At 56.6% G+C, this 57671-nt stretch carries 50 protein-coding genes and 1 pseudogene (1 of these 51 running past the window's edge); 24 read left to right on the top strand and 27 right to left on the bottom strand.

What is annotated here, in order from left to right:
• Positions 1-192 precede the first annotated feature (192 nt).
• A pseudogene (locus DXX3274_RS23185) lies at positions 193-576 on the bottom strand (type VI secretion system PAAR protein); the annotation flags it as partial.
• Between the two features lie 167 nt (positions 577-743).
• Complete coding sequence (locus tag DXX3274_RS21380; protein ID WP_152495289.1) at positions 744-1427, bottom strand: hypothetical protein; 684 nt, start codon at positions 1425-1427, stop codon at positions 744-746.
• A gap of 83 nt (positions 1428-1510) precedes the next feature.
• On the opposite strand from DXX3274_RS21380, the gene DXX3274_RS21385 reads away from it, so the two are divergent.
• Complete coding sequence (locus DXX3274_RS21385; RefSeq protein ID WP_042861575.1) at positions 1511-1729, top strand: hypothetical protein; 219 nt, start codon at positions 1511-1513, stop codon at positions 1727-1729.
• 140 nt (positions 1730-1869) lie between these two features.
• Here the strand turns inward: DXX3274_RS21385 and DXX3274_RS21390 are convergent, their stop codons facing one another.
• Positions 1870-2115: a YdgH/BhsA/McbA-like domain containing protein gene (locus DXX3274_RS21390; RefSeq protein WP_049842698.1), complete on the bottom strand. Its 246-nt coding sequence runs from the start codon at positions 2113-2115 to the stop codon at positions 1870-1872.
• 420 nt (positions 2116-2535) lie between these two features.
• A complete protein-coding gene (locus DXX3274_RS21395; RefSeq protein ID WP_238556068.1) occupies positions 2536-5226 on the bottom strand; it encodes a fibronectin type III domain-containing protein in 2691 nt (896 codons plus the stop codon).
• Between the two features lie 590 nt (positions 5227-5816).
• Here DXX3274_RS21395 and DXX3274_RS21400 point away from each other — a divergent pair.
• A complete protein-coding gene (locus DXX3274_RS21400; RefSeq protein ID WP_042861576.1) occupies positions 5817-6455 on the top strand; it encodes an acyl-homoserine-lactone synthase in 639 nt (212 codons plus the stop codon).
• Here DXX3274_RS21400 and DXX3274_RS21405 read toward each other — a convergent pair.
• Positions 6421-7173: a LuxR family transcriptional regulator gene (locus DXX3274_RS21405; RefSeq protein WP_042862270.1), complete on the bottom strand. Its 753-nt coding sequence runs from the start codon at positions 7171-7173 to the stop codon at positions 6421-6423. The two genes, DXX3274_RS21400 and DXX3274_RS21405, sit on opposite strands and share 35 nt — an antisense overlap.
• A 919-nt stretch (positions 7174-8092) precedes the next feature.
• On the opposite strand from DXX3274_RS21405, the gene DXX3274_RS21410 reads away from it, so the two are divergent.
• From DXX3274_RS21410 to DXX3274_RS21480, 15 genes are all read left to right on the top strand, one after another.
• Positions 8093-8404: a hypothetical protein gene (locus DXX3274_RS21410; RefSeq protein WP_038663603.1), complete on the top strand. Its 312-nt coding sequence runs from the start codon at positions 8093-8095 to the stop codon at positions 8402-8404.
• The gene (gene lysA, locus DXX3274_RS21415) at positions 8397-9725 is read left to right on the top strand and encodes a diaminopimelate decarboxylase (protein WP_042861577.1); all 1329 of its coding nucleotides are present in this window, start codon (positions 8397-8399) and stop codon (positions 9723-9725) included. The genes DXX3274_RS21410 and lysA overlap by 8 nt, the downstream gene beginning before the upstream one ends.
• Complete coding sequence (locus DXX3274_RS21420; protein ID WP_042861578.1) at positions 9722-10630, top strand: hypothetical protein; 909 nt, start codon at positions 9722-9724, stop codon at positions 10628-10630. Before lysA ends, DXX3274_RS21420 begins: the two co-directional genes overlap by 4 nt.
• Positions 10631-10642: 12 nt before the next feature.
• The gene (locus DXX3274_RS21425) at positions 10643-12226 is read left to right on the top strand and encodes a class I adenylate-forming enzyme family protein (RefSeq protein ID WP_042861579.1); all 1584 of its coding nucleotides are present in this window, start codon (positions 10643-10645) and stop codon (positions 12224-12226) included.
• Positions 12227-12231: 5 nt separating this feature from the next.
• Positions 12232-12540 carry an acyl carrier protein gene (locus DXX3274_RS21430; protein ID WP_042861580.1) on the top strand — a complete coding sequence of 103 codons (309 nt, stop codon included), beginning with the start codon at positions 12232-12234 and terminating at the stop codon, positions 12538-12540.
• Positions 12537-14081 carry an AMP-binding protein gene (locus DXX3274_RS21435; protein WP_042861581.1) on the top strand — a complete coding sequence of 515 codons (1545 nt, stop codon included), beginning with the start codon at positions 12537-12539 and terminating at the stop codon, positions 14079-14081. Before DXX3274_RS21430 ends, DXX3274_RS21435 begins: the two co-directional genes overlap by 4 nt.
• Positions 14062-15585, top strand: a complete 1524-nt coding sequence (locus tag DXX3274_RS21440) for an AMP-binding protein (RefSeq protein WP_042861582.1) — start codon at positions 14062-14064, stop codon at positions 15583-15585. The genes DXX3274_RS21435 and DXX3274_RS21440 overlap by 20 nt, the downstream gene beginning before the upstream one ends.
• Positions 15586-15682: 97 nt before the next feature.
• Positions 15683-16114 carry a VOC family protein gene (locus DXX3274_RS21445; RefSeq protein WP_042861583.1) on the top strand — a complete coding sequence of 144 codons (432 nt, stop codon included), beginning with the start codon at positions 15683-15685 and terminating at the stop codon, positions 16112-16114.
• Positions 16111-17244 carry an acyl-CoA dehydrogenase family protein gene (locus DXX3274_RS21450; RefSeq protein ID WP_042861585.1) on the top strand — a complete coding sequence of 378 codons (1134 nt, stop codon included), beginning with the start codon at positions 16111-16113 and terminating at the stop codon, positions 17242-17244. The genes DXX3274_RS21445 and DXX3274_RS21450 overlap by 4 nt, the downstream gene beginning before the upstream one ends.
• A 1-nt stretch (position 17245) precedes the next feature.
• Positions 17246-17758: a hypothetical protein gene (locus DXX3274_RS21455; RefSeq protein WP_042861586.1), complete on the top strand. Its 513-nt coding sequence runs from the start codon at positions 17246-17248 to the stop codon at positions 17756-17758.
• 93 nt (positions 17759-17851) lie between these two features.
• On the top strand, positions 17852-18775 hold the full coding sequence (locus DXX3274_RS21460; protein WP_042861587.1) for a 3-oxoacyl-[acyl-carrier-protein] synthase III C-terminal domain-containing protein: 924 nt from the start codon (positions 17852-17854) through the stop codon (positions 18773-18775).
• Between the two features lie 100 nt (positions 18776-18875).
• Positions 18876-20012 carry an acyl-CoA dehydrogenase family protein gene (locus DXX3274_RS21465; protein ID WP_042861588.1) on the top strand — a complete coding sequence of 379 codons (1137 nt, stop codon included), beginning with the start codon at positions 18876-18878 and terminating at the stop codon, positions 20010-20012.
• Positions 19996-20853 carry a hypothetical protein gene (locus DXX3274_RS21470; protein ID WP_042861589.1) on the top strand — a complete coding sequence of 286 codons (858 nt, stop codon included), beginning with the start codon at positions 19996-19998 and terminating at the stop codon, positions 20851-20853. Before DXX3274_RS21465 ends, DXX3274_RS21470 begins: the two co-directional genes overlap by 17 nt.
• Before the next feature lie 38 nt (positions 20854-20891).
• Entirely contained in the window at positions 20892-21830 is a 939-nt protein-coding gene (locus tag DXX3274_RS21475; RefSeq protein ID WP_042861590.1) for a 3-oxoacyl-ACP synthase, read from the top strand.
• 279 nt (positions 21831-22109) lie between these two features.
• Positions 22110-22757, top strand: coding sequence for a GIN domain-containing protein (locus tag DXX3274_RS21480; RefSeq protein ID WP_042861591.1), 648 nt, complete (start codon positions 22110-22112; stop codon positions 22755-22757).
• Here DXX3274_RS21480 and DXX3274_RS21485 read toward each other — a convergent pair.
• From DXX3274_RS21485 to DXX3274_RS21505, 5 genes are all read right to left on the bottom strand, one after another.
• Positions 22745-23503 carry a 4'-phosphopantetheinyl transferase superfamily protein gene (locus DXX3274_RS21485; RefSeq protein ID WP_238556069.1) on the bottom strand — a complete coding sequence of 253 codons (759 nt, stop codon included), beginning with the start codon at positions 23501-23503 and terminating at the stop codon, positions 22745-22747. The genes DXX3274_RS21480 and DXX3274_RS21485 overlap by 13 nt on opposite strands.
• Positions 23472-24791: a two-component system sensor histidine kinase VfmI gene (gene vfmI, locus DXX3274_RS21490; RefSeq protein WP_042861593.1), complete on the bottom strand. Its 1320-nt coding sequence runs from the start codon at positions 24789-24791 to the stop codon at positions 23472-23474. Before vfmI ends, DXX3274_RS21485 begins: the two co-directional genes overlap by 32 nt.
• Positions 24784-26187, bottom strand: a complete 1404-nt coding sequence (gene vfmH, locus DXX3274_RS21495; protein WP_042861594.1) for a two-component system response regulator VfmH — start codon at positions 26185-26187, stop codon at positions 24784-24786. Before vfmH ends, vfmI begins: the two co-directional genes overlap by 8 nt.
• A 204-nt stretch (positions 26188-26391) precedes the next feature.
• Positions 26392-28827 carry an ADOP family duplicated permease gene (locus DXX3274_RS21500; RefSeq protein WP_042861595.1) on the bottom strand — a complete coding sequence of 812 codons (2436 nt, stop codon included), beginning with the start codon at positions 28825-28827 and terminating at the stop codon, positions 26392-26394.
• 4 nt (positions 28828-28831) lie between these two features.
• Entirely contained in the window at positions 28832-29539 is a 708-nt protein-coding gene (locus DXX3274_RS21505) for an ABC transporter ATP-binding protein (protein WP_042861597.1), read from the bottom strand.
• Between the two features lie 626 nt (positions 29540-30165).
• On the opposite strand from DXX3274_RS21505, the gene vfmE reads away from it, so the two are divergent.
• Complete coding sequence (vfmE, locus tag DXX3274_RS21510; protein ID WP_038663664.1) at positions 30166-30729, top strand: AraC family transcriptional regulator VfmE; 564 nt, start codon at positions 30166-30168, stop codon at positions 30727-30729.
• 58 nt (positions 30730-30787) lie between these two features.
• Here the strand turns inward: vfmE and DXX3274_RS21515 are convergent, their stop codons facing one another.
• The 10 genes from DXX3274_RS21515 to DXX3274_RS21555 form a co-directional block, all read right to left on the bottom strand.
• Entirely contained in the window at positions 30788-31876 is a 1089-nt protein-coding gene (locus tag DXX3274_RS21515; RefSeq protein ID WP_042861598.1) for an alpha/beta fold hydrolase, read from the bottom strand.
• A complete protein-coding gene (locus DXX3274_RS21520; protein WP_042861600.1) occupies positions 31863-33218 on the bottom strand; it encodes an MATE family efflux transporter in 1356 nt (451 codons plus the stop codon). Before DXX3274_RS21520 ends, DXX3274_RS21515 begins: the two co-directional genes overlap by 14 nt.
• Positions 33219-33239: 21 nt before the next feature.
• Positions 33240-33851 (bottom strand): VfmB protein, encoded by a 612-nt coding sequence (locus DXX3274_RS21525; protein ID WP_038663674.1) that lies wholly within the window; start codon positions 33849-33851, stop codon positions 33240-33242.
• The gene (locus DXX3274_RS21530; RefSeq protein ID WP_193747049.1) at positions 33841-34107 is read right to left on the bottom strand and encodes an acyl carrier protein; all 267 of its coding nucleotides are present in this window, start codon (positions 34105-34107) and stop codon (positions 33841-33843) included. Before DXX3274_RS21530 ends, DXX3274_RS21525 begins: the two co-directional genes overlap by 11 nt.
• 13 nt (positions 34108-34120) lie before the next feature.
• A complete protein-coding gene (locus tag DXX3274_RS21535) occupies positions 34121-35077 on the bottom strand; it encodes a 3-oxoacyl-[acyl-carrier-protein] synthase III C-terminal domain-containing protein (protein ID WP_238556070.1) in 957 nt (318 codons plus the stop codon).
• A 314-nt stretch (positions 35078-35391) separates the two neighbouring features.
• A complete protein-coding gene (locus tag DXX3274_RS24440) occupies positions 35392-38691 on the bottom strand; it encodes an AMP-binding protein (protein ID WP_256379566.1) in 3300 nt (1099 codons plus the stop codon).
• Positions 38684-39859 carry an AMP-binding protein gene (locus tag DXX3274_RS24445; protein ID WP_256379567.1) on the bottom strand — a complete coding sequence of 392 codons (1176 nt, stop codon included), beginning with the start codon at positions 39857-39859 and terminating at the stop codon, positions 38684-38686. The genes DXX3274_RS24440 and DXX3274_RS24445 overlap by 8 nt, the downstream gene beginning before the upstream one ends.
• A gap of 273 nt (positions 39860-40132) precedes the next feature.
• Positions 40133-40825 carry an HAD family hydrolase gene (locus DXX3274_RS21545; protein WP_042861601.1) on the bottom strand — a complete coding sequence of 231 codons (693 nt, stop codon included), beginning with the start codon at positions 40823-40825 and terminating at the stop codon, positions 40133-40135.
• Between the two features lie 11 nt (positions 40826-40836).
• Positions 40837-41787: a pseudouridine-5'-phosphate glycosidase gene (locus tag DXX3274_RS21550; RefSeq protein WP_042861602.1), complete on the bottom strand. Its 951-nt coding sequence runs from the start codon at positions 41785-41787 to the stop codon at positions 40837-40839.
• Positions 41788-42189: 402 nt separating this feature from the next.
• Positions 42190-43083, bottom strand: coding sequence for a carboxylate/amino acid/amine transporter (locus DXX3274_RS21555; RefSeq protein ID WP_042861603.1), 894 nt, complete (start codon positions 43081-43083; stop codon positions 42190-42192).
• A 358-nt stretch (positions 43084-43441) separates the two neighbouring features.
• On the opposite strand from DXX3274_RS21555, the gene DXX3274_RS21560 reads away from it, so the two are divergent.
• Entirely contained in the window at positions 43442-43942 is a 501-nt protein-coding gene (locus DXX3274_RS21560; RefSeq protein WP_038663695.1) for a MarR family winged helix-turn-helix transcriptional regulator, read from the top strand.
• A 103-nt stretch (positions 43943-44045) separates the two neighbouring features.
• Here DXX3274_RS21560 and argG read toward each other — a convergent pair whose 3' ends face one another.
• Positions 44046-45395, bottom strand: coding sequence for an argininosuccinate synthase (gene argG / locus DXX3274_RS21565; RefSeq protein WP_042861604.1), 1350 nt, complete (start codon positions 45393-45395; stop codon positions 44046-44048).
• A 119-nt stretch (positions 45396-45514) separates the two neighbouring features.
• Between argG and DXX3274_RS23855 the strand changes: the two genes are divergently transcribed.
• Positions 45515-45739: a hypothetical protein gene (locus tag DXX3274_RS23855; protein ID WP_152495291.1), complete on the top strand. Its 225-nt coding sequence runs from the start codon at positions 45515-45517 to the stop codon at positions 45737-45739.
• Here the strand turns inward: DXX3274_RS23855 and DXX3274_RS21570 are convergent.
• Positions 45712-46632 (bottom strand): nickel/cobalt efflux protein RcnA, encoded by a 921-nt coding sequence (locus tag DXX3274_RS21570; protein WP_042861605.1) that lies wholly within the window; start codon positions 46630-46632, stop codon positions 45712-45714. The two genes, DXX3274_RS23855 and DXX3274_RS21570, sit on opposite strands and share 28 nt — an antisense overlap.
• Positions 46633-46731: 99 nt before the next feature.
• Here DXX3274_RS21570 and DXX3274_RS21575 point away from each other — a divergent pair, with 99 nt between their 5' ends.
• Positions 46732-47010 carry a metal/formaldehyde-sensitive transcriptional repressor gene (locus DXX3274_RS21575; protein ID WP_033568100.1) on the top strand — a complete coding sequence of 93 codons (279 nt, stop codon included), beginning with the start codon at positions 46732-46734 and terminating at the stop codon, positions 47008-47010.
• Between the two features lie 256 nt (positions 47011-47266).
• Positions 47267-47842 carry a DJ-1/PfpI family protein gene (locus tag DXX3274_RS21580; protein WP_042861606.1) on the top strand — a complete coding sequence of 192 codons (576 nt, stop codon included), beginning with the start codon at positions 47267-47269 and terminating at the stop codon, positions 47840-47842.
• A gap of 71 nt (positions 47843-47913) precedes the next feature.
• Here the strand turns inward: DXX3274_RS21580 and xylR are convergent, their stop codons facing one another.
• The 4 genes from xylR to xylF form a co-directional block, all read right to left on the bottom strand.
• Entirely contained in the window at positions 47914-49119 is a 1206-nt protein-coding gene (gene xylR / locus DXX3274_RS21585; protein ID WP_042861607.1) for a D-xylose utilization transcriptional activator XylR, read from the bottom strand.
• 188 nt (positions 49120-49307) lie between these two features.
• The gene (xylH, locus tag DXX3274_RS21590; RefSeq protein ID WP_042861608.1) at positions 49308-50492 is read right to left on the bottom strand and encodes a xylose ABC transporter permease XylH; all 1185 of its coding nucleotides are present in this window, start codon (positions 50490-50492) and stop codon (positions 49308-49310) included.
• Complete coding sequence (locus tag DXX3274_RS21595; RefSeq protein ID WP_042861610.1) at positions 50470-52011, bottom strand: xylose ABC transporter ATP-binding protein; 1542 nt, start codon at positions 52009-52011, stop codon at positions 50470-50472. The genes xylH and DXX3274_RS21595 overlap by 23 nt, the downstream gene beginning before the upstream one ends.
• 74 nt (positions 52012-52085) lie before the next feature.
• A complete protein-coding gene (gene xylF / locus DXX3274_RS21600) occupies positions 52086-53081 on the bottom strand; it encodes a D-xylose ABC transporter substrate-binding protein (RefSeq protein ID WP_042861611.1) in 996 nt (331 codons plus the stop codon).
• Between the two features lie 491 nt (positions 53082-53572).
• Between xylF and xylA the strand changes: the two genes are divergently transcribed.
• Together xylA and xylB are read left to right on the top strand one after the other, a co-directional pair.
• A complete protein-coding gene (xylA, locus tag DXX3274_RS21605; protein WP_042861613.1) occupies positions 53573-54892 on the top strand; it encodes a xylose isomerase in 1320 nt (439 codons plus the stop codon).
• Positions 54893-55011: 119 nt separating this feature from the next.
• Positions 55012-56472, top strand: a complete 1461-nt coding sequence (gene xylB, locus DXX3274_RS21610; RefSeq protein WP_042861614.1) for a xylulokinase — start codon at positions 55012-55014, stop codon at positions 56470-56472.
• A 104-nt stretch (positions 56473-56576) separates the two neighbouring features.
• Here the strand turns inward: xylB and DXX3274_RS21615 are convergent, their stop codons facing one another.
• Positions 56577-57671, bottom strand: partial view of an aldehyde dehydrogenase family protein gene (locus tag DXX3274_RS21615; protein WP_038912279.1) — the 3' portion only. Its footprint extends 444 nt past the window's final position; the window shows 1095 of its 1539 coding nt (coding positions 445-1539); its start codon lies beyond the right edge, outside the window; it ends in the stop codon at positions 56577-56579.

Here is a 57671-nt window from a genome sequence, read left to right on the forward strand (position 1 = left end):
AGATGATTTCTCATTAGATGATAAGTAATCTGATATTATCCATCGACTCAAGCCTGTCTACGATTAAATGTCACTATTTTCTACATGGATGACCATCTGATAGTCCCTGATGCCACCTGTATCAGGGACTTTATTTAATCAACTATCTTTAATCAACTATCGACTCCATCGGGGTAGAGGAGTCATGTTTTTCATGATATCCGAAAAAGAGATCAACGGATCGCGTCTTTTTACCGCCGCTTCCACACAATGTTGTACCGGAGATCGATAGGGCGTATCACCAATAATCACATTGCCGCTGCCTGAAACAATCAGGCCGCCGCAGTCAATATCATCACCAATCCGCGCGGCGGACTTCCCATTAACCAATACCGTAGCGGACCCTGACGATATTTTTCTACCATGCGCGCCATGAGGCGCCTGGGGACAAGGGCATCCGTGCATCTGAACCGTGTCGCCAACCCGTGCCGCCGGCAGGCCATTAATCACTACGTCAGAACTGCCTTCTATTATCGGGGTATCTGGAAAGCACTCATGTCCGCTTCCAATATCATTTAAGCGAGCCGCTCCTGGCATACCGCTCTCCTTACTTCATTTGATTGAATAATATCCAATCTAAAATGCGTTCCAACACATCGGTTCGGCCATAATATTCCCTTTGGCAGCACGAGCAAATATTTCCTGTCGGATTAACTGACTTTGTATAGTCCAGTGACTAAAGCAATGATATATTAGCCAGCGCATTATTTTTTCAAACGATAAATACTGCTGAAACTGACATTTGCTCCACCACATTCGCCATTATCTTCAACGATCAAATTACCGTTAATTAACTGCATCACACCACTACATTCAAACTCTTCACGCGTATCACCCCATTGAAGCGTATTACCGTTCGGTGTCGCCGAGGCAGAAATACTACCGATATGAACAATCGGTTCGCCATAACCGGATGCCCCGCCATTCCAGGTGGCATTACCTTTTATATGAAGCGTGCTATTTTTCCCGCGGGTAATATTTATCTTACTGTAACCATCACTCCATGAACCGATCCAGGCGTTGACTCCAACCGTTTCGATGGCCTGTTTTTCAAGATAAGTCGATTGCAGCCAGCCGACAAATTCAGACTTCCGGCCAAAATACCACACACAAGACCAGCCGCTTTTTTCCTGCGCCACTATCACGCCGTCACCACTAATCAGATAGGCTTTCTGCTGGCAAAGCGCCTGATTCTCCGGGCATCCTTTGTCACTGTCATCATCGTAAAAATGCACTTTATCGCCATTAGGCGCGTTGATTCTGGCGACAGAATATTGGCCGGGATAACCGGGAAACGCGCCATTGCGGCACATCGTCATGTCATAATCACTTCTCGCAAAACATGAAAATGAGACACATGAAAACAAAATAATCGCCATTCCTTTCATTACCCGGTTCTCCTTGTTAAAAATATCACCAGTACAACACGAACTTATCGCTCTTTGAATCAATCCTCTCAAAGGAGAAGCTTGTGCTGATTTATAACGTATTTGGCAAGATTATCGGCGTAAAACGACACCAGCAGCAGTGGCTGGTATTCCGCATCGATCTGAATGAACGAAAGCACTCTCCGCTTCACGGCGTTGTTATACCAGACGATGCGACGGAAGAGGAAATCCCTGTCTGGCTGGACGATATATTTCACGAAGCCGCCAGCGATAAATATCCCCAGGTATTCCGGGTTGAATAGTATCCATCAGTCATTCACACGACATAAAAAAACCGGGCGCAAGCCCGGTTAAAAGAGGTATCAAGACAGACACAAAGGGAGGGTTATCAATGATGTCAGGGATGGGAGAGGGGTACGCTCCCCTGCCTCATTGATTGATTTTATTTGAACAGAACAGCGTTGCCGTGCAGCGTGTCGTCACCCTGAACGGACGTGATCTGGAACGTTTTTGCACCGGCGGCATCCGCTTTGGCGGCCAGTTTAGCCTGCAGGCTATCAAGCGTGTTGGCACTGGCGGAGATGCTGCCGATTTCCTGACCCTGCGGGTACTGGATTTCCGTTGCAGCAAAAGCGCCGACAGACAGTGTGCTCAGTGCGATGGCGGTAAAGACAGTTTTCATATTCATGATTGCTTCCTTTTTTACGTTTTCGTTGTTGATGATGTTCGTAAATGACAAGTCAATTATCACTATAGTAACTATACCCCACTTCACAAAAAGTGCGATCCATATCACACTCTTATGTCATGAATATGAAAAAACAAGGCATTCAACGGATTACCAACTTTCACTATCACGAACTTTTTTAGGTGGGTCGGCAGGCGCATTCTGCGCGGTATCACGAAGAAGTCTGCGCAGGAAAACCATCCAGCAAAATCATCCAGCTTATGAAATACGCCGGGAAGTGAAGGAAATCAGCGGGATACGCATGAGTATGCAGGATGAGCCGGCGAAAAAAGTAAAACGCCACACGCGCTGGCCGTCAGACCAGACACGTGTGGCGAGGAGGTCAAACCCCGTCAGGTAGCCGTCGCCGGCGCCGTCCTATCAGGGGTGGCTCCACATGGACGGATAACTTTCGCCATTGCCGTTCACGGCGACGACCCGGTAGTAGTAGCCGCCGGTCGGTACTTTTGAACTGTCGCTGTAGGCGTTGGCGGTAACGGTGGCGACCGTCTGGTAATCACCGTTTTCACTGGCGGCACGCAGTATTTTGTAGCGCTCGGCGCCGGATGCCGCCGTCCAGGATAGCCCGGTTACATCATTGCTGCGCTGCGCTTTCAGGTACAGCGGCGTGCCGGGTACCGGTTTGGCATCACGGGTTCCATCCAGATAGAGCACCACGCTGGCGCGTGGCCCCACGGTCACACCGCCCGATTGCGTTCGCTGTGACACCAGGTCTTCCGCCGCGTTGAAGCCAACCGGCGTTTTCAGCGCATAACTGTTGCTAATGCTGGCGTTAATCCCCATCAGATAGCGGCCGAAGCGCAAGGCGTAAAAATCGGCCTTACCCCGGAATGGATCGTCGCTGGACGCATCGGCAGGCACCGGACCCAGCGGCAGCAGCTCTCCGGCATAGGCGTTGCCCGGCGGATTAGGCGGCGTGTAAGGGGTCTTCTCCGGCATATCGATCAGGTTGGGACGCGCATACACCGTGGTGGATCGGAAGATCGGCGTGGTTTCCAGTATGCCGTATTGGTCATAGCCGGAAGTACTAAAGTGGAAACGCGCCAGACCATTGATGCCCGTTCCCGCCTTAGCCTCCCAGTAAGCGCTCAGCCACAGGCGTTCGTCCCCTTTTTTGATCGCCGCGATGGCGTTCTCTTCATCCACCCAGGCAAAGTCAGGCTGTCCGTCGGTCATCGGCAGACGGACACCGTTATCGCTCGCTGTTTTGACCGTCCGATAATCGGCGAACACGTCCAGCGCCTCAAACGCGGACTCCGCACCGGCCAGGTTGGCGAAGAATTGATTGTCTTCCAGCATTTGTCTGGCGTAACCAATAAGCGCCGCGTCCTTGCTGGCGGCGGCGACACGCAACGCCTTAGCGCGTTCGTTCGTATTCACCGCGTCGGCATAAGCGATATAGCCGGCGAAGTTACCGTCGCTTTCATGCGCGCCTCGCCAGGCCAGCAGGCCAATCGCTTCCATCGAACGGTAGTTGGCGCCATTGCTGATTTCAACCGCCGGGCGGCGGAACGGCGCACGCGCTTTGGTCATTTTCACCATCTGCTTGCGAAAATCCTCATTACCGGTAACCCGGTAGAATTCGGCAAGATACGACTGCACTTCGCCATAACCTGCGCCGACATAGCCCCACTCACGGGTCTGACCTTTATCGGTGATCTGATAATAGCTATCGCCGTAGGGAATACGGCCACCGTCGTCCGGCAAGCCGTTGCCGTTATTGTCCGCAAGGTCGTTGCCTGTCCAGGGCAACAGACCGGCAGCCTCCTTGATGTAGCGCTGCGCGATACCCTCCGGGAAGGCGCGGGCGTCTTTCAGCACCAGCATGCCTTTGTTGGCGAAATAAATACTGGTACTGGCGATCAGCGACTGATTGGTCAGGGTCCGGCGATCCTGCAGGCGACCGAATTCCCGACTGGCGAACAGCATATCAGCCCAGGCGGTACGGCGTGTTTTCGTACCTGCGGCGCCATAGCTGATTGAGGCGTCGAGGATCGCCGGCGTCAGCGCGTCACGCAGGTAATACATCGCCTGACCGAGAGTGCCGAAGTTGCCTCCCCAGTTGCTCTTCGCGAAATCAGGGCTGTCGTAGTATCTGGCGGCATAGGCATCCAGCGCCGCCACCACTCTGGCAACCACCGTCGGGTTCTGATAACTGCTCAGTTCTGCAACGGACCAGGCGCGCGCCAGATAGCGAAGATCGCCGCCAGACAGCGCATCGGTGGAAGGCGCCTTGCCAAGCAGGCTGGCGATTCGGTTATTGATGGCGACGCGGAACGAGCCATTCGCGCCCAGAATCTCATCGCCCGGAGCAGGACGGGTGGTGACCGCCGGCGCACTGCCCTGCCTTTCGCCCGAAACGTCGAGGAACGGATCGACATGGGTATAAGCCCGGTAAATCCCGCGACTCGGCACGTTCATCGCGTACTGATACGGATTACTGGCATCCGGACCGCCGCTGCCGAACGGATAGAGACGGCCGGTGGAAACGATTTTCAGGGTAACGGTACTGCTGCCTTTGGTCATCGCGTAAGGCAACAAGGTGGTCGAGTAGAAGAAACGCCCGGGCAACGGTTTATTCCAATGGGTGACGCTGAGCGGCGCATAGTCGCCTTCGTGACGGTAGCCAACCTGATATTCAACACCATCTTTGACGATGTACAGATAAAGACGGCCGGTATCATAGTTGCCGTCATCCTCTCCCCACAGCTTGACGGAAACGTAGTTACGGCGCAGCGGATCTACCCGCAGGGTCACCGTCAGGCTACCGCCATAAACGCCTGCCGGGCTGAGCGGCAGTAATCTGCGGGCAGATTCGCCCAGCCCGCCGGAGAGCGTCTGGCTGTTATTTGCTATCAGGCTATGGCTTTTCTCCGATGCGCTGTCGCCAAACGAGACCTGATCAATCGTCCCCACCGCAATGGTCGCGGCCGATGACGAAGCGGTTCCTGAACCCGAACTTTCCGCGGCAGCAGCCGTATGGCTTGCCGTTGTGGCCGTCAGAGCCAGCGCAACCAGCCACGCCAACCTGAACGTTGTGTTTTTCTGCATATGTCAGTCCCTTTTTTCAGTTTATGATCATCCGTGTAGCCATATCAGATGGCAGTGACGGACCATACATCATTACCACGCTATTATTTCCATTAATTAAGCACAGCTTCTCGTCACTATTGATACTTTTTTTGTATCGCCTTCCCGTACATCATCTAAACACCCTCAGTCGCCCTCCATCAGATGGAAACAGCAGGCCGGAAAACCGGGATTACGACACATCATTTCCCCTTGTCGGACTAGCATCTGTCGGACTAGCATCGGCATTAATGACGGACCTGCCCGCCAATTAATCTTATCGCCCTTCTATGTCCGAAAAACACCGACCAGACAGTGCATAACCGTTAACCACATCGGACCACCTGTCAGTCCAGACGAGCTTTGTCACGACAACAAGGGGGAGATTGTCCAGCTGGCAGATGCCACAATGAGGATAGAAAAGGAAATAATATGTCAACTAATGAAAATAAACTTTCCTTAAATGGATGCAAATAATCACGCTGGAAAAGCAAGCGGTAAAAACGTTAACATATATCCCCACCAGGTGAGTTTTTGCGTAAAAAGACATAAAAGTGATGACAGGGGGAAATATGTTAGAAATATTTGATGTGAGTTTTAGCTTAATGTCAAATAATAAGCTGGATGAGGTATTTACACTACGCAAAGAGACATTTAAGGACCGTCTGGACTGGACCGTCAACTGTATTAACGGGATGGAATTTGACGAGTACGATAATGAACACACGACCTACTTGCTAGGCGTCAAGGAAGGAAAAATCATTTGCAGTGTCAGATTTATAGAAATGAAATATCCCAACATGATTACTGGCACGTTCTTCTCTTATTTCGACGGTCTCAACATCCCCAAAGGAAATTACATTGAGTCCAGCCGGTTTTTCGTCGACCGTGACCGCGTAAGAAATTTGATTGGCACCCGTAACCCAGCTTGCCTGACGTTATTTCTTGCCATGATCAATTACGCCAGAAAATGCCATTATGACGGGATACTCACGATTGTCAGCCACCCTATGCTGACCTTGTTAAAACGTTCAGGCTGGCGCATTTCCATCATTCAGCAAGGGTTATCGGAAAAACAGGAGAAAATTTATCTGCTGCACCTGCCCACAGACGATGAGAGCCGATACGCGCTGATCGAACGCATTACGCAGATAACAACGGCCGAATCCGAGCAGCTTAAGACCTTGCCTTTGCTGGTCCCACTGGCTTGATCAGATTCATTTCAACGCCGAGCCTGATTGCATGCTTGGCATTCAGCACACCCAGTTTTTTTACAACGTTGCCGATATGAAATTTTACTGTACTGGTGGTGATACCAAGAATAAGCGCAATCTCCTGATAGGTTTTCCCCATGCTTGCCCAGTAGAGAATTTCGTTTTCTCTTTGTGAGAAAAGATCGGCTTCCTGCGACTTGCTGTTGTTTCTGTTTCTGCTCATCTCTCTGTAAAGAGAGGTGAGTTTTTCATGAGCCGAAATCAACAGCATTTGCAATTTATCTTTATTATTCTGAATAATTGCTTCCAGTTCTTCGCTGCGATGCTCTTCAATCATAAAAGACAAGGCGGCCAAATTGTTGCCCGGGTCGTGCAACACAAAGGTATAGCCATTAACAATGTCGTATTCTTTGGAGAGATTGAATATTCTGGAAAATTTCAACTTTGAACTGATGACCAGATCATCATCCCAGGAAAAAGGGGAAATCTTGTTGATGGCGGTCAGGATTACCGGGTCAATATGCTGATAGTTGTTATTTTTGTAAATATCAACCCATTCCGTCGGATAGTTGGAGATGATCACAACATCCGTCGGTTTCTTCTTGTTCATGATCAAATAGGCGTACTTGGGGTCGCCATAGCTTTTTAACTTTCTGTTAAGATAGGTTTGTATTGTGCTATTGATGAAGTCAACGTTAGAGAATGATATAGACATCCAACTCTCCCAAAATCGCGTGCGACAGCCCAGCCTGACCATAACGGCACGAAAGTATAGTATCAACCTATACCTAAGTCTAACTATCTTTCCCGGTACAGAATCCTTAGAATTTTCAAAAAATAACATCAAGTACAAAAATAAAAACATCTGATCCGCTTTAAAGATCGGAAAGCCAAATTGGCGCACACCAGGGAAATATCCGTTAGTTTATTAATTCTATACCCTAAATAATTCGAGTTGCAGGAAGGCGGCAACCGAGTAAATCCCCAGGAGCTTACATAAGTAAGTGACAGGGGTGAGTGACAAATTGGCGTAAGCCGATTTGAACGCTGCTGGCAGCGGCCCCGAAGGGGCGAGGCCCATGAAATGGGCCGAGTAACGCAGCCAACACACCTGCAACTTGAAGTATGACGGGTATATGCCCTAAATAATTCGGGCGACGGGAAGGCGGCAACCCAGTGAATCACCGGAAACTGACATGAGTCGGCGACGGGGATGAATGCAGGCGGTCACCTATCTGTAATCCGGAGTATGGCAGGCAATAACGCTATATTGTTAGCCCTTCTCTCTCTTGTTATCCCACAAGGCTCGCAGGAGAGAGAAAGGTCATTTTCCCCCCTCTCTTTATTTTCACTCTGTATCCCGATATTGCCCCGACTATCCCTTCTGCCTGTCGATGTCTGACGGAATGCCCGACCGCATCCCGTTATATCCCGCACGCGCTGCCCGTAAAATATCGATGATGGAAACATTCGGACAAAAAACGCAATAACGTAGCTATCAGAATAAATTATACCGATTTTACCGCCGATCTGACGACATTAATCCTTTCATATCAGCGAGCGTGCAATTTCAAACAAAACGCCTGAATAACGCTGGTTATACTCCCGTCAAAGAGACAGATAAGGGGAGTAGAATGGATTATCCGGTAATGACTCATCATGATGATGACACCTTGCATACCCTCCTGCGTGACAAACTCACCGCGATTGGCGTCGATCAAGGCCGTATCGCCGAGATCTTTCAGGGAGCCCCCCTGTTCGGCGAAGAAGGACGGCTGGATTCCATCAACATCGTTACTCTGATTGCCGTGCTCAGCGACCACTGCGAAGCAGCCTACAATCTGAGCGGCGATCTGTTCGACCTGACGAACGACCGCGTTTTTGACGCCTTCCAGAATCTGACCAGTCTGACGCGCTTCCTGCGCGAGCGGCTTCATCATGGCTGACCCCGCCCATCCCGTTACCCGTTCCGAGGCTGATGCGCTGTTCGCCGACGGCTATATAGAAGAGGTGCCGGTCGCCGATATTGCCGACCGCATCGGTACGCCTTTCTATGTTTATAGCGCCCGTCAGTTGCGCGGCCAGTTCCAGCGACTCCGCCAGCAACTGCCAACCGGAACCGCGATTTACTATTCTCTGAAAGCCAATCCCAATCTTTCGGTGGTTAGCGTGCTGGCGGAACAGGGAGCGGGGTGTGAGGTCTGCTCGCCTGCCGAGCTGAAAACCGCGCTGGCGGCGGGCGTCTCGCCGCAGCACATCCTGTATGTCGGGCCGGGCAAATCCCTGCCTGCGCTGAAACTCGCCATTGACTGCGGCATCCGGGCGATTGTGGTGGAATCGGTAGCGGAGCTGGATAACCTCAATCGGCTGGCCGCACAGGCCAATACCATGCAGACGGTGGCGCTACGCATCAATCCGGATTTCAGCAGCGAGCACGCCCGGCTGGTGATGAGCGGCAAACCCACCCAGTTCGGCATGACGCTGGATACCTTGCATACCGTGCTGACCAGCCTGCACCGTTGGCCCTCCGTTTCTCTGCGCGGTTTTCATGTTTATCTGGGCACCCGGATCCTCAACGCCCAATCTATCGCCGACAACACCCGTAACATCCTGCAACTGGCGCTAAATCTGCGCGATACGCACCAGTTAACGCTGGATTTTGTCGATGTCGGCGGCGGTTTCGGCGTCCCCTATTTTGCGAAGGAAACGCCGTTGGATCTGCCGGCGTTAGGCGAGGCCATCGCGTCAATCGTGGCTGACTTCCGCAGCCAGGCCGCCGCCACGCAGATCATCATCGAACTGGGGCGTTATCTGGTGGCGGAAGCCGGCCTGTTCGTCACCCGGGTCAACACCCTGAAAACCGCCGGCGGGAAAACGTTCGCCATCTGCGATGGCGGGGCTAATTGTCACAGTGCGGCGGCCGGCCTGAACAGCATGCTGCGCAAAAACTTTCCGTTGCTGCGGCTGGGCGACAATCTGGAGCGGCCGTTACAGCCTTATCAGGTCAGCGGGCCGCTTTGCACGCCCACCGATCTGCTGGGCGACAACGTGCTGTTGCCGACGCTGGCGGTCGACGATCTGATCGCCATCACCCACTCCGGCGCTTACGGGCTGACCGCATCGCCGGGCTCGTTCCTTAGCTTCGGTTACCCGGCGGAAGTGATGGTGGACGGTCGCCGCCTCACCCTGATTCGCCAGCCGGAAACCACCGAACAGCTGCTGGCCCGGCAACAGCCGGTCGAGATCTGGCGCGGGGATACGCCATGACGTTGTGTATCCAGCCGGATGACCTGGTATGGCGCGCTTTTGCGCCCGAGAGCGAGGCCGCGTTACTGGCCCCGCATCCCAGTCAGGCATTGATGGCGGATTACCTGCGTGCTTTTTTCCGTTCCCACGACGAAACGCAGGAGCCGGACGACGCCCTGCTGACCCGTTGGCTCAACAGCCGTCATACTTTTACCGCGATGATGCAGGCTTTGCTGCCCGAATTGCAGGCGCGTCATACGTTGCAACGGCTTGATCTGGTGATGTTCGCCCACTGGACGCCGGACAGCGACCTCGGCTGCGCGGTATCTAACGCGCTGATCCACGCCTGCGACGCCCGGCAGGCATTCGGGCTGGCGGTGTCGGATCGCGGGCTGGCGGCGCCGCTGTTCGCACTGTGCGCCATCGACGACTATCTGGCCAGTGATGAAAACCGGCGCGAGGCGTTGCTGATGATCGCCGATCAGGATGTAGCGCCTTATCCCAGCGAGCGACTGGCGCAGTTGCGTCCCCAAAAGAACTGTTGCCTGATGCGGATAGAAAAACGCCCGCCCCAGCAGGCCAACGGGCTGATATTTGAAGGGTATTATCGCCAGCCTTACGTCGAAAACGGCGACCCGATCGACACCATGCGGCAATTGCTTTCGCGCCTGCCCGCGGCAGACACGCTGACGCTGCTGGGCACCCCGTCGCTGACGGCGGCGTTGCAGAGCGCATTCCCCGAACACCAGACTGCGGCCGTGGCGGAATCGTTACTGTGCGCCGCCCCGTTCGTCTACCTGAAACACCATGCGCAGCCGGGCCGGCGTTATCTGCTGGCGGTGCCGGAACCCCGTCACCTGACCGCCGGTGTGTTGCGCTACCAACCTTGCCACGACGGGCCGTTCACCCGCCCTTCCCGTACCTGATAAGGATGCTCCATGACCAACATTACCCACCTGACCACCTGGCTTGATCGGGCAGCCAAAGAAGCCGCCAACAAAACCGCGGTCATCGACACCGACCGCGAAGTCAGCTGGTTTATGCTGCGCCTGCAGGCCCGGCAATTGGCGGACCACCTGCGTGAAAACGGGGTGGAAAAAGGCGACCGGGTGATCGTCTGCATGCCGAACTCACTGACGTTCGTGCTCTATTTCTGGGCGCTACAGTATCTGGGGGCGATCTTTATTCCGCTGAGTCCGGACACCAAAGCCAGCAAACTGAGCTGGCTGGTGGACAACGCCGGTTGCCGGTTGCTGATTGCCGATCGCACCCTGAAAGAGGAAATCGGCATCGCTCAGGCAGGCGAGCATTGGCAGCAATACAATCGCCACACCCGCGTCTGCTTCAGCAACGATATAGCGGCGGTGCTGGCGGAAGAACCGTACCGCATCTCCGTTGAACGCGATCGGCAGGTGGCGGGCATCGACCTCGATCTGGCCTGCATCATCTATACATCCGGCTCTACCGGCCAGCCCAAAGGGGTGATGCTTAGCCGACGCAATATGATTACCGCCGCCGGCTCGGTGGCCGGTTACCTGCAACTGCGCGGTGACGACCGCATCATGTCGATGATCCCGATGAGCTTCGACTACGGTCTGTATCAGGTGATCATGTCGGCGCTGGCGCAGTGTACGCTGATCGTAGAGCCGGATTTCCGGCGTCCGCTACTGTCGTTGCAGCGCATGGTCACCCTGTGCGCCACCGTATTGCCGATCGTGCCGACCATGCTGCGGCTGATCGCGCCGCTGGCGTCCCGCTATAACTTCGGCGCCATCCGCACCGTGACCAACACCGCCGCCGCGCTGCATGCCGGTGATATCGATCAGTTGCATACCATTTTTCCGCAGGCGCGCATCTACTCGATGTACGGGCTGACCGAGTGCCACCGCTGCACTTACCTGCCGCCGGAATACCTCGCCACCCACCCGCAGAGCGTCGGCATCGCCATTCCCAACACCGAACTGTGGGTGGTGGACGACAACGGCCAGCGCCATACCCGCAACGCCACCGGCGAGCTGGTGATCCGCGGCGCGACCGTCATGTGCGGCTACTGGCGCAATGAAGAGAAGAGTGCCGAAAAGCTGCGCCCCGGTCTGCTGCCGGGCGAACGGGTGCTGTACACCGGCGATATCTGTCGGCTGGATGAACAGGGGTTGCTCTATTTTGTCGGCCGCCGGGACGAAATGCTGAAAAGCTGCGGCGAAAAAGTGGCGCCGAAAGAGGTGGAAGCGGTGCTCAACCGCCATCCGCAGGTGGTACAGGCGGTGGTGCTCGGCGTACCGCACCCGATTTACGGCGACGAAATCATCGCCTGCGTGGTGACCCGCGGCGACCTCAATGAAAAGGCGCTGTTGCGCTGGAGTAAAACCCAGATGGAATCGCACATGGTGCCGCGCCGCTTCCGGCTGATGTCGCAGTTGCCCCTGAACCATAACGGCAAAATCAACCGTTCGCTGCTGCAGGAACAACTGACGGCGGGCGCAACGGCTCAGGTTTGCCCGCAACCCGGTCTGATGGAGTAACGTCGATGTCATTCAATACGGACTACGCGCCCAAAACCGGCTACAGCCCGGATTTTTACTACCAGAAGATCGTCACGGCGATCGGCATGGTGCTGGAAACCGACGACCTGTCGGAACTGCACCCGCACACCGATCTGGAACGGGATTTAGGGTTCGAAAGCGGCATCTTCATCGAACTGATGATGTATCTGGAAGAGATGATCGAAGGCTTGTCCATCGACCCGGTGACGCTGGACAGCCAGCAGATCAGCACCATCGACTCGCTCGGCCGTTTCATTCACTCGCAACTGGAGCACGGCGTCCCTTGTGCATGATCGCGTCGTGGCAGTACCTGACCACCGTGTTCGCCCGCTTTGACGGCGTACACACCCCCGCCTGTCATCACACCGAAGGCGACCTGACCTATCACCAGCTTTATCAGGGCGCACTGGCGCTGGCGGAGCGGTTGCAGGCGTTGCATGAAGCCGGCGGGCATCGCCAGCGCGCGCCGGTGCTGCTGTACGGCCACAAACACCCAACCTGCCTGATCGTCTGGTGGGCCTGTCTGCTGGCCGGTCATCCGGTCGTACCGGTGGAAACCGACAACACCGACGAGCGCCTGCGCTTTATCGCCGGCAGCATTCAGGCTGGGTTGTTGCTCAACGCCACCGGGCAGGCGGCGCCAGATATCGGCATTCCCGCGCTGGCGGTTTCAACGGCATTATGCGATATGCCCGCCGCCCGACTGGCCGAGCACTGCCGCCAGATGGGGCTGGCGTTCGGCCGGGACGCGATCGGCGGCGTTGCCTACATCATGTTTTCTTCCGGCACCACCGGCGCGCCTAAAGGCATCCGGGTGAGCTACGCCAATCTGGCGCATTTCGTTCGCTGGGCGGCGGACGCATTTCCCGCCCCCGGCCCGATCAGCGGCAACATTCGCTACTGCTTCGACGTCTCCCAGTATGAGCTGTGGCTGGCGTGGCATTATCTTCAGCCGCTTTCGGTGCTGGACTACCGCGACTTCATCAATACCCGCAAGATGATCGCCCGCCATGCCGACGCCGGGGTGCAAACCTGGGTCAGCACCCCGGCGCTGACCCGTAATTATCTGAAAGACCGGGAGTTCCGTCAGGACAACCTGCCGCGGCTGAACACCTTTATCTTTTGCGGCGAGGTGCTGACGAAAGAGACAGTCAGCGCCCTGTGGCAAGCGTTTCCCGGCTGTCGCATCGTCAATACCTACGGCCCGACGGAGTGCACGGTCGCCGTCACCGCCTGCGACATTACCCCCGGCATGCTGGATGACGACGCGCCGCTGCCGCTGGGCTATGTGCGCCCCGGCGTCGAACTGCGCATCAATGCCCCGGCGAACAGCGAACGCGGGGAAATCATCATCGCTGGCCCGGCGGTCGGCGAAGGCTACCTGAACGCGCCGCCCGTCCAGCAGGCGCGTTTCGTCATCGAGCCCGACGGTACCCGTAGTTACCGCACCGGCGACATCGGTTCGCTGCAAAATAACCTGCTCTACTTTCACGGCCGGGAAGACAGCGAACTGAAAATTCAGGGCCACCGCATCGTCCTTAGCGACATCGAAAATGCGCTGCGGGAACACCCACAGGTACAGGACGCGATCGTCACCCCCTGGCTATTGCACGACACGCCTCAGGGACTGCAGGCGTTTATCCTGTCCGGCCAGACGGATATTTTCCCGGCGCTGGCGGCTTATCTGCGCCGCTATTTCCCACTCTATATGGTGCCCAAATTCTGGTATCCGGTGGACGACGCCACGCTCAACCACAACAGCAAGCTGGATCGCCAGCGCGTCGCCCGGCAGGCGCTCGACAAAGGCAAACGCTATGTTTTCGTCAGTTCTTAATCCGATTCGGACACAGATGCGGGAACACCCGCAGCATCTCGCTCTCGTCAACGACAGCGGCAGCTATACCTTTGCGCAACTGGGACGTCGGGTGGAAGGCATTCGTCAGGCGCTGCGCCGGCACACGCCGCGCTGCGTGATGATTTACGGCCACAAGCAGCTGGACGCCGCCGCCGCCATGCTGGCCTGCGCGTTTGAAGCCATTCCCTTCACCTTTGCCGATATCGCCAACCCGGCCGCCCGTATCGAACGTATCGCTGCGATGGTTCAGGTAGATCTGGTCCTGCTGACGTGTGAACCGCGCACCTCATTTCCCTCATTGTCAGCGCCGATTATCCTCACGACCAGTCTGGCGGACGTTAGCCCTCTACTCCCGGCGGTTATACCGGCGTCAGAACAACTCTTTTATATCCTGACCACCTCTGGCAGCACCGGCGAACCGAAGGGGGTGAAAATCAGTTATGGGAATTTTGCTGCATTTTCTGACTGGTACATTCCCAGTCTTGAAGCAGAACGCTTCCCCGGCAGTCACGTTAATCATGCCTGTCTGTCTTTTGATATGGGTGTTATGGATCTTTTCCCTTCGCTGGCTGCAGGCAAGCCGGTCTTGATGCTCAATCACGCTAATAATATCCGCCCCCGTAAGAACCTGCAGTTGCTCACCGAATCCGCAGTAAAAGCCAGCAGTTGGTTTTCCACGCCCAGCTTTTTAGACATTATGTGTATGGATCGCCAATTCAACGCCAAAAGTCTGCCTGAACTACGCGTTATTTTCGTTGGTGGCGAGCCAGTTTCTCCCTCATTGGTGCAAACATTGCAAACCCGGTTTCCTCAGGCAGAGGTACGGCACGCATATGGTCCCACCGAAACTACCTGCGTCACCCACGCCTTATGTTTACCCCCCATTGTTGACGCCAAAACGATAGGTGCCTTGCCATTAGGGCGACCACAGGGCAAAAACCACATTGTGATCTGTGATGAGTGGAAAAAACCACTTCCAGCTGGTCGCCATGGCGAAATCGTCATTCTGGGCCCTCAGGTCGGGGCAGGTTATTTACCAAATGATCTACCTGCTAATCAGGCATTTGGTTATCAGGATAATGAACGATATTACCGTACCGGCGATATCGGCTATCTGGACGAGCAGGGGCAATTATTTATTCAGGGGCGCAATGACAGCCAAATCAAATGGCGCGGTAATCGAATCGATCTGGCCGAAATCGAGAAAGCCGCCAGCCAATGCGATCAGGTAAAACAATCAGCGGTGATCATCGAAAAAAACAATAACGTCGTAACTGAACTGGTGTTATGCGTCCATTTGAGCATCGACACCAACGAGCGGCGCGCCAGCCTGCGACGCGAGCTGGCGCAGCGGCTGCCCGCTTACATGGTGCCGCGCATCATCCGGTTCACCGGTCCGTTTCCACTGACGCTGCACGGCAAGACCGATCGCCAGGCGCTAATGCGGCGATTCGAAACCGACGCGGAAACCCTACCGAAGTAACACGTCGCCAAAATAGCGGTACGACCTGCAAGCAGGCATAAAAAAAAACCGCTGTCGCCGGTAGTCTGATACAAACGGTATTGACGGGGGAAAAGTCATGAAATTCAGCCATCTTGGATACATCGTCAGAAATAGTGAGACCACTATTGCGGCAATGGCGACTTTTTTCCCGCATATCACCGTGCACCGCAAGAAAGTCAGCGCGCAGCAGATTTACGTCACCTTCATGAACACAACCCGCCACGATATGCAGATTGAACTGGTGGAACCGCTGCCGGAAAACCGGCTGCTGAGCGGCATGCTGGACAAGGAAAACAAAGATTGCCTGCCCTACCACATCTGCTTTGAAGTGGATGATTTCGATAAAAAATATCAGCAGTTGCGCGACGATGGCTGGCTGGCGCTGACGCGCCCGTTTCATGCCTATCCGCAGGGACCGCTGGCCAGCCACTTGTATAAACCGGAGGCGGGCATCATGGAGATCATGTCCGGTAGCACCAGTCTGATCGCACAAGGAGAAACCGCGTGAATGATTACGCCCTTTTCCTTGAGCCTCTAAAGCGCCTGATTGAAGGCACCCTGCCCGAGGGGCGTCACCTTGGCGGGCAAATAGATATCGCCCCGGAGAAAGCGCGCCTTACCGCGCAGTATTCGCTGGCGCCGATGCTCAATACGCTGGGCGTGCCGGCCGACTACCGGCCGACCTGCTGGCTGGAGGACGATGGCGTCGCCCTGCGAACGCTGCCGTTGCCGCTACGGTGCGAAGCCTACGAATCGTTTGGCTACATTGACCCCAACCTGCTGTTCGCCGCGCCGGGGCCCGGTATGGCGGCGCTGGTGGTGGAAAACATGGGCAGCCAGGAACAGCGGGAGGCGTTCTTCTCCCAGTTTAGCCGCGAGCTGACCTGGAGCTGCTTTGCCATGACCGAGCCGGAAGTGGGCAGCGATGCGCAGCAAATCCAGACCAGCGCCATCAAGGTGGATGGCGGCTGGCTGATCAACGGCGAGAAATATCTGATCGGCAATGGCGTCATCGCCGACACCGGCGTGCTGTTTGCCCGCACCGCATCCGGCCCGCTCGGCATCAATGTTTTCACCTTTGCGCCGCGCCATCAGGATGGCGTGTTCGCCGAGCGTATCCCGATCAACGGCGTACCGGGCTGCAACGTGTCGCATCTGACGTTCCGGGATCTGTTCGTACCGGACAGCGCGCTGCTGGGGCAGCACCTGAGACCGACCGAGCGTTTTGCCCGCTCCGCGATGGTAACCTTCGACTCGCTGCGCCCTTGCGTCGGCGCGATTGCGCTCGGCGTCGCCCGCTCCACGCTCGACCTCGCCCTGCAGCAGCGCTGGGCCACGCCCCGCTCCTCCTGGTTGCTGAAAGCCCGGCGGCAGTTGCAGGCAGCCATGTCGCAGGCCCGGATGGTCTGCAAACGTTTCGAACAGGGGGAAACCTGCGGGCGCGACGCCGGGCTGGCGAAAATCACCGCCACCCGGGTGGCCGAGCAGGTGGTCATGGCGGTCATTCATCATGCGCCGCCCGCTGCGCTGGGCGAATATCCGCGTCTGGCGAAAGCCTGGCGTGACGTGAAAGCCTTTGAATACACCGAAGGCACCACCTTCATCCACCTGATTAATCACGGTTATCGGGGGGCGTAGCATGGCATACCCGGCGTTGGCCCCCGTTAGCCGTCCGATAGTGCAGGAGACCGGTAGTCTGGCGGTGGAAACCCGCGCCACCCCGTTGACGGCGGAACAGCATGCCCTGCTGTCTCCGTGGTTTGCCCTCAATCATGCCGATCCCGCTATTCCCTGGTTTCTGCATGAGCCCGTCCACAGCGACGAATTCGGCCTGCATGCCGCCAACGTCATCGCGCTCTGCCGCCATTTTTACGCCAGCCATGCCAACAGCGTCCTGCTGTACGAGTATTACGGCGCGCCGCTCCAGTTTCGCACGCCGCTGCTGCAAAGCCTGCTCTATGCCGCGCCGGGTTTTCATCACAGTCTGGGGATCAAGTCGCAAGGGCGGATACAGGCCGAGCGTGATTTGGCCGGTACGCTGCTGGACCACGACGGCGCCGTGCTTTATCTGAGCGACCCGCTGCGCCGCATCAGCCCGTGCGCCGACGCCGAGCCGGTCGTCTACCGTTACTGCCGGCTTTACCCGCGCTAGCGCCGCCGCGCCGCTACCATGACACGCTCCATATCATGACGCCGGACACGCTGTTCGCCCTTTTTCACCCCGCTAACCGCCAGGAGTGCGCTTGTGCTAGGACACCTTGAGGCGATAGAAGTCGCGTTTCCGCCCGAAATACAATCACTGGACGAGGTCGCGCAGGAAGTCGGCCTGACCCGGCTTGATGTACGCATGTTTGACCGTTTTTACGGGTTACGCCGTTTTCACGGCGGCCCCGGCACGCTGGACGAACTGCTGACGCCGGTTGTCGACCAAATGCAGCACAGCCAACCGCAGGCTTTCGCCGCCATCAGCCATGTCGTGCACTGCCATACCGTACCTTGCGTGCGGGTGTTCGAAACCGTGAGCCAGACGCCGTCCTGGCTGGATCGCTTTTCACCCCAGACCGAATTCGCCAGCCTGACCATGGGCCACTGCGCCACCCCGCTCACCGCGGCGGAATGGTTGCTGAAGCAACTTTCGCCCGACGGCTTCGGCCTGATACTGATCGGCGAGAAAGCCTTTCACCCCAGAGTAAGGCTAATCAAAGACACCACCCTGATGGGCGAAGCCGCCTGCGCGGTGCTGTTGAGCCGTCAGGGCGACGGCCCGGCGATCCTCAGCCGTTACACCGGTCAGGACGGACGCTTCAGTATTCAGAAAGGCGTCGACGAGCACGAAGCCTCCGACTTCGGGCAGCATTATATTGATTTTACCTGCCGACACCTGCAGGCAGCGCTGGACAAAGCCGGCGTAACCATTGATTGTATTGACTGGATCGCACCTCATAACGTCAATCTCTCGTCGTGGCATCGTCTGGCGCAGTTGATGAATTTTCCACGGGAGAAAATCTTTCTGGAAAACGTCCCGCGCTATGGTCATTGCTTTGGCGCCGACCCGTTTATCAACCTACGCCAGTTGCAGCAACAACAGCGGCTACGCAAAGGCGATATCGTGCTGCTGGTCAGCGTGGGGCTGGGCGCGACCTACTCATCGTTACTGATCAAGATTTAACCAAAACGCAATATCGGGCAATACACCACTGCTATTCCCGATAAGGTACATAATTATCGTGCGAATGGTATTTTTTGCGACTCGACTAACAGGACAGAACATGAAGGCTCTTACGTTCAGTAATGTATTAAAAGAATTGGATGCACTGGGCGAAAAATTACGGCAGGCGGCCAGTCAGGTAGAATCCGATCGTAGCCGGGCGTTATCCTGTCTTGAGGATGAGTTGCTTTATACCATCGCCTACATTGGCATTCCGCCCGAATTCATTCCGTTCCGGGGCTGGGACTATCAGGCCTGCCACTATAGCGATCACATCGACATGCTGGAGTACCTTAGCCGCTTTGACGCCAGCGGCCTGATGATGTTGCCCGGCGCATCGCTGTCGGCACGAGCGGTCACGGTGCTGGGCACGCCGGAACAGCAGGCGTTCTTCTTCTCCCGCTTTAACCAGCCGCCTTGCTGGGCGTTTTTTGCCGTCACCGAGCCTGAAGTCGGTTCCGATACGCAATCTATCGCCTCCTCGCTGACGCCGACCGATAACGGCTACGTGCTGAATGCCCGCAAGAAATTCATCGGCGGCGCGCAACTGGCGTCCGTCGGGCTGGTTTTCGCCCGCGAAGGCAACCTCCAGCGGCTGGTGATGGTGGAGCCGGAACAGGACAGCGCTCATATGACGATCACGCCGCTTGAGCAGTTCGGGCTGCAGGGTTCTAACCTGACGGAAATCGAGATCAACGGGCTGCCGATCACGCCGGATCGCATTCTGGGTTATGACCGTAAAGGACTGAATCAGGGGCTGACCGCGCTGGGAGAAGTGTTTGAACGCCATCGCCCGATGGTCAGCGCGATGGCGCTCGGCACCGCCTACGGGCTGCTGCGCGTGCTGGACGACACCGCACTCAACGCTGAACAGCAACGCTGGCGCGCCCAGCAGTGGCGCACTTACCATCTGTTGCGACAGCAACTGTCGGAAATCGCCGGGCGCTACCAGTCCGGTCAGCCGCAATACCACACCACCAGCCAGTTGAAACGGCGCTGTACCCTGTTTGTGGAAACAGTAGCGCACCGTATGCCGCATCTGCTGGGCGAGCAGGCGTGGCTGGAAGACGCGCCGTTACGCCGCCGCTGTCGCGACGCGCTGGCGTTCGAATACATGGAAGGCACCGCCAATATCCATCTGATGAACAGTTTCCGTTGCTACACAGCCAGGGGAGGCGTCTGTGCCCACGTATCTTGACCCACGGTCGATACTGCACCGCCGCTTTGCGTCGCCCGCCAGCATGCCGCGGCAGGCGATCAGCCCGGCGCAGGAGTATTACTGGCACAGCTACGCCACCCGGTTCTTCGACAGCAACGGTCTTGACTGGCATGAGAGGATGGCCAACCTGCAATGCGGCAGCCGGACCAGCGACCTGACATCGTTCATCAACATGATCGGTCAGTTGCTGCCCGTTTATCGGGCCAGAAACGATCTGTCGCATATCGACAGCGTGCTGATGGCGCACTGGACGCCGGACTTACATCTTGGCAGTTCGGTGATCAACTATGTGATCGAATCGCTCAGGCTGCCGGCCTGTCTGGCGCTGACCATCAGCGATCGCGGGCCGGACGCGGCGCTGTTCGCGCTCTCCAGCATCGCCAATTGCCAGCAGGAAGACGACCATGATTCGCTATTGCTGATCGCCGATCAGAGCAACCTGCCGTATCACTCTACCCTGCTTGAATCGCTCGCCCCGGAAAACAACGCCTGCCTGTTTTCCGTCAGTTGCCATGAGCAGCCGCTGCGCTATCAGGGTTTCTGTCGCCACCCTCAGCCCGCTGCCGACACCCTGGCGCAAACCGTAGCCCAGTTATGCCAACGCTTTACGCTGCGGCAAAACCGCTTATGCGTGGTGGCGGAACCGCTGCTGTTGTCGGCGCTGCCGCCGGCGCTGACCGGTATCGCCACCAATCCGCATCTGGTGTGCGCCGCGCCGTTTGTGGCGCTGGCGGAAAATTACCAGCCAGGCTGCGACTACCTGCTGCTGATTCATTATCAGGACAAGCTCAGCGCCGTCGCATTGCAGGGGATGGAGTAATTGCTGGGGGTAGAATAATTGCAGGGGGTGAAGTAACAGTGCGTCTGACCCGCTTTGTGACCTGGGTGCCGGAGCAGAGACTGAACGCCAGCGAGATTATTCGCGCCGCGGGCGCCAGCGCATCGGAAGCGCGGGTTTTCTCGCAACTGTTCGGCTTTCGACAGGTGGCGGCGCTGGATAGCGACGTGCCGCTGGCCTCGGTGTTCCACCGGCTGCTCAGTGAGCTGCAGCGCCGATCGCCACACCCCGATCGCCCGGCTGATGTGCTGATCTACGCCCACGGCATGCCGGTGCAGGCGGCGGAACGACAACCCTGGCTGGCTCAGCTTGGCCGTGAGCATCCGTTTATTCGCGATAGCGCCCCCTGCTACGAACTCGACCAGCAAAACTGCGCCACGCTCTTTTGGGCGCTGGCGCTGGCCCAACGGCTGCTGTCGCAGCAACGAGCGAAGCGGGTGGCGATCATTGCCGGCGATACTTTGTCTGCATTTGCGATGCAGGAGCGATATTTTCCCGGCTGTACTATGGTAGGTGATGCCTTCGCAGCTCTACTACTGGAAAATCAGCCATCCGGCTTCCAAATAGAACCAGTCTATACCGGACAGCGACCAGAGTTTCATGAAGGCATTCATGGTAGCGAGCACGCCAAAAAGGCATTTTATCAAGCTCATGATGAGCTGATTTTCGATGCGCTACAAAATACAAAGTCAGGCAACCAGGCACATACCCATCTCTTACCGCACAACGTCAATCGGTTAAGCTGGCTCAATTATTCCCGCCGTCATCAACATCCGCTGGAAAACATTGCGCTCGGTCTGATGCCGGATATCGGACACTGCTACACCGTCGATCCGCTGTTGTTGCTACCCGCTGCGTTGCCTGCCATTCAGTCCGGCAAGCCCCACGTCATGCTGTCCGTCGGCCTCGGCGCCTGGATCGGCAGTTGCCGAATCCGATACGCTGACGCGCCGATTTGACTCTCCGCGGCCTTGCCGCACTATTTAGCCGCATTTATCAGAACAGTTCTCAATTTCAGACAAAAATGGATAATTCCGCTATGCATAATAGCAATCAGGGAAAGCTTTCGCTGGCTCGCCGGCGATAAGAGACAAGGATGTAACTGAACCGTCCCGACTGAACGACGGATGAATGATCAGACGGGTATCGGCCAGACAAGGATGAGCTGGCCGCGGGTTCCCTCCTGATAGCGGACGTCAGGCAGGCATGGCAGGGATAGCAACGGAGAGGGGGAAGGAATGAAAGCGTTGCTTTGTTCCGCGCTGGCGCTGCTGCCATTGATGGCGGCCTGTTCCCCGGCGAATCAGCAAAACGTGGAAGTGCCCTCCTTTACGACATTGGATGTCAGCCGTGGCCTGAGCGTCACTTTGGTTTGCGGTAATGGATACCGCGTGGAGGCCAGCGCCAGACAGGATGTTCTGGAGAAGCTGGTCATCCGCCCTCAGGGACAGAGCCTGGTAATCGAAAACCATTCCAGCGATGACAGTATCCTGCGCGATCACGGCGCTGCGATCACCGTCACCATCAGTGCGCCGATTAATACGATCAAGGCACAGTCAGGCGTCACCATGACCGTTCCCGCCTGCGCGGTTTCGCCCGATACATTCAGGGTCGACGGCAGTATGGGCGCGGAGATCAATGTCGCGGGCAACACACGTCAGCTCGACCTGTCGCTGGCGATGGGCTCATCTTTCAATACCCGTGAACCGGCTTTTTCGGCGCAAGAGGCCGTTGTGAATATCGCTATGGGCGTAGACGCGCGGTTATGTCACGTGCGGCAATTGAGCGGAACCATCACCACCGGCGCCAGAGTTCGGGTAGCGCCGGATACGCTGGTTCATACCAGCAACGGCGTAGCCAGCCTGATAGACCATCACGGCTGCTGAAGCGATGCGCTGTTTCCCGGCGTCTCGTCCTGCAGTATCAGCAAGCGCCACGCATCCGGCACGACCGATTTCACGGGGAACAGGCAGTAGCTGAGCGCTACGGACGGCGCCCCCGCAATCCACGCCTCATCCAGCCAGCAATCGCTAATCCGCCCGTCATCCGCCACCTGGATAGCCCCCTGACTGTCGGCCAGGCAACTGAACGACGCCAGCGATTTGCGCAACCCTAATCCCAACGCTTTGATATAGGCTTCTTTGCGGCTCCACAAGCAGGTGAACGCCGGCAGGAATTGCGCGTCATCAAGCGAATCCAGCCAGCGGATTTCGTCAGGGTGAAAGAAACGTCTGGCTATCGACCGCTTACGGCTCGCATGACCCTGGCAGCTTTCCACATCCACGCCCACCGGGCTGTGGCGCGCAAAAGCGAAGGCAAAGGCGCTATGGGTATGAGACAGGTTGAACTGAACGGTCGGGTGCTGCGGTAAAAACGGTTTGCCATGCGGGGTGCGCTCAACGCGTAATGCGGCGGCCTCCTGCTGACACAGCGGCGCCAGCAGATGACGCAATATTCCTTCCGCCAGTTGGCGGGACGCCAACGCCGTATCCGGCGGCACGCCGCAGGCCTGACGGGCCTGGGCGACGATTACCGGACTCGCCAGTTGCGCACGCGGCACCACAACGCAGTGGGGATACGGCCATGCTCTCGCCGTCAGGTCATCCCAGCGGCAGGAAGATATTGACGACACAGCCTTCTGCATCCTTACGGTTCTCCAGCGTCAGGTGCCCGTCATGGCCTTCGACAATCTGCCGGCACAGAATCAGCCCGATGCCGCTGCCATGCGTTTTGGTGGTATAAAACGGCACGAACAGGTTTTCGATATTCGCCACCCCTTTGCCTTGATCGATAATCTCGATATGCAGTTGTCGGGCAATCACTTTCCAGCGCAGCACGATCTCACCCAGACCGGGTTCCATCGCTTCATCGGCGTTTTTCAGTAAGTTGATGAACATCTGCTGCATTTGATTGGCATCGACCATCGCCTGCTGCGGCGCGTCCCCGGAAAGGACCAGTTTGCGCTGTGGGAACAGCATCGCCATTTGCATCATCAGCCCGGCGATATCGCATGGCTGTTTGTTGGCCGGCGGCAGGCGGTTCAACTGACGATAACTGCCGACAAAGGTGATCAGTTCGCGGGCGCGATTGTTGATGATCTCCATGCCGTTGACCAAATCCGGCGCCGCCTGATGCTGATTATCCTTACGAAACACCTGCAACAGCGTCTGGCTGATGGAGGCAATCGGCGTCAGCGAGTTGTTGATCTCATGGCTGATCACCCGCAGCAAATTCTGCCAGGTTTTCTGCTCTTCGTTACGCAACAGCTTGCTCACGTCGCTGATGAATAACAGATGGTTTTGCCGGCCGTCTTCGATAAAGGAATCGTGACGAATCTGGAACATGCCCCGTGTGCCGGGGAAACGCCAGTCGATCGGTTCGGCATCGGACGGCTGCTGCAACAGCCCTTCCAGTCCGAACTCCGCCGCCGGTTGTCCCACCAGCAGCGATAACGGTTTGTTGACCAACGCCGCCGCCGCGTCGTTGCACCAGATGATGCGTCGCTCCGCATCCAGCGCGAACACGCTGATATTGATATTGGAGATCACCTTGTGCAGCACATAATAGGTTTCTTTTTGCTGCTGACGGCTGCGCGCCATCGTGCCGGAAAGCTGGTTAATCTGACGGATCAGGTTATCAAACGCGCCTTTGTCCTTGGTCACGCCGCGCAGGCTGAAGTTTTCCTGCTCCAGCGCTTCCAGCAGGTTGGACACGACGTGGATCTTGCCGTTCAGTCGCTCGGAAAAAGTAAAGCTGCTGTAGACCAGACACAGGAAAATGATGAAGACCGTCAGTATCTTCAGGTACACCGACTGGTCGGGAAACAGCCATAGCAGGAAATACCCCAGCAAGCCGGCAATCGCTGCGACATTGAATGACAACAGGTGAGGAGGCTCAAAGGAGGAGTCGAGTTTACTCATGGTTAATCTTGTATTTTTCCAGTCGTCGGTAAAACGCACTGCGGCTCAGGCCCAGCGAACGGGCAGCCTTAATGGCGTTGCCCTCAAACTTCGCCATACGCTGACACAGCAGGCGTTCTTCAATATCGGCCAGCGTCGCATCGGAAGCCACCAGTTCCGGCTCGGCTTTCGCCACTTTTTGCGGCGCGCCAGGCAGTGACGGAAAAATATCGTCACTGTTCAGCCGGGATGATCCGCACAGCAACACCGCCCGCTCCAGCAAATGACTCAGTTCGCGGATATTACCCGGCCAGTGGTAGCCCGACAGCGCCGCCTGCCCGGACTGGCTGAGCCCCGGCGCCGGCTTGTTGTATTTTCTGGCGTAGCGGTCAATGAAATTCAACGCCAGCGGCATGATATCCTGCTGCCGTTCCACCAGTGACGGCACACGTAACTCAATGGTGTTGAGACGGTAATAGAGATCCTGACGAAACGTCCCTTCCGCCACCCTGACATCCAGTTCAGCGTTGGTGGCGGCAATAATACGGCAATTGGTTTTCAGCGTACGTGACGAACCAACCCGCTCAAAACAACGCTCTTCCAAAATGCGCAGCAGTTTGCTTTGCTGGGTCATCGGCAGGTTGCCGATCTCATCCAGAAACAGCGTCCCTTTGTCCGCCAGTTCGAAACGCCCGACGCGGCTTTCCCGGGCGTCGGTAAACGCGCCTTTCACATGGCCGAACATCTCGCTTTCAAACAGGTTTTCGTTGATGCAACCCATGTTTACCGACACCATGTTCTCGTCACGGCGCGGAGAAAGCTGATGAATGACCCGGGCCAACAGGCTTTTGCCGGTACCATTCTCACCCAGAATCAGGATGTTGGTCTCGGTTGCGGCCACCTGATCCACAACCCGCATCAATTGTTTCATCGGCGCGGATTCCACCACCCACTCGCCATTGAAATTGTCTTCCAGTTCCAGCTTCAGCAGTTTGTTTTCTTCTTTCAACCGCTTGCCGGAACGCTGGCTGAGGCTGAAGGAGATCTGCTGGCGAATCACATTCAGCAACCGCTCGTTGTCCCAGGGTTTCTGAATAAAATCCACCGCGCCCGCCTGCATGGCGCTCACCGCAATATCGACGCTGCCCCAGCCGGTCATCGCCACCACCGGCAGGTATTCGTCGTAACGCTTTATCTCTTCCAGCAACACCAACCCTTCCTGCCCGGACGTGGTATCCCGTTGATAGTTCATATCCATCAGGATCAAATCGAAATCATGCTGGGACAACTGAACGGGCACCTGCTCAACGGCGGAAGCGAGTGTGACCTGATAGCCTTCCATGGACAGTAACATCTGCAGGCTGGCCAGAATATGCGCGTCATCATCAACAATCAGGATATGTTGCTTATCCGCCATATGGGTCCTTATCACGCTGGTTCATACTGAAATTTCACACTGACAGGCGCCGCCGCAGGAAAACTACCGCCGCGATCGCCTCTTACAGCATAATCGATCCGTGGTAACTATTAACGGCTCTGTTGCGGGAAACTAGAGCGTCAGCCGGTATCCTGACATGAGCGCCGGCACTGGCGCCACTGGCAGCATACCGCCCGCTCCGGTTTATTCATAACGTATCGCATCACCCGGTTTCATCATGATGACGCGCCGGGATGGGATCCAGGTAGCGAGTGCAACGATGAGCATGATAAATAAAGCAACACAGACAAACAGCAGCACAAAATGACCCCTGCCATCGCCTAAAGCGCGGTTAATTCCGGGAGCAGCCAGCAATGCCAAGGGTAATCCCAGTATCAAACCAGCAATAAGCTGGTTCACACCTTGTAACATCAACATCTTAAGCAAATGGCTAGGTGTCGCTCCCAGTACCTGCCGGATGCCTATTTCCTGAGTTCGCTGGCTGATTGCGTTTTGTGTCACGGCATAGATACCGCTGGATGAAAGCACTATTGCAATAATCCCAAATAGCATGAATAAATTAGCGACGAACCTGACACCAAGCGTATTTCTTTCAAGCACATTGTTTAACGTTTGGGGCTGCGCCGCTGGCATCATGCTATCAACGTTATATAACGCGAGTTTGAGCTTCTCAGGCAGGGAAGAAAGATGCTCGGCCTTAAGCATGATAGTCATCATGGGCGTGGGCCGTTGTAATAGCGAGCGATAGACTGTTGAACGATTTTTAAACGCACTAAACGGCCTGCCATGTACAACATGGGTTACAACGCCGATTATTGTATACCAACCAGACTCTTCCTCGTTTCTAAAACGGACGCGTTTGCCAATCGCACTTTTTCCATCAGGCCAATACTTCCTGGCCAGCGATTCACTGATTACAGCGACGGGAAGCGATTTTTCATTATCCAATGCTGAGAATTCACGACCATAAATCACCTTGACCCCCATCCCTGCAAGGCTTCCTGGCATGACTTGCACATCATTCACCATGGGATAATGCTCATCACCACTACTCCCATCTTCTCTGTTTTCAATAAGAAGCTGATGAGCAGCCGTAAATTCCCCCGGAGCACTGGTGGTAAGAGATTCGGCAGTTATATCAGGTATATCATGTAATTGTTTAGATAATTCCAGATAAAAATCACGCCTGCTTTGTGCATTGGGATAAATATCTTTATTAAGGTTGACGCGAGATATAAGGTAGCCATCAGTTGCTACCCCATAGTCTGCATTTTTCGCCTTTGTCACTAGAATTAACAATAGGATACTAATGCATAAAATTGAAAAAGAGAGTGCCACCTCAATAACAACTAATGAACGTCCAGCCTTACTGGTTCGATAGCCGGGTATACCACGGGAGCCATCCCTTAACGCCTGAAAGAATTGACCATTAGCGATTTTCCAGGCAGGTAATGCACCGGTAATAAATGCGGTGAAAATCACTAAAATTCCCGCATTCAAAATCATGCTGCCGTCAAGCGATAAATGCCACCAGGATGGCACACGATTAGGAACAAAACGGGGGAATATCGTATTTGTTAAATCCAATCCCCAAGCTGCAAGCAATACCCCGACAATGCCAGCCAGAATACATATAATTAAGCTCTCCCATAACATCTGCATGACCAATCGAATCATAGGTGAACCTAAAGCGACACGCACTGCAATCTCTCTCGTACGCTGATGAGAGCGAGCTAGAAGCAAATTCCCCACATTACAACAGGCTAATAATAGAACAAATGCTACAGCAGATAGGGTAATAAGAAACACCTGAGCAGTATCATCACCCATAAAGCTGACTTGAAAGGAAAGTGCTATCGCTGAAATACCTTTATTACTTTCCGGATATTCATCAGCCAGCCTTCCCATTACGGATGCAATTTCCTGATTAGCCTCATCCAGGGAGAATCGAGGATTTAAGTGAGCATAAACATAAACTTCTGGTGCCTGATTCCTCAGAGATAAAGATTGTAACTTTATTTTTGATGGTAACCACAAGTCATGGAAAAATGGAAATGCAAATCCTTTAGGCATAACACCAACAATATAAGTATGCACACCATTTATCTGTATCGATTGGTTAAGAATGTCCCTTCTGCCGTTAAAATATTTTTCCCATAGGTCATAACTAATTACCGTAACAGGAACGGCTCCAGACAACATATCGCCATCATTCAAAACACGCCCTATTAATGGCGAGACACCCGTATAATCAAACATCTGGGGTGTGCTAAGAATACCTATATACCTAGCAGATCTTTTTCCATCATTAAGATCCAAATACTCGGCATAAAAATACCCAACATCATCTACCTTGGTCAGTTGACGAGAAAGCTCTGTATAATCAAGGAAATTCAAGCCAGAATCATCAAGACTCACGCCACCCACATTCGGCGTCACCATCACCATGCCTTCCCCCTTCGGATACGGCAGGGTTTTGTACATGATGGTGTTGATGACGGAATACATATACAGCGCCAGTCCCAGCCCGCAGGCCATCACGGTAATGGTCAGCACGCTGAATCCGGGGCTTTTGAGCAGCAGGCGCAGGGCGTAACGGATATCGAACCATAAATTCATCGTGTTATACCGCCTGACGCAATTGTCCGTTTTCGCCATCGGCCACCACCTGTCCGTCAGACAGCACGATGGTGCGCTGAGCGCGCATGGCGGAACGCGGGTCATGGGTAACGATGCAGATGGTCGCGCCGTCCTGATGCAGTTCATCCAGAATATTCATCACCGCTTCGGCGTTGGCGGAATCCAGGTTCCCGGTCGGTTCGTCCGCCAGCAGCAACGACGGCTTGCCGACAATGGCTCGCGCCACCGCCACCCGCTGTTGCTGACCGCCGGAAAGCTGTGACGGGTAATGGCGCACCCGATGCGACATGTTGACTTTTTCCAGCGCCTGAATGACCCGCGATTTCTGCTCCGATCGCGACAAGTCATTACGGTAAGTGAGCGGTAACGCAACGTTTTCCGCGATGGTCAGGTCGCTTATCAGATTAAACGACTGAAAAATAAAGCCGATTTCCCGGTTACGCAGCCGAGCCATCTCCCGACGGCCGATGCGTTCAACATCCGTGCCGTTCAGCCGATAGCGCCCTTCCGTTGGCGTGTCCAGCAACCCCATGATGGACAGCAGCGTCGATTTCCCACAACCGGACGGTCCCGCGATAGAGACGTATTCTCCCGAGTGAATAGAAAGGTTTATCTTGCTAAGGGCATGCGTTTCAATTTCATCGGTAAGAAAGATTTTATGCACATTATCAAGTTGAACCAGCACCGTCATGGGAAATCCTCAGTGTATAAATAGAGTCAGCCTTCCTGAGGCCGAGGGTATCTTACAGGCAGCAGGCCACTCACTTTTATCTCTGGTTTTAAAAATGTGTCCAAAATACCTCCACCTGTCCATGACGACGCCCCTTTCCTTTTACTGACCGGCGCTCCATGCCGTTTCCCGTTCATTTGCGTCAGACAACGCGCGTCCGGTCTTCACAAACGCCGGTGCCGCGTCTTCTGATAACAGCACAAATCATACCAACTACATTCTGATCTTAGCCGACGACGCGCTCGCCGGGCAGCCGGCGGGCCTCCGGCAACCGATGCGTACGTCGGCCTCCCATCGGCACGGCGTGTCGTACCCCCGGCCCGTGGCAGGGTAGCGCATCCGGATTGTCATTTGCGAGACGAAAAATCCCATGTTTGGCACGGACCAATCCCATTAATGGGACGAGTTACAGGTAGATGTAAGTATTTCCCTTGAAAAACAACCCCTAACAACATGGCACACAATTTGCGTTAGACAGTTCGCACATCTGACCAAAGGACAATAATTAACCACTGACTTCGCCGCTGTAAGGATTTTTGGATTTAGCCGGACCAGACACGGGGAATCTATTTTTTTGGGATGACACCATGAGCTTACAGAACACCTACGCCCATACGTTGGATAATGATATTTTCAACAACAACCTGATTCAGGATATGTACCGCCGTCACCCTAATTTGAGAAAAACGCTCGCAGCCAATAATAAAGCCACCAGTCTGGCGGGAATTATTGACTATATCATCGACAATATCGGTAACAATATTACGCTGGAAGATCTTGAAGACGTCAGCGGTAAATCAAAATTTGATATTTGCCGTCTTTTCAATCAGGTCTATAACATTACGCCGATGCGCTGGATTTGGCGTGTACGCCTGACGCTGGCAAAAGAGATCATTCATATTTCGCCCAACTGGTCGCTCACCGATATTTGCTATGCCTGCGGTTTTTCCTCGCTGCCGCACTTTTCCCGTTGTTTTACCAAGACCTACAACATTCCACCGCTGAAGTACCGCAAAGCGGTCTCGCAGGAACGGGAAAACGAACAGCCGCGCACCCTACAAAATATGAGCTTTGATATTATTTTCGGCAAACAGCGCCATCTGTTCTCGCGTCACGTGCTGCTGGATAATATCCAGAACCTCTGTAATTAAACCCCGATAGAGCCCGCCGTCACCGATGGCGGGCTCGGCTGATGCGCCAACTTCAATATCATGCCCGCTTTGATGCCACCGACATCGGACCGTACTGCGCCGGATCCGCGCCATCAGCCATTATCGAATGCTGAATGAGTGGCGGTCTCTGCCTTTCAGTTCCCGATCCGGCGTCAGATAAAAACGACAGAATGCGCTGGTGTACCTGAGGGCTGCGTAAAATCCCCAGATGGCCCAGCCCGCGGGTATAGAACAGGTCGCTGCGGGCAAACGCCCGGTGGATTTCGTCCGCTACCTCCGGATGGACACGAACATCCTGCCAGTCATGGCAAATCAGCGCCGGGCAGTCGAGCGTGCGGTAGAGCGCCTCGCCGACCTGATCGGGATGAAAACCAAAGCGCTGCGCATAAATCGCTTTCATGGGCGCCGCCAGCGATGCCGACACCGAAGCGCCTGCCAGAAACCGGTCGATCATCTTGCCGAAATTGTCCGGGCTGGCCAGCAACACCAGCCGCTCCGCCGCCAGTCCCTGCGCCAGCGCCAGGCTACACACCAGGCCGCCGCTGGAATGCCCGACCACCGCACAGAACGGGCCGTAGCGCTGCCCCAGCCGGATAAGCAGGCTGGCCAGCTCATAATTGGATACCCGCTTTCCCTCGGACAGCCCGTGCGCCAGCAGATCCGGCATCACCACGCCGTATCCCTGCGCTTTTAGTGCCTCGCACAACGGCCGAAACATGATGCCGCGGCCCTCCCAGCCATGCACCAGCAAGACGTTTTTTGCCGGCGTATCCGCAGGCGGCGGCACCCAGCGAAACACATACACGTTCTGGTGCTGAAAACAGACCGTCTCCTGCCGAAAACCGGCCAGATATTCGTGGTCCATCTGCTTGTAAGAGATATAACGTGTAGTTTCAAATAGATGCAGCAGATAGCGCGCCGCCAGATGCAGCGAACAGCGCTCCAGCAACCACAAATCCGCCAGACGCAGCGCGCGGCACAGCCGGATGTAATGCGTTTCCGGCTTGATCCGCACTTTAAGCAGCAGCGACGGGCGGCGCCGGAGCTTCACCAGCACGCGGTAGTAGTTGTACTGGACGAGCGTCGCCAGCCACATCAAGGGGTAGCACAGGCTATACAGCAGCATCCCGTTCTCCCAGCGCGCTGGCCAGCAACCGGTACTCACGCAGGAACACCGCGGCGTACAGCAGGCTGAACGCCACCATCAGGCCGGCGATCGCCTGCACGTCGTTAAAGTAGCGATGCGCGGTCAGCGCGACAGCCACCATCAGCAGTTCCAGCATCAGCGTGAAAATCAGCACCCGTTTTCCCCGCTCCATCTGTTCCAGCAGCGTTTGCAACGCCGCCACCAGCGAGGTGAGGAAGAACGTCGGCAGCAACAGCAACAGCAGCGTCTGGCTGGATTGCCGGATCGCCTCATCATTGGAAAACCCGGCCAGAATACCGTCGCGCACCCAGCATACGCCGGCGGTCAACGCCAGATAGGCCAGCACGATAAGCCAGACGCCATTGTTCAGCAGGCTCGCCAGCAGCGGCGCGGCATGGGTTTTGAGGCGCTGGTTCAGCAAAATGGCGATGGCGGAACCGGTCGCCACCGCCGGAATGATGAAGAACGCCCGCAGCTTTATCACAATCAGGAACGCAGGCAAGAATCCCGCGCCCAACGCGGCCACCAGCGGAAAAATCACCATCGAACTGAGGAACACCACCAGCATGGAAAAGCCTACCGGCAACCCGGCGTTGGTCAGCAACGCCAGCAGGCGAGGCGTGAATGCCTGCGGCCGCTCATCCGGCACCGGTGTGGCGACCCGGCGCAGCGTCCGCACCGCCAACGGCAACAGCATCAGCGCCGGAACGCTGTTTGCCAGCAGCACGGCATCAAAACCAAGCCGGTAGACGTGAAAACCCAGGTAACAGCCCGCAGCGTTCAGCAGCACATAGCCGCACATCAGCGTCATGGCCGGCACGGTTCGCCCCTGTCCGCGCAGCGCCGCGTTGCACATTTCCAGCGCCAGAAACGGCGTCATCGACAACAGATAACCGGGCGCAGCGCTCTGCATCCACGCCAGATCAGGGCTATTCATCCAGCCGGATAGCGGCGATGCCAGCACCCGGCACAACAGCGCCGCCAGCGCCGTCGTCAGCACGCCGGCCCCCCCGAGCCACAGCGTACTGTGCCAGATGCGCTGTCGCGGCCAGTCATGACGGGAGCGGGCGCTGAACACCTGATTGGTGATCGCCAGACATTCCAGAATGGCGATAAACAGGAAATTGAACGGCTGCAAAAAGGAGAGCGTCAGCAGCGTCTGGCTTTCGGTACCGTTGCCCAGAATCGCAATCTGCATATTCTGAGACAGCGACACCACCACCGCCGTCACCATCATCGGCCAGGCCAACGCCATGATCTGCCGCATATCCCCGCTCGCAGCCGGGGCAGCTCTGGACATCACACGCGAGATCAGGCTCATCGTCCCTATCCTTTTCCGTATTCAGGCCGCCGTCAGACAGCTCGCCTTGCCATAGACGCTGTAGAGCATCATGGAGAAATAGGACAGGCTGTGAGTATTGCCCAGCAGGAAACCGTGTCCGCCCATCATCTTTTCCGCTTCATTGTTAAGCTGGGTGATCTGGTAGTGATCATCCTCCAGGCCGGCCAGGTCGCCCTCCTGCAAACGCTGATACTGTTGCTCCAGCAACAGCGCCGCCTTACCGGCCACGTCGGCGAAACTGGCTTTGATCAACTGATGGCGGGTAGTTTTGGTGCCAAAGCTGTTGCGGCTGGACAGATGCTGCCAGCTCATGGTCTGCATGCGGGCCAGCACCCCCAGACGAGCGGCGCACACCAGTATCGGGAAACTGGCCGGCAGCGTCAGGGTATCCGTACCGCGCACCGCATCCAGACCGAGGTGATTCAGCACCCGGTCAAACAAGCGCTGCGGCTGGTCGGCGTCAGGCAGGCTGCTGATTTCCTGAATCTGATACCCAATCGGATGAACGTATTGCGCCGCTCCCGACGACGGTTGCAGCAGACAGGCCAGCGCATCGGACAACGGCTGCTCCCGAAAAACGTCCCAGACCTGCTTGATGCGTTCAACTGACATGCCGCACCTCCTGCAACACATTGGCGTTCAGCCAGTTAATCAGGCTGCCCACGGTGGTGAAGGCATCCATGTTGATTTGGTCAGGATCGAACAGCAGCCCGTCGATGTTATCTTCAAGCGTCAGCAAAAATTGCACAAACATCACCGAGTCCAGGTCGAGGTCATGATCAAAATCCGTTTTTTCATTGATCTTGATGTCGTCATTCTCCATGACTTCGCGTAACGCCTGTTGAATAGTGATTAATAACGCAGACATGTCTGTCTCCTGTTTAGATATCAATTTGCTGTATCAGCGCGCAGGAAAGCGTGACCCCCATTCCCATCGAAAAACAAAAATAGTTCTTCGCGCGACCGGTTGTAGTTTTCATTAATGAAGAAAAATTAAATAAAACGTCTGAACAATACAGATGCCCGTAGTCAGAAACCTGCTGACTGAATAAGCGATCGCCCATATTCAGACGTTGCGCTATCTGACGTAATAACGGGAAATTAAGATTGCAGGGAACAAAATAGTCCATCTCGTCCATGTCGATACCGCTGTCCCTGACGGCATCGACAATAAAACGGCACAATTCATCCAGCAGACAACCATTCAATTCGGCTTTTTCCTGCCGGGTCATGTTGCTCGGATTATTATAAAAACGGCTTAAATGCCTGACCGCCGTAAACGTCACCCGCCACGGGCTGTTCGCCGCATTGAAGAGCGCCGCCACCGGCAGTTCTCCCTGTACGCCGACCGTGAAGCGGTTGATTTCAGGGTGAAACGCCTTCTCCCCCGTCAACAGCAGCACCGGCGTGTTCCGGCGCACCGCGCTGTGCCGCACCAGATGCAACGCCGACAGCGCGCTGGCGCAGTGATTCAGACCCAGCGTCGTGACGTCCCAGTGCCCCAACCGCTGGCGCTGCAGGATGTCATCCAGCCAGGGGCGGTCAAAGAAGGTGTTATGCGTCTGCGTTTTGGCATAGATCAGCAACCCTTCCTGCGAAGGCAGCGTCGGCCAGCTCTCAATCAGCCCCGCCACCACCGACTCCAGCATCGCCTGATGGCTGTCGGGGCGCATCGGCACCATCTTTAGCTGATACAGCTTTTCCATCATGCGGCGCTGCCCTTCCCGCAGCTGATGCGAATCCCCCAATTCTCCCAGGGGAAAACGCCGGATGCGTTCCGGCGCTTCATGATGAATGTCATTAAGGCAAAACATGCCGGTTTCCGATGAAGTTCGCACGGCTACCGTCCCCATGTCGCACAAACGCTCATGACGCTAATGCTCATGACGCTAATAGTGAAGCTATGTCGCAGCGACACCGTTCATGACCCATGATCGAACACAGTCAATCTACAGACACTTTGCCAACAAACGAGTTTTGTTTTTATCCGCAATTGCCGCCGCCTTGTTTTCAGCACGCTTTTATCTCGAAAGTGGGATTAATGCGCTAAAAAATGGGATTGCGCCGGCAAAACAGCGGAAAAATCGGTTTGATAATGGGACAACAAAGAAAAGCGCGCGGGAGACTCCCCGCGCGCGTTATGCCGACCGTCTTACCCCACCAGGCTGGAAGGCGACTGTTGGTACTGAATGACGCTCGTCAGTTCGGCGATCCCCGGCGCTTTCAACATGCCGTAGTGGTCCGCCATCAGCTCCAGCACCGTGGGCGGCAAAGCGGAGAATCCGCCGTGATTCTCGATGAACGAGTAATCGTCGCCCTGCGCCTTGATGATGGTTACCGGCGCGTTCAGTTGCCGCTGCTGTAGCTCGCTGAAGGTGTAGGAGAACTCGAAGGTTTGCGCCACAATGCGGGTGATCCGCCGTACCAGCCCGTCATCCAGCGCCGGATTGAGCCCGGTGATAAAGGCCACAAAGCTCTCTTCGTCACACACCGTTTCCAGGCAGCGCGCCAGCGCCGGGTCGGTAATACTGCCGATAAATACCGAGAACAGAATGGTCAGATAACCGGGATTATCAAAATCCGCCGTACGGCTCATGGCGGCCACCCGCTCATCGCGCAGCTTCGGCGAACCGGGCGCCAGCAGATACAGGTTGTCCACCACCTCGCCCGCCTGCTCCAGTTGCCAGGCGGTTTCGAACGCGACGCGCGCGCCGAAAGAGTAGCCCCACAGCGTATAAGGCCCGTGCGGCTGGTGCTGGCGAATCAGTTCAATGTCTCTGGCCGCCATCTCGCCGATGGTGGCATAAGGCGTCTCGCCCGGATTGATGCCATGCGCCTGAATGCCAAAGAACGGTCGCTCCGCGCCCAGTTGACGCGCCAGCAGCCGCAGATTCATGCAGTAACCGCCCAGCCCCGGCCAGCAGTAGATCGGCGCCTGACGCCCTTTGGGTTGCAACTGAACCAGACGGGATACCGGCTCCTGACGCGCGCGACTCAGCCACACCGCCAGTTTTTCAACGGTGGGCGCCTGAAACAGCACCTGCAGCGGCAGGCTGGCGTTCAGCGTCGCATTCAACTCATTGATCAGGCTGACGGCGATCAGCGAATTACCGCCCGACTCGAAGAAATTGTCGTCCACCGACACCTCCTCGCGTTTCAGTTTCGCCTGCCAGACCGCCATAATCTGATGCTCCAGCGGGTTACGGGGCGCGACGATCGTCTTGTGCTTCAGCTCGACATTAATATTCGCCAGCGCTTTCATGTCGATTTTGCCGTTTGCCGTCAGCGGCATCTCATCGAGAATCAGTACCTTGTTCGGCATCATGTAATCCGGCATGAACGTCGCCAGATCGTCACGAATCATCTCCGCCGGCCCTTTCATGTGCACGGCGTCTTCCCTCATGCCCTCGCTGTATTTCTGCTCGTCGCTGATGCGCCCGCCAATAAAGAAATAATACGGTCCGGTACGATGACCGAGAATGTGCCAGAAGCGGCGGGCGGCGGGCAGATCGTTGCCGGTTTCCGAGCTGTAGCCGGAAGACATCAGCCCGAAATTCAGCGGGTTCATCTGCAGGCGTTGCAGTTTACGCCCCACATTCACGTAGCCGGCCCAGCCTTCGGTCCGGCTGGCGATACTGATGCCAAACGACGAACGCTCATACACCGCCTGATTGATGGCGATAACATGTTTCTTATCAATGACGTCATCGGCAATGTGCTGCAAATCGCCGTGAACGTAGCGATAAGTCCCCACCGGCAGGTCGGCGATGTTCGCGCCGGCGGTCTGCACGTAAATATCCAGATCGTCATCCGCCGGCAGACGCGGCCCGCACAGCACATCGCAGGCTCCCAGATAGTCATCGTCCGGATTCATGGCCAGCGGTGCCGGGTCCAGCGCCGCCGCGTCGCACAGCATCACGCCCAAACCGTAATCCGGCAGGATGTTATCCAGCATGCCGACGATGTGCCCCATCTCCATTTGCAGCACTTCCCGAATGTTATTTTTGTAGATAGGTTCGATGGCGCTCTTCTTACCGACAAAGTGCAACCGCAGGCTACCCGGCGTCACCGAAACCTGCTCGCTGACCCGAATCAACTGGTGATGCACCGGCTGGTAGTAATAATGTCCGGCGGTCAGCCCGGCCACGTCGTTCAGTTCCAGAAAAACCTGGGTGGCGTACAGCGCGCCCGGCGAAGCGTAGGTATATTTGGGCAGCAGCCGTTCCGCGCTGGCGAACTGACCCAGATAACGCAGCCAGTGCCCCAGTTCGTCCAGCGTCAGGGCATCCGGCTGGCGGGAAATGGCCGTCAACAGCGGTTCGTGCAGCAACGAGAGGATGTCGTTACGGCTGACGGCGCCGCCGTCGTAAAACCGATAGGTTTTGCGGGCAAACGCGGTGAGGCGCTGTTTCTCATCCGGCTGTTTGCCCGGCAAATCGAGGGTATACGGCTGGCTGGCGGCCGGAAATTCCCGGCATCCTTTATTTGCCAGTTGCATCATGACCTGCGCCTTATCGGCTTTGGACTGATGATGCGAGTCGTGATTGCCCTGATCCATCAGCGCCGCTTCGCGGGCATTCAGTTCGATAAACGAAATCAGGTTCTGATAGCCGGTGAACGGGTCGTTCCTGACGATCACCGCCGCCGCTTTCACCCAGTCATGGGTTTCGATCGCCGAGCGGATCTCATCCAGCTCGACGCGATAACCGCGCAGCTTGACCTGATTGTCGGCACGACCGGCGTACTGAACCGTGCCATCGTGATTCCAGCTGGCGATATCGCCGGTCTGGTATAAGCGCTGTCCGGAGCCGGCCGGCGCAAACGGATCGATAATGAAACGCTCGGCGGTCAGGTCATCACGGTTCAGATAGCCTCTCGCCACCCCGTCGCCGCCGATGTACAGCTCCCCGGTTTGCCCGACGGCCACCGGCGTCAGACAGTTATCCAGAATGTAATAACGGGTATTCGCCACCGGCGCGCCGATGGACAGCGTATCCGGCCCCTGCTGCACGCCGGCGGGATCCACCCGGAAAGCGGAACTGTTGATGGTGCATTCGGTCGGGCCGTACAAATTAACGAGTTCGCAATCGGGCAACGTCTCCAGACACGCCTGCGCCAGGTGCTTTTGCAGCGTTTCGCCGCCGCTGAAAATCTGCCTCAGCGCCGGGCAGTCAGTCAGCCGTTCGGTATCCAGCAGCGCCTGCAGCAGCGTCGGCACGCACTGCAACGTAGTCACCTGATACTCCGCCAGCATGTCCACCAACTGCTCCGGGTTCCGATACACGCCCGGCTCGCCCATCACCACCCGGCAACCGCAGGCTGGCGACAGAATTTCCCACTGCGCCGCATCAAAGCTCATCGGCGTTTTCTGCAGAATCACCGTCTCGTCATTCAGCCCAAAAGTTTGCGCCAGCCAGTTCACCTGATTCAGCACGCTATGATGTTCAATCATCACGCCTTTCGGCTTGCCGGTGGCTGCCGGAGGTATAAATCACATAGGCCAGATGATGCGGTGCGATATCGTTCGCCGGCGCGTCGGGCAGAGGGTGCGCGTGCTGACGCATAAACGCATCGACATCGTCCGGCGTCACCACCTGAATTCCCGGCGGCGACAGCGCCAGCAGCCGTTCGCGCAAATGAGGCTGGGTAACGATGATACGGGTTTGGCTGTTCTCCAGCATATATGCCAGCCGATCTTCCGGGTACTCCGGCGACAACGGCAGATAGGCGTTGCCGGACAGCAAGATCCCCCAGGCGCCGGTCATTAGTTCCAGCGATGGTTCGACAAACAATCCCACGCAGCGCTCGCGCTCGGTCTCCAGCGCATTCAGGTAGTGCGCCAGCGCGCCCGCCTGCCGGTAGAGTTGCCGGTAACTCAGCGATCGATCGCGGAACACCACTGCGGTCTGTTCCGGATGGTATTGCGCCCGGTTTTTCAGCCTTGCGGCGACAGTCGTTTCTCCATCCCACGCCCGTTCGGTCTGGTTAAAAACGTGCAGCACGCGTTGGCGCTCGGCGTCGTCAATCAACCCGATATCACGCAGCGTTTCCGCCCCGGTTTTCGCCGCGAACGTCGTTATCTGATGCCATACCTCAGGCAGTTTTTGCATCTGCGTCGCGCAGAAACGAGCCGGATTAAACCGCAGCGTCAGCACAAACGCCTCTTCGCGGCTGGCGACATGGCATGTCAGCGCCCGAACCGGCTCGTTTTCCACTGGCGGCTGCCAGGATATTTCCAGGTCAAAGATATCGTGGAGCACATGTTGCGTACCCAGCTTCAGCACGCTGACGCCCACGTCATTTTTCTGACGAATAGCGTCCGGCGTCATCCAGGTTATTATTTCGCGGGTAAAACCGGCAATCGGCGTAGTGCTATTGAGCCTAATATTCAGCGGGAGAATATGTTGACGAATATATTCTTCATCTTTCCAGCAGCCTATTTCCTGTGGATGCAAATGAAAACCGACGATCATTTCTTCATTCTGGGTAATACGCGATACCGCCAGCGTCAGAGAGGAAAAAAGATAACGAGTCAGGGAGATGTCGTCATGATCAGGTAATAATCCTTTATTTAAAACTAATACCGGGTAATTGAATGCGTGATTCGAGATGTTATCCATTACAATCCTCGTGCATAAATCAATAAAAATAAATCGAACTGTTTTATTTCAGGATAAAGCGCCGTGCATAGGATTTGGCCCCAGACTCCAGTCTTCGGGCCAAATCCATTTTCGGGACAATAAAATGACTAAGAAAACTCAGGTATACCCGTCATACTTCAAGTTGCAGGTACGTTGGCTGCCCTCGCTCACCCCAGTCACTTACTTATGTAAGCTCCTGGGGATTCACTCGGTTGCCGTCTTCCCGCAACTCGAATTATTGAGGGTATAGAATCAACAATAAGATACCGGGGAAGAAGACAGTTTTAATAGTGCGTGGGCAGCCCCGACTACCTCGCTAAATGTATCAACGATCACCTGCGGTTCCGCCGCCTTAAGCTGGTCGGTGTTATGAATCCCCCAGGTGACGCCAATGGCGGCCATGCCGGCCTGTTTCGCCATCAGTAAATCATGCGTGGTGTCGCCCACCATCGCGGTGGTCGCCGCATTAGCGCCCAAACGGGACATCGCCAGCAGCCCCATTTCGGGATGCGGTTTGGGATGCGCCACCATGTCCGCCCCCAGCACCAGATCGAAGTACGACCACAATCCGGCCGCTTCCAGCAGCGCCTTCGCACTGGCGAATACCTTGCTGGTAGCGACCGCCAGCGTATACCCTTGCCCTTTAAGCAGCGCTAGCCCCTCCACCACGCCGGGAAAGACCAGCCCCGGCGCCTGCGGCAGCACCTGCTCACGGAAAACGGCCTGATACTGCCTGATAGCGGCGGCTACCCTTTCATCCTCGACCGGCAGCGCCAGAATCTGACCAAAGGCTTTTTCCAGCGGTAAACCGATAGTGGCGCGAATGGCGCGACGGTCCTCAAATGGCATCCCCAGATCGCGCAATGCCGTGACAAATGCACTGACAATGCCGCTCGGCGTATCGACCAGCGTGCCGTCCAGATCAAAAATCACAAGTGGCTTCATGAGACATATCCTTATGCCTGGTTTTGCTGCCGTAGGTAGTCGGTATGGGCGCGGGCCAGTTTGCCAGCCAGCGCGGCGGTGCTGATCAGCACCGACATATTGGCCTTGACCGTCCGCCCTTGCGTGGCTTTGGCGACGGCGCGCATCAGATACGGCGTGGCGCCCGGCCCGCGAATACCTTCACGTTCCGCCTGAACGGCGGCCTCACGGATAATCGACTCCACTTCATCGGTGTCGATGGCGTCGTCTTCGTGAATCGGATGGGTAATCAGCACCGAGCTCTGGTTACCCAGCTTCCAGTGCATCTCGATGGAACGGGCAATGACCGTGGCGTCATCCAGCCGATGGGGGCTGTGAAAACCGCTGGAACGGCAGTAAAAAGCGGGAAAATCGTCAGATTGATAGGAAATGATGGGGACGCACTGGGTTTCCAGATATTCAAGCGTCAAACCAAGGTCGAGAATACTCTTGGCGCCGGCGCACACCACCGCGACCCGGGAGCGGGTGAACTGGATCAGGTCGGCGGAAATATCCATCGACCGCTCGGCGCCGCGGTGCACGCCGCCGATGCCCGCCGATGCAAAGAAAGGAATGCCGGCCAGGTCCGCCGCCACCAGCGACGAAGCCACGGTGGTCGCCCCCATGCCGCCTTGCGCCAGAATCACCGGAATATCGCGGCTGCTGGCTTTCGGAATGCCCTTGGTCGAACCAAACCGTTCAATATCGGCATCCGACATGCCAATCAGAAATCGGCCGTTTTCGATACCGATCGTCGCAGGAATCGCCCCTTCGGCACGCACAGCGGCCTCAATCTTTCCGGCCGTAGCCACATTCTCAGGATAAGGCAGGCCGTGGGCGATCACGGTCGACTCCAGCGCCACCACCGGCTTACCGGTATGCAGCGCCTCCTTTACCTCATCGCTAAACCACAGTAACTCATGCGAAAAATCCGTTTTAGACATAATATTCTCTCATCCTGGGCGATTATGTCAGGTTATACCCGTCATACTTCAAGTGGCAGGTGCGTTGGCTGCGTTACTCGAATTATTTTGGGTATATCTCCAAACGATGTCGTTCCCGCAGACGCAGGTATGAATCACGTCTGGTATCAATGACATAGTAATCATTGGCTTCACGATATCATCGATAATAATACATCCTGAATTATTATCGATTCATACTAAGCTCCAGTGGCTTATTTTCACCGGCTGGCGCATAACCTCTTCATTAAATTAAAAAACGCTTTTCCTGTCTGCAAGATATTAACTATTAATCTGATAACCTGAATTTATTAGGCAATATGTATATTACTTTAATATTTCATGTTCAAGATTATTTTGTGATATGCAACACAAAAATATTATTTATTTGACAACACAGTCAGATTGCTCCAACTGCTTCACTTTTTTTCTTCTGCTAAATAACGAAATTTCCTGCACGATAATAATCGCCGAGAAAATGAATACCACTCCGACCAATTGTGCTCCGGAAAGCCCTTGTTGAAGAAATAAAAATCCCAGTAGCAGCGCGACCAACGGGCTGAGAAAACCCAGCATCGACATAATCACCGGCGAATTAGCCTCAAGACCGGAGAACCACATGAAATACGCCAGTAAAGAACCGGGAATCGCCAGATAAAAATAACCGGCAAGATTGGTCAGCGTCACCACATCCGGCAACGGCTCCGTCAGCATCTGTACCGGCAGAATCACCAGCCCGCCGCAAAATAACTGCCAGCCGGTAAACGTCAGCATCGTCATTCCAGCCGGACGACCCCACTTTTTAGTGAGCACCAGACCGGACGCCATACTCACCGTCGCCAACGCCGACGCTATCAGCCCGGCGGGGTTCAGCGGCGCTTTCGGCAGCGAAATCAGCAACGCGATGCCGATGCCGCCGGCCACGGCCGCCGCCATCTGCTTTTTCAGCACCGGCTGCGTCAACAACAGGAAAGACAGCAGGATTACGATCAGCGGCTGAAGCGACCCCACCAGTGCCACCACGCCGCCAGGCAGGCGATAGGCGGCAAAAAACAGCATCACAAAGAACACGCCGATATTGAGTGCGCCCAGTACAAACAAGCGCCACAGCCAGCCGACCGGCGGCAGGGTTTTACCGAAAATGAGAATAATACCCGCCGGCAATGCCCGGATCAGGGCAGCCAATAGCGGTTTGTCGGCAGGCAGAAATTGGGTGGTGACAAAGTAGGTGGTTCCCCAGACACAGGGGGCGTAAAAAGCGAAATCTTTTAATTTCACGAATGAACCTTCCTCAAACTGTTCCTGTCAAAAAGCAGAGGTCTATTACCGACCTCCACTCAGCCTGAGGCGTACCGCCTCCCTGGCCGTACAGAAGGCGCACATCCATGTGCAGTTCTCCTGACTTACTCACTGTTTCGATCTTCCCGTATCTTGACGCATCACATCCTGTGACACCGATAAACAACACCGTATATTACGATTTCGTAATATACGCATACGTAATTAGTATGTCAATAACATCTGACATTGAATATTTCTTTCCAGAATATTACAGTAGAGTTGATCGCGTAATGGTATTGACCTATGCCTTAATAAAAAGGAATGGTTTTTTATATTAATCAAGGATATCTAGTTAATGGCACGCTACCTGGAAGTATCAGATATTGTTCAACAATGGCGCAATGAGCGCCCCGACCTCGATGTCGAGCCCATGCTGGTGATTGGCACCCTGTCCCGTGTCAGCCTGCTGATTGACCGCGCTCTGGACAAAGTATTCAGCAAGTACAAACTGAGCGCCCGCGAGTTCGACATTCTGGCGACCCTGCGCAGACGAGGCGCGCCTTATGCCATCAGCCCGTCTCAGATCGTCAACGCGCTGATGATCAACAACAGCACCCTGACCAGTCGGCTGGACCGGCTGGAGCAGGCCGGCTGGCTGCGACGGATGCCGATTGAGGGCGACCGCCGTTCAGTCAACATCCAACTGACCGACGAAGGTTTCGCTCTGATCAATCGGGTGGTGGAAGAGCATGTGGAAAATGAACGCGACATTCTCTCCCCGTTCAGTGAAGAAGAAAAAACGCAGTTGCGCGCCCTGCTGGGGCGGGTTGAAAAACACTTGGTAAACAACCGCTAATGATCGGGTGACATCGCGGTCTGATGGCTGACGGCCGCGGATCGCAGGCACTAAAAAAGGGCATCCAGACGGATGCCCTTTTGTCGTTACATTCAGGCCGCCATTATTTCGCGGACTTGTCCTGCAGCGACGGACTGGCAACCTGCGGCAGACCTGCGTTGCCGGAAGAAATCAGGCCGCTTTCCACGTAGTTGAACAGCTTCTCGCGGGTGTCGGTGATATCCAGATTACGCATCGTCAGCTGACCGATACGGTCATCCGGCGAGAACACGGATTCGCCTTTTTCCATCGTCAGGCGTTCCGGTTTGTAGGTCAGGTTGTCCGACACGGTGTTCAGGATCGAATAGTCGTTGCCGCGACGCAGTTCAAGCGTCACTTCGCCGGTGATCTCGCTGGCGACCCAACGCTGCAGAGCATCACGCAGCATCAGCGCCTGCGGGTCAAACCAACGGCCCTGATACAACAGGCGGCCCAGTTGGCGGCCATGAGCGTGGTACTGCTCGATGGTGTCTTCGTTATGAATGCCGGTCACCAGACGTTCGTAGGCGATGTGCAACAGCGCCATCCCCGGCGCTTCATAGATGCCGCGGCTTTTCGCTTCGATGATACGGTTTTCGATCTGGTCGCTCATGCCGAGACCGTGGCGACCACCGATGCGATTGGCTTCCAGCAACAGTTCCACGTCATCGGAGAACGTCTGGCCGTTCAGCGCCACCGGATGGCCGCGCTCGAAACGCACGGTCACTTCTTCCGCCGGAATGCGCACGTTTTCGTCCCAGAACTTCACGCCCATGATCGGATTAACGATTTTCACGCTGGAGTTCAGGAATTCCAGATCCTTCGCTTCGTGGGTCGCGCCCAGCATGTTGGAGTCGGTGGAGTAGGCTTTTTCCGCCGACATTTTGTAGTCGAAGCCCGACTTCGTCATGAACTCGGACATCTCCTGACGGCCACCCAGTTCGTCGATGAAATCGGTGTCCAGCCAGGGTTTGTAGATTTTCAGTTCGGCATTGGTCAACAGGCCATAGCGATAGAAACGCTCGATGTCGTTGCCTTTGTAGGTGCTGCCGTCGCCCCAGATATTAACGCCGTCTTCTTTCATCGCCGCCACCAGCATGGTGCCGGTCACCGCACGACCCAGCGGCGTGGTGTTGAAGTAAGTCATACCGCCGGTGGTGTTGTGGAACGCGCCGCACTGAATCGCGGCGATACCTTCCGCCACCAGCTGTTTACGGCAATCGATCAGACGGGCATTCTCGGCGCCGTACTCTTTGGCGCGACGCGGAATGGCGTCGTAGTCGTCTTCATCCGGCTGACCCAGGTTCGCGGTATAGGCATACGGCACCGCGCCTTTCTGACGCATCCACAACAAGGCGGCGCTGGTGTCCAGACCACCGGAGAAAGCAATCCCAATCCGCTGGCCCACCGGAAGATGTTTCAAAATCGTCGTCATAACTATTAATCCCTGCTTGATTTCGATGGCGTTAAGCTTAGCAGCCCTGCCGCCGGGTTACGCAATGTCTGGTCATGCATTGAGACGCGCACGACACGGCGCCATCAGAATCGACTGCGATGAACAACCGCGCATCAATGCATATTTATGCAAAATTTATGATTGATAATTTAAACATCTTTTCCGGCGGACCGGAAGAGAGGAGGCGGATTTTCAGGAAAAAAATTCGCGACGACGGCCCAAGCCTCCAAAGAAAAGCCAAAAAGCCGCCATTTTTCACGCAGCCGGCACGGCGGCTTTATGGAGAACGACGCGGCTATAGCGGCAAACGCGCCCAGCCATGAAGCAGCATATACACACCCACCACCGCGATCAGCAGGCTGGAAAAATAGGGCGCCCGGCGCGCCAGCGTGGCGAATCCCGGCCAGCGGCGGCTGGCCTGCTGTACGCTCAGCGCCGCGCCGACCCCGACAGCCACCAGCGTCAACGCCAGCCCGATGCTGAAACACACCACCAGCGCCGCCCCCAGCGTAAAAGCCTTCACCTGAATACACAACAGCAACACCGTGATGGCGGCAGGGCAGGGAATCAGCCCGCCGGTCAGGCCAAACAGCAAAATCTGCCCGTTGGTGGCTGCCCGGTTGGCGAAACGCAGGCGTATCTCGTTAGCATGCGCCCGCTCATGTGCGTCCTGATACTCACCATGATGATACTCACCATGAGCCTGCTCGTGGTGATGCGGATGCTCGGCATGATGGTGAGCGTGATTACGATCATGGTGGTCATGGTGGTCATGGTGGTCATGGTGGTCATGGTCGTGATGGTCGTGATGGTCGTGATGGTCGTGATCGTGGTGATGCTCATGACTATGCTGATGTTGCACCCATGCCCGCTCGTCGCGCCAGGTGCGCCAGAACATCCAGGTGGCGGTTCCCAGAATGATGATGCCGGAAATAAACTGCAGCCAGGGCTCGGTGGATTCGGCGGTAAATTGTTGGCTCAGGTACATGCCGCCCAGCGCGATCAGCCAAACCACGGCGGTATGGGACAACGTGGCGGCCACTCCCAGCATCACCGCCTGCTTCACCGTTCCGCGAATCGCCACGATAAACGCCGCCATCATGGTCTTGGAATGCCCCGGCTCCAGGCCGTGCAACGCGCCCAACAACACCGCGCTGGGAATAAACAGCCAGGCGTTAGCCACGCCCTGCTGCAAAAGTAAGGAAAAATCCGTCATAGTTAGCGTCCGAATCAGGTGGTCGGTAGGCCGGCCTGGAATTGAAATGATGAAAATATACTATACCCCAGTATATGACCAGACAAGACGGGAGTCGCCATGCCGCATACCATTCACGAAAAAAAGAAACTGCTGACGCGCGTCAGACGCATCAAAGGTCAGACGGAAGCGTTGGAAAAAGCGCTGGACGGCGGGGGACGTTCATGTCTGGAAATCCTGCAACAGATCGCCGCCATCCGGGGTGCGGTGAACGGGTTGATGGGCGAGGTGCTGGAAGGCCACATCCGTGACCATCTGATGAATGAAGAAGCGGACCCGGCGGAACGCGCCACCGATCTGGAAGCGATCGTGACGGTGATCCGTTCATATATGAAGTAGCTTGTATAGCGTAGTTTGTATGACGTAGTAGGTTGAAAACCTGCCCCACGCAGCCGGTCGCCAGTGTCTGCCCTACCGGGCGGCGACCGCAGCATGAAGGGAGGGAGTATAGCGCTGTTTATCGCCAGCGCTGATGAACAAACCTCGATTACGCGACCCACCACTCAATATTAAAACGATGTTTCATTTGAAACGAATTTCTTTGCTATCCTCGGCGGCACAGATGTTCCTCCCTTTGATGATTGCTGGAGATACCATGGCCAAGAACGTCGCCATTCTTTTGGCTCCCGGGTTCGAAGAAGCGGAAGCGATTATGGTGATCGATGTGCTGCATCGCACGAAACTGGACGTCACCCTGCTTTCCTGTCACGACCGGCTGGAGCTGCACAGTTACCACAATATCCGCATGTTCGCGGATGCCCTGCTGGAAAGAAATATGGACCGGCTGTTTGATGCCGTGGTGATTCCGGGAGGTCCGCAGGGCACGGTGAATCTGGCCGCCAATCCGATGGTGACGGAGTTTATCCGCCGCCACGACCAAGCCGGCAAGCTGATTTGCCCGCTATGCTCGGCGGCCGCCAGAGTGCTGGGCGGCAACCAGCTGCTGAAGGGCCGCCGCTATGTCTGCTCCGGCGACCTGTGGAAAGACGTCACCGACGGCGTGTATGTCGACCAGAAAGTGGTGGAAGACGGCAACCTGATCAGCGGCAAAGGGCTGGGCGTGGCGTTTGATTTCGCGTTTACCCTTGCCAGTCGACTGAGCGAAGATCGCGACGATGTGAACTTCCAGGTCGAGCATATCTATTACGATTACTGGCGCGTGCCCGCCTGAATGGACGCTCTATGACGGCGCGCCCGCGCCGTCACGCCTGTCGTGCTCAAATTGCCCCGGATTACATCCCGTCATTCATTGTCATATCGGCTGTCGCCGTAGCCGCCTTCGCCATAGCGTTCGCGGTATTCGCGCGGCGTCAGGTCATAATCCTTACGGAACACGGAATAAAAATACGGTAACGAGGGATAACCGCACATGGACGAAATCTCGTTGATCGACAGCGACGTAGACACCAGCAGATTTCTCGCCCGCTCCAGTTTTTCGGTGTGGATCATGCCGTGAATGGTCTGCCCGGTTTCATCCTTGAAGCGTTTTTCAAGGTTGGAACGCGACAGCCCGACCGCGTCCAGCACCTGCTCCACCTTGATGCCTTTACAGGCGTGATGACGGATAAAATGCATCGCCTGAATCACCGCCGGGTCGTGCACCGAACGGTAATCGGTCGAACTGCGTTCCACCACCCGCAGCGGCGGCACCAGAATGCGCTGCAACGGCAGTGCGTAGGGCGTCAGCAACAACTGGTGCAGCAGCTTGGCGGCCCGATACCCCATCTGCCTCGTCCCCTGCGCCACCGAAGATAGGGCCACACGCGACAGGTAACGGGTCAGTTCTTCATTATCGATGCCAATCACGCACAGCTTTTCCGGCACCGCGATGTTCAGGTGCTCGCACACCTGCAACAGATGGCGGGCGCGGGCATCCGTCACCGCGATGATGCCGGTTTGAGGCGGCAAAGTCTGAATCCAGTCCGCCAGCCGGTTCTGAGCGTACTGCCAGTTGCCCGGCGATGTCTCCATGCCCTGATACACCACGCCCTGATACTGCTCCGCCGCCACCAACTGTCGGAAAGCGTGTTCCCGCTCCTGCGCCCACCCTTTCCCCACCGATGCCGGCAGGCCGTAAAACGCGAACCGGTTCAACCCCTTGTTCTTCAAATGCAAAAACGCGCTCTCCACCAGCGCGTGGTTATCGGTGGCGATATAGTGCACCGGCGGATAGTCCTGCGGATGGTGATAAGAACCGCCCACGCCCACCAGCGGCACCCGCACCCCGGACAGCAATGCGATAATCGCCGGATCATCGAAATCCGCGATCACGCCATCCCCCAGCCAGTCGCGGATATTTTCGATGCGGCAGCGAAAATCTTCCTCGATGAAGATATCCCAGTCGCACTGAGACGCCTGCAGGTACTCACCTACGCCTTCAACCACCTGCCGGTCGTACACTTTGTTGGCGTTGAACAGCAACGTAATACGGTAGCGTTTCTCAAACATGGCGATACGTTCTCTTCGGACAGTACGATGGTGGGCGTCGTCCCTTCTCCGGGCGAAATTCGGCGCGGAAAGCGCGCCTTCCGCCTAAATAGCACGGCCGACCGTTAGCCCAAAAATAATTTCCTTACTTTGCGAACTGTCTCGCTGATTTTGCCGCAGATATACCGCCATCCCGGCCATCACAGTGATCAGGCTTTGTGTTTGGTGGCGGTATCCATCCACACCGCCAGCAGCAGGATGCCGCCCTTGACGATGTACTGCCAGAAGGTGGGCACATCGAGCATGCTCATGCCGTTATCCAGCGACGCCATAATGAACGCCCCCATCACGGCGCCCGCCACGCTACCCACCCCGCCCGCCAGACTGGTGCCGCCGATGACGCAAGCGGCGATGGCGTCCAGCTCCGCGATATTCCCGGCTGACGGCGACCCGGCGCCCAGTCGGGAACTGAGCACCAGACCCGCCACCGCCACCATCAGGCCGTTGATGGCGAACACCGCCAGCTTGGTGCGCTCGACATTCACCCCCGACAGGCGGGCCGCGTCGATATTGCCGCCCACGGCGTAAATGCGCCGCCCGAAGGCGGTGCGCACCGCCATGAACATGCCGCCCAGCATGATGAGCGTCAGCAGCAGTACCGGCGTCGGCACCCCGCGATAATCATTGAGCAGATAGATGGCGCCCAGCACCAACACCGCCATCAGCGCCTGGCGGGCGACGTCGCCGGACGCGGCGGCCACCGGCAGCCCCAGCCGTTGACGACGCAACCGCTGACGCCAGCGCCATACCACAAACACCATCAGCCCGATGACGCCGAACAAAAATCCCACGCCTTCCGGCAGATAACTCTGGCCAATCTGCGACATCGCCGGGCTGGTTGGCGATACCGTCGTCCCGTTGGTGATACCGATCAGCACGCCGCGAAACGCCAGCATGCCCGCCAGCGTCACAATGAACGACGGCACGCGCCGGTACGCCACCCACCAACCGTTCCAGGCGCCGAGCAACAGCCCCAATAGCAGGGTCGCCGCCACCGTCAGGGGCAACGGCCAGCCATACCAGACATCCAGAATCGCCGCCACGCCGCCCAGCAGCCCCATCATGGAGCCGACCGACAGGTCGATTTCGGCGGAAATAATCACAAACACCATGCCCACCGCCAGAATGCCGGTGATGGCGGTCTGGCGCAGCAGGTTGGAAATGTTGCGCGCGCTGAGATACGCGCCGTCGGTCATGAAGGTGAAAAACAGCATGATGGCGACAATCGCCGCGATCATCACCAGCACCTGCAGATTGAAAGGACGGCGGCGAGGCGCGTCGCCGGGAGACGCCGCCGACGCGGGCGTACGGTCAGATAGCCAGGTTTTCAGCATGATGCTCACTCCTTAATGCGGCTTCCATCACCTGCTCCTGCGTCAGGCCCCGGTTAGGCAAATCCGCCTTGAGCCGCCCCTGATGCATCACCAGCACCCGGTCGCTCAGGCCCAGCACCTCGGGCAGTTCGGAGGAAATCACGATGACGGCGATTTGTTGCTTTACCAACTGGTTGATCAGTTTGTAGATTTCGTATTTTGCGCCAATGTCGATCCCTCGGGTCGGTTCATCCAGAATCAGGATTTTCGGGCGCAGCAGCAGGCATTTCGCCAGGATGGCCTTTTGCTGGTTACCGCCGCTGAGGCGGGCGATCGCCAGCTCAGGCGATGCGGTTTTCACTTTCAGATGGGCGATCGACTCCCGTAGGCTATGCTGCTCGTCGGCATCCCGCAGCACCGACAGCGCGCCGGCGAACTGGTCGAGCGCCGCCAGAGTGATGTTCTGCGCCACGCTCATCACCGGAATGATGCCGTCCTTTTTGCGATCTTCCGGCACCATAGCGATCCCCAACGCCATCGCCTGCCGACAATGCCGGATAGCGACCGGTTTGCCTTCCACCCGGATATCGCCCTGCCATCGCCCCGGATACGCGCCGAACAGGCACTGGACCGTTTCGGTGCGCCCGGCGCCGACCAGCCCGGCGATCCCCAGCACTTCGCCGCGGCGCAGGCTGAACGACACGTCGTCTACCCGGCGAATATGGCGGTTCACCGGGTGCCAGGCGGTCAGGTGCTCCACCCGCAACACCTCTTCGCCGATATCATGCGGTTCATTCGGATACAGCTCCGTCAGTTCACGCCCCACCATCATGGCGATGATCTGATCTTCGCTGAGCGAGTCCGCCGGGCAGGTGCCAATGTGTTTGCCGTCGCGGATCACGCAGATCACGTCGGAAATCGCCTTGACCTCGTTGAGCTTGTGGGAGATGTAGATGCAGGCGATGCCGTGGTGGCGCAGGTCGCGCACGATATCCAGCAACACGCCGGTTTCCCGTTCGGTCAGCGACGCGGTAGGTTCATCGAGAATCAGCAGCCTGACCTGCTTGTTCAACGCTTTGGCGATCTCCACCAGTTGCTGTTGACCCAACCCCAGTTCGCCAACGCGGGTGTTCGGGTCGATATCCAGCCGCACCTGCGCCAGCATCGTCTGACAGCGCAGGTACATGGCGTCGTAATCCATCACGCCAAAGCGCGTCCGCTCATTGCCGAGAAAGATGTTTTCCAGCACCGTCATCGCTTTGACCAGCGCCAGCTCCTGATGAATGATGGCGATCCCTTTCTGCTCGGTGTCGCGGATATGTCCGGCCCGCAGCTCATCGCCGGCGAACCGGATGCTGCCCTCATAGCTGCCGTACGGATACACCGCACACAGCACCTTCATCAGCGTCGACTTGCCGGACCCGTTCTCGCCGCACAGCGACAACACCTGCCCCGCCTCCAGTTGCAGGCTGACATTGTCCACCGCCTTCACCGCCCCGAAAGCTTTGGTGATGTTTTTCATTTCCAACAGACACGGCATAACCCCTCCGCCTGGCTGATGCCGCACATCCGGCGACGCCGCATCTGCGGCTCGCCGGACGGCGGGCGAACTGGTTAATAGATATCCGCTTTCTTGTGGAATCCGTCGGCGACGACGGTGCTGTCGATATTCGTCTTGTCGACCGGGATCGGCGTCAGCAGGAAGGCAGGCACATCTTTCTTGCCGTTATTGAGCGTGGCGTTGGACTCCGGCTTTTTCCCCTGCCCCAGCGACACCGCGATATTGGCCGCATCCTGCGCCAGTTTGCTGATGGGTTTGTACACGGTCATGGTCTGGGTGCCGGCCACGATCCGCTTAATCGCCGCCAGGTCGGCGTCCTGACCGGAGATCGCCACCTTGCCGGCCAGCCCCTGGGCGGAGAGCGCCTGAATCGCGCCGCCCGCGGTCGCGTCGTTCGAGGCCACTACCGCATCAATCTTGTTGTTGTTGGCGGTCAGCGCGTTTTCCATAATTTTCAGCGCATTTTCCGGCAGCCAGGCATCCACCCACTGGTCGCCCGCCACCTTGATCTTGCCGCTATCAATTAACGGTTTTAATACTTTCATCTGGCCCTGACGAAACAGCTTGGCATTATTATCAACCGGCGAACCGCCCATCAGAAAATAACTGCCCTGCGGCACCTTATTGATCAGATATTGTGCCTGAAGCTCTCCGACTTTTTCATTATCAAACGAAATGTAAAAATCGATATCCGCATTATTAATCATACGGTCATAAGCCAGGACTTTTATTCCCTCGCGCTTGGCTTCGGCAATCACGTTACTTAAAACCTGACCGTTATAAGGGATAATCACCAGCACATCGACGCCGCGGTTAATCATATTTTCTATCTGGGATATTTGGGTTTCTTCATTGCCGTTGGCGGACTGCACAAACACTTTCGCCCCTTTTTCTTCGGCGTTCTTCACAAAAATATCCCGATCCTTCTGCCAGCGTTCGAGACGCAGGTCGTCGATAGCCATGCCGATTTTAACCTCTTTGGCAAGCCCCGGCTGACTCAGCATGGCAAGTGCGGCACAGGCTGACAGTAATACGTGTTTCATTTTCATCGTAGAGTACCTTTGTTATACCCGTCATACTTCAAGTTGCAGGTGCGTTGGCTTTCCTCGCTTACCCCAGTCACTTACTTGAGTAAGCTCCCGGGGATTCGCTGCGTCGCCGCCTTCCTGCAACTCGAATTATTTTGGGTATACAGGAAGGCAGGATAAAAACGTCACTTCACTTACGGCTACGTTGCATGAAATTGTTGACAAGAAAAGTCAGGGTCAGCAATTGCTGATTTTTATCTCTGAATTACGTTTTTTGGTTTAATTGTTATTTTTTGATAGCGGTCATATTTTCATCTTGTTAATCCATTTCATAACACCGGTGGGTGCGAGCGGTTTTGCAGATTATTCCGGCTATTTTTTGCGATCGAGCGCACATTTAATAATTATCTGAATTTCACTGTGAAATAACGTAATTGAGGAAACCGGCAGGCAAACGGAATATTGAGACAAGGCTGAAAACAGCCATTCCGGTGGTTTGCAAGGAGATAACAATGCACGCTTATTTTGATCAGATAGAAAAAGTTCGCTTTGAAGGTCAGGGCAGCCGCAATCCGTTTGCCTTCCGCCATTACAACCCTGACGAGGTAATCCTCGGCAAGCGCATGGCCGACCATTTGCGTTTTGCGGTCTGTTACTGGCATACCTTCTGCTGGAACGGTTCCGACATGTTCGGCGCCGGCGCCTTCGCCCGGCCCTGGCAGCAGTCCGGCGACGCGCTGGCGCTGGCGAAACGCAAAGCCGATATCGCCTTTGAGTTCCTGCACAAACTGGGCGCGCCCTATTACTGTTTCCACGATGTCGACGTCGCGCCGGAAGGCGGTTCGTTGCAGGAATACCTGAACAACTTTGCCGCCATGACCGAGATTCTGGCGGCCAAACAGCAGGAAACCGGCGTGAAGCTGCTGTGGGGCACCGCCAACTGTTTCACTAATCCGCGTTACGCCGCCGGCGCCGCCACCAATCCCGACCCGGACGTGTTCGCCTGGGCCGCCACGCAAGTGTTCACCGCCATGAATGCCACCAAAACGCTGGGCGGAGAGAACTATGTCCTGTGGGGTGGCCGCGAAGGCTATGAAACCCTGCTCAATACCGACCTGCGTCAGGAGCGCGAACAGATTGGGCGCTTTATGCAGATGGTGGTGGAGCACAAGCACAAGATCGGTTTCAACGGCACGCTGCTGATCGAACCCAAACCGCAGGAGCCGACCAAACACCAGTACGACTACGATGTCGCCACCGTCTACGGCTTCCTCAAACAGTTCGGGCTGGAGAAAGAAATCAAGGTCAATATCGAGGCCAACCACGCCACGCTGGCGGGGCATACCTTCCACCACGAAATCGCCACCGCGATTGCGCTCGGCATCTTCGGTTCGGTGGACACCAATCGCGGCGACCCACAGCTCGGCTGGGACACCGACCAGTTCCCCAACAGCGTGGAGGAAAACGCGCTGGTACTCTATGAAATCCTGAAAGCAGGCGGATTCACCACCGGCGGCCTCAATTTCGACGCCAAAGTCCGCCGCCAGAGCACCGATCGCTACGATCTGTTCCACGCCCATATCGGCGCGATGGACACGATGGCGCTGTCGCTCAAGGTGGCCGCCCGTATGCTGGAAGCCGGCGAACTGAATCAGCACGTCGCCAACCGCTACGCCGGCTGGAACGGCGAACTGGGGCAGCAGATCCTGCAGGGCAACGCGTCGCTGGAGATGCTGGCGGGTTATGCCGCCCACAATCAGCTTGACCCGCAACACCACAGCGGGCAGCAGGAACGACTGGAAAATCTGGTTAATCGCTACCTGTTCGGTTGAATGGGTGTAGGCTGGCGCAGGCCCAACAGCGCGGAAAACGGGTTTTTGGCGTCTGCGCCAGCGGCGCAAATATTAAGGGTACCGCCTGATAACGGCACACGAAGTCACAGCGAGGCGTTATGTACATCGGCATCGATCTTGGCACATCGGGCGTGAAAGCCATCTTATTACGGGAAAACGGCGACGTGGCGGCCAGCCACAGCGTGCCGCTGAACGTCTCACGTCCGCATCCGTTGTGGTCGGAACAGGATCCGCAAGCGTGGTGGCAGGCGACCGATGCCGCCCTGACCGGGTTGGCCGCGCAACAGGCGTTACAGGGCGTGCGGGCCATCGGGCTGACCGGCCAGATGCACGGCGCGACGCTGCTGGATGCGAAGCAGCGGGTGTTGCGCCCGGCTATCCTGTGGAACGACGGGCGCAGCGCCGCGCAATGCCGGCAACTGGAGCAACAGGTGCCGGACGCCCGCCGCATCACCGGCAATCTGATGATGCCCGGCTTTACCGCGCCGAAGCTGAAGTGGGTACAGCAGCACGAGCCGGATATTTTTCGGCAAATCGACAAGGTGCTGCTGCCAAAGGATTATCTGCGCTGGTGCCTGACCGGGGATTTCGCCAGCGACATGTCCGATGCGGCGGGCACGCTGTGGATGGATGTCGCCCGACGGGACTGGAATGACGCTCTGCTCGCCGCCTGCGGTCTAAACCGCGATCAGATGCCTGCGCTGTTCGAAGGCAACCAGATTACCGGACAGCTGCGCGCCGACATCGCCGCCCGCTGGGGCATGCCGCCGGTGCCGGTGGTCGCAGGCGGCGGCGACAATGCCGCCGGCGCCATCGGCGTCGGGCTGTATCAGGCTGGCCAGGCCATGCTGTCGCTCGGCACTTCCGGGGTTTACTTCGCGGTCAGCAACGGCTTTCTCAGCAATCCCCAACGTGCCGTTCACAGCTTTTGTCATGCGTTGCCCAACAGCTGGCATCTGATGTCCGTCATGCTGAGCGCCGCGTCCTGTCTCGACTGGGCCGCCCGGCTCACGCATGCCGACAGCGTGGCGGCGCTGCTCGCCGAAGCCGAACAGGCAAGCGCGGATGAAACCGCCACGCCGGTGTGGTTCCTGCCCTACCTGTCCGGCGAACGTACGCCGCACAACAACCCGCAGGCCAAAGGCGCCTTCTGGGGGCTGAGCCACTCGCACGGCCGTGCGGCGCTGGCGCGCGCGGTGCTGGAAGGCGTGGGGTTTGCGCTGGCGGACGGCATGGACGCGCTGCATGCAACCGGGCTGGAACCCCGGCAGGTAACGCTGATCGGCGGCGGCGCCCGCAGCGCTTACTGGCGACAGATGCTGGCGGACATCAGCGGCAAGACGCTGGAGTACCGTACCGGCGGCGACGTCGGCCCGGCGCTGGGTGCGGCGCGGCTGGCGCAAATTGCGCTGAATCCGGCGACGCCGCTGGCGCAGTTGCTGCCCGCTCTGCCGCTGGAACAAACACACCAGCCGGACCCGACGCGCCACGCGCAGTACGCGCAACAGCGCACGGTGTTCCGCCAGCTCTACCAGCAACTCAGCCCGCTGATGATCTGATGCGAACCACCCTGCCGATGTCAAAATTCACGTATTAATCAACTTACTGTATTAGCAAAAAAGAGAGGGCCGCGAAAGCGGCCCTCTCCTGACTAGTGACTGGCTTAGAACAAACCGAGTGGTTTCTCGGAGTAGCTCACCAGCAGGCATTTGGTCTGCTGGTAGTGCTCCAGCATCATCTTGTGGGTTTCGCGCCCAATACCGGACTGTTTATAACCGCCGAACGCCGCATGCGCCGGGTAGGCATGGTAACAGTTGGTCCAGACGCGGCCGGCCTGGATGCCGCGGCCCATGCGGTAGGCGATGTTGGCGTTGCGGCTCCATACCCCGGCGCCCAGACCGTAAGGGGTGTCGTTGGCGATCGCCAGCGCTTCCTCCGGCGTCTTGAAGGTGGTCACCGCCAGCACCGGCCCGAAGATCTCCTCCTGGAACACCCGCATGCTGTTCTGGCCGAACAGAATGGTCGGCTCCAGATAGTAACCTTGCGCCAGCTCCCCCGGCAGCACTTTGCGGTGCCCGCCGGTCAGCACCTGCGCCCCTTCCTTCTTGCCGATATCGATGTAATTGAGGATGGTATCCAGTTGCCCCGCCGACACCTGCGCGCCCATCATGGTTTGACTGTCGAGCGGATTGCCCACCCGGATGGATTCCACCCGTTTGATGGCGCGCTCCATGAACCGTTCGTAAATCGATTCCTGAATCAACGCCCGGCTCGGGCAGGTACACACCTCGCCCTGATTGAAAGCAAACAGCGCAAACCCTTCCAGCACCTTGTCAAAGAAGCTGTCTTCCTGATCCATCACGTCGGCAAAGAAGATATTCGGCGATTTGCCGCCCAGTTCCAGCGTTACCGGGATGACGTTCTGCGCCGCATAACCCATGATCTGCTGGCCGACTTCGGTCGAGCCGGTAAAAGCCACCTTGGCGATACGCGGCGAAGTCGCCAGGTACTCGCCAATCTGCCCGCCGGCGCCGTTAACCACATTCAGCACGCCCGGCGGCAGCACATCCTGAATCAGTTCCATCAGCAACAGTACCGACAACGGCGTCAGCTTGGCGGGTTTAAGCACGATGCAGTTACCCGCCGCCAGCGCCGGCGCCAGTTTCCAGCACGCCATCAGCAGCGGGAAGTTCCACGGAATAATCTGCCCGACCACGCCCAGCGGCTCGTGGAAATGGTAGGCGACGGTATCGTGGTC

Origin of the sequence: Dickeya sp. NCPPB 3274 (assembly GCF_000406205.1) — a bacterium.
Taxonomy (GTDB): Bacteria; Pseudomonadota; Gammaproteobacteria; order Enterobacterales; family Enterobacteriaceae; genus Dickeya; species Dickeya fangzhongdai.

Bases quoted from the DNA above. Each gene is read 5' to 3' on its own strand.
- DXX3274_RS21380 (WP_152495289.1), bottom strand. From the start codon at position 1,427: ATGAAAGGAATGGCGATTATTTTGTTTTCATGTGTCTCATTTTCATGT.
- DXX3274_RS21390 (WP_049842698.1), bottom strand. From the start codon at position 2,115: ATGAATATGAAAACTGTCTTTACCGCCATCGCACTGAGCACACTGTCT.
- DXX3274_RS21395 (WP_238556068.1), bottom strand. From the start codon at position 5,226: ATGCAGAAAAACACAACGTTCAGGTTGGCGTGGCTGGTTGCGCTGGCT.
- DXX3274_RS21400 (WP_042861576.1), top strand. From the start codon at position 5,817: ATGTTAGAAATATTTGATGTGAGTTTTAGCTTAATGTCAAATAATAAG.
- DXX3274_RS21405 (WP_042862270.1), bottom strand. From the start codon at position 7,173: ATGTCTATATCATTCTCTAACGTTGACTTCATCAATAGCACAATACAA.
- DXX3274_RS21410 (WP_038663603.1), top strand. From the start codon at position 8,093: ATGGATTATCCGGTAATGACTCATCATGATGATGACACCTTGCATACC.
- lysA (WP_042861577.1), top strand. From the start codon at position 8,397: ATGGCTGACCCCGCCCATCCCGTTACCCGTTCCGAGGCTGATGCGCTG.
- DXX3274_RS21420 (WP_042861578.1), top strand. From the start codon at position 9,722: ATGACGTTGTGTATCCAGCCGGATGACCTGGTATGGCGCGCTTTTGCG.
- DXX3274_RS21425 (WP_042861579.1), top strand. From the start codon at position 10,643: ATGACCAACATTACCCACCTGACCACCTGGCTTGATCGGGCAGCCAAA.
- DXX3274_RS21430 (WP_042861580.1), top strand. From the start codon at position 12,232: ATGTCATTCAATACGGACTACGCGCCCAAAACCGGCTACAGCCCGGAT.
- DXX3274_RS21435 (WP_042861581.1), top strand. From the start codon at position 12,537: ATGATCGCGTCGTGGCAGTACCTGACCACCGTGTTCGCCCGCTTTGAC.
- DXX3274_RS21440 (WP_042861582.1), top strand. From the start codon at position 14,062: ATGTTTTCGTCAGTTCTTAATCCGATTCGGACACAGATGCGGGAACAC.
- DXX3274_RS21445 (WP_042861583.1), top strand. From the start codon at position 15,683: ATGAAATTCAGCCATCTTGGATACATCGTCAGAAATAGTGAGACCACT.
- DXX3274_RS21455 (WP_042861586.1), top strand. From the start codon at position 17,246: ATGGCATACCCGGCGTTGGCCCCCGTTAGCCGTCCGATAGTGCAGGAG.
- DXX3274_RS21465 (WP_042861588.1), top strand. From the start codon at position 18,876: ATGAAGGCTCTTACGTTCAGTAATGTATTAAAAGAATTGGATGCACTG.
- DXX3274_RS21480 (WP_042861591.1), top strand. From the start codon at position 22,110: ATGAAAGCGTTGCTTTGTTCCGCGCTGGCGCTGCTGCCATTGATGGCG.
- vfmI (WP_042861593.1), bottom strand. From the start codon at position 24,791: ATGAGTAAACTCGACTCCTCCTTTGAGCCTCCTCACCTGTTGTCATTC.
- vfmH (WP_042861594.1), bottom strand. From the start codon at position 26,187: ATGGCGGATAAGCAACATATCCTGATTGTTGATGATGACGCGCATATT.
- DXX3274_RS21500 (WP_042861595.1), bottom strand. From the start codon at position 28,827: ATGAATTTATGGTTCGATATCCGTTACGCCCTGCGCCTGCTGCTCAAA.
- DXX3274_RS21505 (WP_042861597.1), bottom strand. From the start codon at position 29,539: ATGACGGTGCTGGTTCAACTTGATAATGTGCATAAAATCTTTCTTACC.
- vfmE (WP_038663664.1), top strand. From the start codon at position 30,166: ATGAGCTTACAGAACACCTACGCCCATACGTTGGATAATGATATTTTC.
- DXX3274_RS21515 (WP_042861598.1), bottom strand. From the start codon at position 31,876: ATGCTGCTGTATAGCCTGTGCTACCCCTTGATGTGGCTGGCGACGCTC.
- DXX3274_RS21520 (WP_042861600.1), bottom strand. From the start codon at position 33,218: ATGAGCCTGATCTCGCGTGTGATGTCCAGAGCTGCCCCGGCTGCGAGC.
- DXX3274_RS21525 (WP_038663674.1), bottom strand. From the start codon at position 33,851: ATGTCAGTTGAACGCATCAAGCAGGTCTGGGACGTTTTTCGGGAGCAG.
- DXX3274_RS21530 (WP_193747049.1), bottom strand. From the start codon at position 34,107: ATGTCTGCGTTATTAATCACTATTCAACAGGCGTTACGCGAAGTCATG.
- DXX3274_RS24440 (WP_256379566.1), bottom strand. From the start codon at position 38,691: ATGATTGAACATCATAGCGTGCTGAATCAGGTGAACTGGCTGGCGCAA.
- DXX3274_RS24445 (WP_256379567.1), bottom strand. From the start codon at position 39,859: ATGGATAACATCTCGAATCACGCATTCAATTACCCGGTATTAGTTTTA.
- DXX3274_RS21545 (WP_042861601.1), bottom strand. From the start codon at position 40,825: ATGAAGCCACTTGTGATTTTTGATCTGGACGGCACGCTGGTCGATACG.
- DXX3274_RS21550 (WP_042861602.1), bottom strand. From the start codon at position 41,787: ATGTCTAAAACGGATTTTTCGCATGAGTTACTGTGGTTTAGCGATGAG.
- DXX3274_RS21560 (WP_038663695.1), top strand. From the start codon at position 43,442: ATGGCACGCTACCTGGAAGTATCAGATATTGTTCAACAATGGCGCAAT.
- argG (WP_042861604.1), bottom strand. From the start codon at position 45,395: ATGACGACGATTTTGAAACATCTTCCGGTGGGCCAGCGGATTGGGATT.
- DXX3274_RS23855 (WP_152495291.1), top strand. From the start codon at position 45,515: ATGAACAACCGCGCATCAATGCATATTTATGCAAAATTTATGATTGAT.
- DXX3274_RS21570 (WP_042861605.1), bottom strand. From the start codon at position 46,632: ATGACGGATTTTTCCTTACTTTTGCAGCAGGGCGTGGCTAACGCCTGG.
- DXX3274_RS21575 (WP_033568100.1), top strand. From the start codon at position 46,732: ATGCCGCATACCATTCACGAAAAAAAGAAACTGCTGACGCGCGTCAGA.
- DXX3274_RS21580 (WP_042861606.1), top strand. From the start codon at position 47,267: ATGGCCAAGAACGTCGCCATTCTTTTGGCTCCCGGGTTCGAAGAAGCG.
- xylR (WP_042861607.1), bottom strand. From the start codon at position 49,119: ATGTTTGAGAAACGCTACCGTATTACGTTGCTGTTCAACGCCAACAAA.
- xylH (WP_042861608.1), bottom strand. From the start codon at position 50,492: ATGCTGAAAACCTGGCTATCTGACCGTACGCCCGCGTCGGCGGCGTCT.
- DXX3274_RS21595 (WP_042861610.1), bottom strand. From the start codon at position 52,011: ATGCCGTGTCTGTTGGAAATGAAAAACATCACCAAAGCTTTCGGGGCG.
- xylF (WP_042861611.1), bottom strand. From the start codon at position 53,081: ATGAAAATGAAACACGTATTACTGTCAGCCTGTGCCGCACTTGCCATG.
- xylA (WP_042861613.1), top strand. From the start codon at position 53,573: ATGCACGCTTATTTTGATCAGATAGAAAAAGTTCGCTTTGAAGGTCAG.
- xylB (WP_042861614.1), top strand. From the start codon at position 55,012: ATGTACATCGGCATCGATCTTGGCACATCGGGCGTGAAAGCCATCTTA.